This is a genomic window from Apolloniradiicaulis salifontis (assembly GCF_053756655.1).
In genome coordinates this window covers 727,159-782,052 of record NZ_CM132387.1, presented here as the reverse complement: position 1 = coordinate 782,052, position 54,894 = coordinate 727,159, and the positions used below count along the sequence as shown (strand labels likewise).

The 54,894-nt window shown below is 66.3% G+C and carries 59 protein-coding genes and 1 other RNA gene (2 of these 60 cut by a window edge); 27 read left to right on the top strand and 33 right to left on the bottom strand.

All coding sequences use genetic code 11. The features are described from left to right. From rodA to ACWCOP_RS03685, 13 genes are all read right to left on the bottom strand, one after another. Window positions 1–541: the 5' portion of a rod shape-determining protein RodA gene (gene rodA / locus ACWCOP_RS03745; RefSeq protein ID WP_478249891.1), read on the bottom strand. It extends 605 nt beyond the left edge of the window; 541 of the gene's 1,146 nt are visible here — the first part of the coding sequence; it begins with the start codon at window positions 539–541; the stop codon falls past the left edge of the window. Window positions 542–544: 3 nt separating this feature from the next. Then, on the bottom strand, window positions 545–2,428 hold the full coding sequence (gene mrdA, locus ACWCOP_RS03740; RefSeq protein WP_478249890.1) for a penicillin-binding protein 2: 1,884 nt from the start codon (window positions 2,426–2,428) through the stop codon (window positions 545–547). A 47-nt stretch (window positions 2,429–2,475) separates the two neighbouring features. Continuing rightward, window positions 2,476–2,973, bottom strand: a complete 498-nt coding sequence (locus ACWCOP_RS03735) for a hypothetical protein (RefSeq protein ID WP_478249889.1) — start codon at window positions 2,971–2,973, stop codon at window positions 2,476–2,478. 11 nt (window positions 2,974–2,984) lie between these two features. Continuing rightward, window positions 2,985–3,950, bottom strand: a complete 966-nt coding sequence (mreC, locus tag ACWCOP_RS03730; RefSeq protein WP_478249888.1) for a rod shape-determining protein MreC — start codon at window positions 3,948–3,950, stop codon at window positions 2,985–2,987. 29 nt (window positions 3,951–3,979) lie between these two features. Beyond that, complete coding sequence (locus tag ACWCOP_RS03725; protein ID WP_478249887.1) at window positions 3,980–5,020, bottom strand: rod shape-determining protein; 1,041 nt, start codon at window positions 5,018–5,020, stop codon at window positions 3,980–3,982. A 129-nt stretch (window positions 5,021–5,149) separates the two neighbouring features. Beyond that, a complete protein-coding gene (locus ACWCOP_RS03720; protein WP_478249886.1) occupies window positions 5,150–5,950 on the bottom strand; it encodes a TVP38/TMEM64 family protein in 801 nt (266 codons plus the stop codon). 88 nt (window positions 5,951–6,038) lie between these two features. After that, window positions 6,039–7,025, bottom strand: coding sequence for a ketol-acid reductoisomerase (gene ilvC / locus ACWCOP_RS03715; protein WP_478249885.1), 987 nt, complete (start codon window positions 7,023–7,025; stop codon window positions 6,039–6,041). Next, complete coding sequence (gene miaA, locus ACWCOP_RS03710) at window positions 7,026–7,958, bottom strand: tRNA (adenosine(37)-N6)-dimethylallyltransferase MiaA (RefSeq protein ID WP_478250648.1); 933 nt, start codon at window positions 7,956–7,958, stop codon at window positions 7,026–7,028. It lies immediately after the preceding gene. Between the two features lie 48 nt (window positions 7,959–8,006). Then, window positions 8,007–9,410, bottom strand: a complete 1,404-nt coding sequence (locus ACWCOP_RS03705; protein ID WP_478249884.1) for a trypsin-like peptidase domain-containing protein — start codon at window positions 9,408–9,410, stop codon at window positions 8,007–8,009. Between the two features lie 167 nt (window positions 9,411–9,577). Further along, entirely contained in the window at window positions 9,578–10,468 is an 891-nt protein-coding gene (gene hflC / locus ACWCOP_RS03700; RefSeq protein ID WP_478249883.1) for a protease modulator HflC, read from the bottom strand. A 3-nt stretch (window positions 10,469–10,471) separates the two neighbouring features. Next, the gene (gene hflK / locus ACWCOP_RS03695) at window positions 10,472–11,704 is read right to left on the bottom strand and encodes an FtsH protease activity modulator HflK (protein ID WP_478249882.1); all 1,233 of its coding nucleotides are present in this window, start codon (window positions 11,702–11,704) and stop codon (window positions 10,472–10,474) included. A gap of 121 nt (window positions 11,705–11,825) precedes the next feature. Further along, window positions 11,826–12,350 (bottom strand): dihydrofolate reductase, encoded by a 525-nt coding sequence (locus ACWCOP_RS03690; RefSeq protein ID WP_478249881.1) that lies wholly within the window; start codon window positions 12,348–12,350, stop codon window positions 11,826–11,828. Further along, the gene (locus tag ACWCOP_RS03685) at window positions 12,347–13,198 is read right to left on the bottom strand and encodes a thymidylate synthase (protein WP_478249880.1); all 852 of its coding nucleotides are present in this window, start codon (window positions 13,196–13,198) and stop codon (window positions 12,347–12,349) included. The genes ACWCOP_RS03690 and ACWCOP_RS03685 overlap by 4 nt, the downstream gene beginning before the upstream one ends. A 194-nt stretch (window positions 13,199–13,392) precedes the next feature. On the opposite strand from ACWCOP_RS03685, the gene ACWCOP_RS03680 reads away from it, so the two are divergent. Both ACWCOP_RS03680 and ssrA read left to right on the top strand, forming a co-directional pair. Further along, window positions 13,393–13,767 (top strand): VOC family protein, encoded by a 375-nt coding sequence (locus ACWCOP_RS03680; protein WP_478249879.1) that lies wholly within the window; start codon window positions 13,393–13,395, stop codon window positions 13,765–13,767. Between the two features lie 23 nt (window positions 13,768–13,790). Continuing rightward, window positions 13,791–14,149: a transfer-messenger RNA gene (ssrA, locus tag ACWCOP_RS03675) on the top strand. A 77-nt stretch (window positions 14,150–14,226) separates the two neighbouring features. On the opposite strand, the gene ACWCOP_RS03670 is transcribed toward ssrA, so the two are convergent. Further along, window positions 14,227–15,642: a cytochrome P450 gene (locus tag ACWCOP_RS03670; RefSeq protein WP_478249878.1), complete on the bottom strand. Its 1,416-nt coding sequence runs from the start codon at window positions 15,640–15,642 to the stop codon at window positions 14,227–14,229. Window positions 15,643–15,799: 157 nt separating this feature from the next. On the opposite strand from ACWCOP_RS03670, the gene ACWCOP_RS03665 reads away from it, so the two are divergent. The 3 genes from ACWCOP_RS03665 to ACWCOP_RS03655 are packed head-to-tail and all read left to right on the top strand — an operon-like array spanning window position 15,800 to window position 18,032. Beyond that, window positions 15,800–16,243 (top strand): SspB family protein, encoded by a 444-nt coding sequence (locus tag ACWCOP_RS03665; protein ID WP_478250647.1) that lies wholly within the window; start codon window positions 15,800–15,802, stop codon window positions 16,241–16,243. A gap of 4 nt (window positions 16,244–16,247) precedes the next feature. Next, the gene (locus ACWCOP_RS03660; RefSeq protein ID WP_478249877.1) at window positions 16,248–16,772 is read left to right on the top strand and encodes a PaaI family thioesterase; all 525 of its coding nucleotides are present in this window, start codon (window positions 16,248–16,250) and stop codon (window positions 16,770–16,772) included. A 45-nt stretch (window positions 16,773–16,817) separates the two neighbouring features. Next, entirely contained in the window at window positions 16,818–18,032 is a 1,215-nt protein-coding gene (locus tag ACWCOP_RS03655) for an MFS transporter (RefSeq protein WP_478249876.1), read from the top strand. 33 nt (window positions 18,033–18,065) lie between these two features. Here ACWCOP_RS03655 and ACWCOP_RS03650 read toward each other — a convergent pair whose 3' ends face one another. Further along, window positions 18,066–19,073 carry a zinc transporter ZntB gene (locus ACWCOP_RS03650; protein WP_478249875.1) on the bottom strand — a complete coding sequence of 336 codons (1,008 nt, stop codon included), beginning with the start codon at window positions 19,071–19,073 and terminating at the stop codon, window positions 18,066–18,068. Further along, window positions 19,070–19,411 carry a RusA family crossover junction endodeoxyribonuclease gene (locus ACWCOP_RS03645; protein WP_478249874.1) on the bottom strand — a complete coding sequence of 114 codons (342 nt, stop codon included), beginning with the start codon at window positions 19,409–19,411 and terminating at the stop codon, window positions 19,070–19,072. The genes ACWCOP_RS03650 and ACWCOP_RS03645 overlap by 4 nt, the downstream gene beginning before the upstream one ends. Before the next feature lie 150 nt (window positions 19,412–19,561). On the opposite strand from ACWCOP_RS03645, the gene fumC reads away from it, so the two are divergent. From fumC to ACWCOP_RS03630, 3 genes are all read left to right on the top strand, one after another. After that, entirely contained in the window at window positions 19,562–20,953 is a 1,392-nt protein-coding gene (fumC, locus tag ACWCOP_RS03640) for a class II fumarate hydratase (protein ID WP_478249873.1), read from the top strand. A gap of 168 nt (window positions 20,954–21,121) precedes the next feature. After that, window positions 21,122–21,313, top strand: a complete 192-nt coding sequence (locus ACWCOP_RS03635) for a DUF4169 family protein (protein WP_478249872.1) — start codon at window positions 21,122–21,124, stop codon at window positions 21,311–21,313. 136 nt (window positions 21,314–21,449) lie between these two features. Next, window positions 21,450–21,674: a ribbon-helix-helix domain-containing protein gene (locus tag ACWCOP_RS03630; protein WP_478249871.1), complete on the top strand. Its 225-nt coding sequence runs from the start codon at window positions 21,450–21,452 to the stop codon at window positions 21,672–21,674. Here ACWCOP_RS03630 and ACWCOP_RS03625 read toward each other — a convergent pair. The 5 genes from ACWCOP_RS03625 to pdxH form a co-directional block, all read right to left on the bottom strand. After that, window positions 21,664–22,689: an MvdC/MvdD family ATP grasp protein gene (locus ACWCOP_RS03625; RefSeq protein ID WP_478249870.1), complete on the bottom strand. Its 1,026-nt coding sequence runs from the start codon at window positions 22,687–22,689 to the stop codon at window positions 21,664–21,666. The genes ACWCOP_RS03630 and ACWCOP_RS03625 overlap by 11 nt on opposite strands. 135 nt (window positions 22,690–22,824) lie before the next feature. Continuing rightward, window positions 22,825–23,046, bottom strand: a complete 222-nt coding sequence (locus tag ACWCOP_RS03620; protein ID WP_478249869.1) for a hypothetical protein — start codon at window positions 23,044–23,046, stop codon at window positions 22,825–22,827. A gap of 361 nt (window positions 23,047–23,407) precedes the next feature. Next, window positions 23,408–23,947 (bottom strand): CBS domain-containing protein, encoded by a 540-nt coding sequence (locus ACWCOP_RS03615; RefSeq protein WP_478249868.1) that lies wholly within the window; start codon window positions 23,945–23,947, stop codon window positions 23,408–23,410. A 140-nt stretch (window positions 23,948–24,087) separates the two neighbouring features. Continuing rightward, window positions 24,088–24,930, bottom strand: coding sequence for a DUF1499 domain-containing protein (locus ACWCOP_RS03610; protein WP_478249867.1), 843 nt, complete (start codon window positions 24,928–24,930; stop codon window positions 24,088–24,090). A 55-nt stretch (window positions 24,931–24,985) separates the two neighbouring features. Next, window positions 24,986–25,639 (bottom strand): pyridoxamine 5'-phosphate oxidase, encoded by a 654-nt coding sequence (gene pdxH, locus ACWCOP_RS03605; RefSeq protein WP_478250646.1) that lies wholly within the window; start codon window positions 25,637–25,639, stop codon window positions 24,986–24,988. Between the two features lie 109 nt (window positions 25,640–25,748). Here pdxH and ACWCOP_RS03600 point away from each other — a divergent pair, with 109 nt between their 5' ends. The 12 genes from ACWCOP_RS03600 to ACWCOP_RS03545 all read left to right on the top strand — a co-directional run bounded on the left by ACWCOP_RS03600 (window position 25,749) and on the right by ACWCOP_RS03545 (window position 35,466). Beyond that, window positions 25,749–26,318 carry a J domain-containing protein gene (locus ACWCOP_RS03600; RefSeq protein ID WP_478249866.1) on the top strand — a complete coding sequence of 190 codons (570 nt, stop codon included), beginning with the start codon at window positions 25,749–25,751 and terminating at the stop codon, window positions 26,316–26,318. A 114-nt stretch (window positions 26,319–26,432) separates the two neighbouring features. Next, window positions 26,433–27,521, top strand: a complete 1,089-nt coding sequence (aroC, locus tag ACWCOP_RS03595; protein WP_478249865.1) for a chorismate synthase — start codon at window positions 26,433–26,435, stop codon at window positions 27,519–27,521. Between the two features lie 3 nt (window positions 27,522–27,524). Continuing rightward, window positions 27,525–27,848 (top strand): hypothetical protein, encoded by a 324-nt coding sequence (locus ACWCOP_RS03590; RefSeq protein ID WP_478249864.1) that lies wholly within the window; start codon window positions 27,525–27,527, stop codon window positions 27,846–27,848. 34 nt (window positions 27,849–27,882) lie between these two features. After that, window positions 27,883–29,202: a UDP-N-acetylmuramoyl-L-alanine--D-glutamate ligase gene (murD, locus tag ACWCOP_RS03585; protein ID WP_478249863.1), complete on the top strand. Its 1,320-nt coding sequence runs from the start codon at window positions 27,883–27,885 to the stop codon at window positions 29,200–29,202. 86 nt (window positions 29,203–29,288) lie between these two features. After that, window positions 29,289–30,329, top strand: a complete 1,041-nt coding sequence (locus ACWCOP_RS03580; RefSeq protein WP_478249862.1) for an SMP-30/gluconolactonase/LRE family protein — start codon at window positions 29,289–29,291, stop codon at window positions 30,327–30,329. Between the two features lie 9 nt (window positions 30,330–30,338). Then, window positions 30,339–31,112, top strand: coding sequence for an enoyl-CoA hydratase (locus ACWCOP_RS03575; RefSeq protein WP_478249861.1), 774 nt, complete (start codon window positions 30,339–30,341; stop codon window positions 31,110–31,112). A 17-nt stretch (window positions 31,113–31,129) separates the two neighbouring features. After that, a complete protein-coding gene (locus ACWCOP_RS03570) occupies window positions 31,130–32,047 on the top strand; it encodes an aminotransferase class IV (protein WP_478249860.1) in 918 nt (305 codons plus the stop codon). After that, window positions 32,044–32,808 (top strand): sulfotransferase-like domain-containing protein, encoded by a 765-nt coding sequence (locus ACWCOP_RS03565; protein WP_478249859.1) that lies wholly within the window; start codon window positions 32,044–32,046, stop codon window positions 32,806–32,808. The genes ACWCOP_RS03570 and ACWCOP_RS03565 overlap by 4 nt, the downstream gene beginning before the upstream one ends. Window positions 32,809–32,915: 107 nt before the next feature. Next, the gene (locus ACWCOP_RS03560; protein WP_478249858.1) at window positions 32,916–33,308 is read left to right on the top strand and encodes a DUF2237 family protein; all 393 of its coding nucleotides are present in this window, start codon (window positions 32,916–32,918) and stop codon (window positions 33,306–33,308) included. A 68-nt stretch (window positions 33,309–33,376) separates the two neighbouring features. Further along, window positions 33,377–33,679, top strand: a complete 303-nt coding sequence (locus ACWCOP_RS03555) for a GNAT family N-acetyltransferase (protein WP_478249857.1) — start codon at window positions 33,377–33,379, stop codon at window positions 33,677–33,679. A gap of 18 nt (window positions 33,680–33,697) precedes the next feature. Continuing rightward, window positions 33,698–33,991 (top strand): GNAT family N-acetyltransferase, encoded by a 294-nt coding sequence (locus ACWCOP_RS03550; protein WP_478249856.1) that lies wholly within the window; start codon window positions 33,698–33,700, stop codon window positions 33,989–33,991. Window positions 33,992–34,059: 68 nt separating this feature from the next. Further along, window positions 34,060–35,466 carry a serine hydrolase domain-containing protein gene (locus ACWCOP_RS03545; protein WP_478249855.1) on the top strand — a complete coding sequence of 469 codons (1,407 nt, stop codon included), beginning with the start codon at window positions 34,060–34,062 and terminating at the stop codon, window positions 35,464–35,466. Here ACWCOP_RS03545 and ACWCOP_RS03540 read toward each other — a convergent pair. The 3 genes from ACWCOP_RS03540 to ACWCOP_RS03530 form a co-directional block, all read right to left on the bottom strand. Further along, on the bottom strand, window positions 35,463–35,861 hold the full coding sequence (locus tag ACWCOP_RS03540) for a BLUF domain-containing protein (protein WP_478249854.1): 399 nt from the start codon (window positions 35,859–35,861) through the stop codon (window positions 35,463–35,465). The two genes, ACWCOP_RS03545 and ACWCOP_RS03540, sit on opposite strands and share 4 nt — an antisense overlap. Window positions 35,862–36,089: 228 nt before the next feature. Next, complete coding sequence (locus ACWCOP_RS03535; RefSeq protein WP_478249853.1) at window positions 36,090–36,377, bottom strand: hypothetical protein; 288 nt, start codon at window positions 36,375–36,377, stop codon at window positions 36,090–36,092. Between the two features lie 94 nt (window positions 36,378–36,471). Continuing rightward, window positions 36,472–37,842, bottom strand: a complete 1,371-nt coding sequence (locus ACWCOP_RS03530) for a PQQ-dependent sugar dehydrogenase (protein WP_478249852.1) — start codon at window positions 37,840–37,842, stop codon at window positions 36,472–36,474. Window positions 37,843–37,991: 149 nt separating this feature from the next. Between ACWCOP_RS03530 and ACWCOP_RS03525 the strand changes: the two genes are divergently transcribed. Together ACWCOP_RS03525 and ACWCOP_RS03520 are read left to right on the top strand one after the other, a co-directional pair. Continuing rightward, a complete protein-coding gene (locus ACWCOP_RS03525) occupies window positions 37,992–39,491 on the top strand; it encodes a UbiD family decarboxylase (RefSeq protein WP_478249851.1) in 1,500 nt (499 codons plus the stop codon). Between the two features lie 273 nt (window positions 39,492–39,764). Next, the gene (locus ACWCOP_RS03520) at window positions 39,765–40,859 is read left to right on the top strand and encodes an alkene reductase (RefSeq protein WP_478249850.1); all 1,095 of its coding nucleotides are present in this window, start codon (window positions 39,765–39,767) and stop codon (window positions 40,857–40,859) included. A gap of 69 nt (window positions 40,860–40,928) precedes the next feature. Here ACWCOP_RS03520 and ACWCOP_RS03515 read toward each other — a convergent pair whose 3' ends face one another. The 4 genes from ACWCOP_RS03515 to ACWCOP_RS03500 all read right to left on the bottom strand — a co-directional run bounded on the left by ACWCOP_RS03515 (window position 40,929) and on the right by ACWCOP_RS03500 (window position 44,623). Further along, a complete protein-coding gene (locus ACWCOP_RS03515; protein WP_478249849.1) occupies window positions 40,929–42,629 on the bottom strand; it encodes an amidohydrolase in 1,701 nt (566 codons plus the stop codon). An 89-nt stretch (window positions 42,630–42,718) separates the two neighbouring features. Further along, window positions 42,719–43,315 (bottom strand): hypothetical protein, encoded by a 597-nt coding sequence (locus tag ACWCOP_RS03510; RefSeq protein ID WP_478249848.1) that lies wholly within the window; start codon window positions 43,313–43,315, stop codon window positions 42,719–42,721. Next, window positions 43,312–43,896, bottom strand: coding sequence for a TIGR04282 family arsenosugar biosynthesis glycosyltransferase (locus ACWCOP_RS03505; RefSeq protein WP_478250644.1), 585 nt, complete (start codon window positions 43,894–43,896; stop codon window positions 43,312–43,314). The genes ACWCOP_RS03510 and ACWCOP_RS03505 overlap by 4 nt, the downstream gene beginning before the upstream one ends. Window positions 43,897–43,930: 34 nt before the next feature. Then, window positions 43,931–44,623 carry a TIGR04283 family arsenosugar biosynthesis glycosyltransferase gene (locus tag ACWCOP_RS03500; RefSeq protein ID WP_478249847.1) on the bottom strand — a complete coding sequence of 231 codons (693 nt, stop codon included), beginning with the start codon at window positions 44,621–44,623 and terminating at the stop codon, window positions 43,931–43,933. Window positions 44,624–44,721: 98 nt separating this feature from the next. On the opposite strand from ACWCOP_RS03500, the gene ACWCOP_RS03495 reads away from it, so the two are divergent. The 4 genes from ACWCOP_RS03495 (at window position 44,722) to ACWCOP_RS03480 (ending at window position 48,621) form a co-directional block, all read left to right on the top strand. After that, window positions 44,722–45,831 carry a PA0069 family radical SAM protein gene (locus ACWCOP_RS03495; protein WP_478249846.1) on the top strand — a complete coding sequence of 370 codons (1,110 nt, stop codon included), beginning with the start codon at window positions 44,722–44,724 and terminating at the stop codon, window positions 45,829–45,831. An 80-nt stretch (window positions 45,832–45,911) separates the two neighbouring features. Next, the gene (locus ACWCOP_RS03490; RefSeq protein ID WP_478249845.1) at window positions 45,912–46,850 is read left to right on the top strand and encodes a hypothetical protein; all 939 of its coding nucleotides are present in this window, start codon (window positions 45,912–45,914) and stop codon (window positions 46,848–46,850) included. Beyond that, window positions 46,792–47,460 carry a ribonuclease HII gene (locus ACWCOP_RS03485; protein ID WP_478249844.1) on the top strand — a complete coding sequence of 223 codons (669 nt, stop codon included), beginning with the start codon at window positions 46,792–46,794 and terminating at the stop codon, window positions 47,458–47,460. The genes ACWCOP_RS03490 and ACWCOP_RS03485 overlap by 59 nt, the downstream gene beginning before the upstream one ends. Window positions 47,461–47,592: 132 nt before the next feature. Next, a complete protein-coding gene (locus tag ACWCOP_RS03480; protein WP_478250643.1) occupies window positions 47,593–48,621 on the top strand; it encodes a DNA methyltransferase in 1,029 nt (342 codons plus the stop codon). A 242-nt stretch (window positions 48,622–48,863) separates the two neighbouring features. On the opposite strand, the gene ACWCOP_RS03475 is transcribed toward ACWCOP_RS03480, so the two are convergent. From ACWCOP_RS03475 to ACWCOP_RS03460, 4 genes are all read right to left on the bottom strand, one after another. After that, window positions 48,864–49,844: an acetyl-CoA carboxylase carboxyltransferase subunit alpha gene (locus ACWCOP_RS03475; RefSeq protein ID WP_478249843.1), complete on the bottom strand. Its 981-nt coding sequence runs from the start codon at window positions 49,842–49,844 to the stop codon at window positions 48,864–48,866. Window positions 49,845–50,072: 228 nt separating this feature from the next. Further along, the gene (locus tag ACWCOP_RS03470) at window positions 50,073–51,983 is read right to left on the bottom strand and encodes a sodium:solute symporter family protein (protein ID WP_478250642.1); all 1,911 of its coding nucleotides are present in this window, start codon (window positions 51,981–51,983) and stop codon (window positions 50,073–50,075) included. A 32-nt stretch (window positions 51,984–52,015) separates the two neighbouring features. Further along, window positions 52,016–52,336, bottom strand: coding sequence for a DUF4212 domain-containing protein (locus tag ACWCOP_RS03465; RefSeq protein ID WP_478249842.1), 321 nt, complete (start codon window positions 52,334–52,336; stop codon window positions 52,016–52,018). 122 nt (window positions 52,337–52,458) lie between these two features. Beyond that, window positions 52,459–52,917, bottom strand: coding sequence for a cupin domain-containing protein (locus tag ACWCOP_RS03460; RefSeq protein WP_478249841.1), 459 nt, complete (start codon window positions 52,915–52,917; stop codon window positions 52,459–52,461). 87 nt (window positions 52,918–53,004) lie between these two features. Here ACWCOP_RS03460 and ACWCOP_RS03455 point away from each other — a divergent pair, with 87 nt between their 5' ends. After that, the gene (locus ACWCOP_RS03455; protein WP_478249840.1) at window positions 53,005–54,126 is read left to right on the top strand and encodes a hypothetical protein; all 1,122 of its coding nucleotides are present in this window, start codon (window positions 53,005–53,007) and stop codon (window positions 54,124–54,126) included. A gap of 206 nt (window positions 54,127–54,332) precedes the next feature. On the opposite strand, the gene mutY is transcribed toward ACWCOP_RS03455, so the two are convergent. Continuing rightward, window positions 54,333–54,894: the final stretch of an A/G-specific adenine glycosylase gene (gene mutY / locus ACWCOP_RS03450; protein WP_478249839.1), read on the bottom strand. 581 nt of this gene lie beyond the right edge of the window; only the last 562 of its 1,143 coding nucleotides appear in the window; the start codon falls outside the window, past its right edge; it ends in the stop codon at window positions 54,333–54,335.

Below are 54,894 nucleotides of genomic sequence, written 5' to 3'. Positions count from 1 at the left end.
ACACGATGGCCGCGCCGGTGGCGCCCAGCAGCACCGAGGTGCCAAGGTCGGGCTGCAGCACGATGAGGCCCATGGGCGCCCCGATCATCGCCGCCGGGATCATCAGCCCCCCAAGGGTGGAGACCCGCTCTTCAGGCAGATCGTGATAATAGCGCGCCAGCGCGAGCACGAGGGCGATCTTCATCAATTCCGACGGCTGAATGCGGATCGGTCCGATATCCAGCCAGCGCTGGGCGCCCATGGCGGTGGCCCCGAACAGCTCCACCCCCACCAGCAAAAGCAGGGCGCCCAGAAAGGCGGGATAGGCGATCCCCATCCAGAATCGCGGCGGAAACAGCGCCACCCCCACCATCAGGCCCACGCCGGCGGTGAAGCGAACCGCGTGGCGCGCCGCATAAGGGTCCCAGGCGCCGCCTTCCACCGAGTAGAGCATCGCCACCCCGATGCAGCCGATCAGCAGGATCAGCAGGACGAAGGCCCAGTTGATCTCATAGAGCTTTTCACGAAACCCGCGCGGGACCGACTGGGTGAAGACGGCCATGGATCAGCCCTCCGCGCTGGGATCGTTGGCCGGGGCGCGGGCGATGGGACCCACGGGCCGGGCCGCCGGGTCACGCTCCACCAGGTCGCGCAGGATGTCGCGCGCCGGCCGCGTCGCAGCGCCGCCGCCGCCGCCGTGCTCGATCACCACGGCCACGGCGTAGCGCGGCGCGGCGGCCGGCGCATAGCCGACGAACAGGCCGTGATTGCGCAGCCGCCAGGGCAGATCATCCTGACCGCGAAGGCCCGAGGCGCGCTCTTCGGTGGTGATGGAGTAGACCTGCGAGGTGCCGGTCTTGCCGCACATCTCCACGCCCTCGATGCCCAGCCCGCGCCCGGCGTCCAGGGTCCAGTAGGACGTGCCGCCCGGCTCGTTCACCACGGCGCGCATGGCCTGGTGCACGCGCTCGCGCACCTCGGGATCAAAGCCCAGATCTTCAAACTGATGGTCCGGTCCGCGCGGAAAAAGGGTGGGCATGACCCGCTTGCCCGTGGCCACACGCGCGGTCATCACCGCCAGCTGCAGCGGCGAGGTGAGGAGATCGCCCTGGCCGATACCCACATTATACATGTCGCCCGTGGTCCAGGGCAGGCCCCGGCGCGCGCGCTTCCAGGCGGGGCTGGGCACCAGGCCCTCGGCGCGCTGGGGGATGGCGATGCCGATATCAAACAGCTCGCCCATGCCGCATCGAAGCGCGATGTCGCGCCAGCGTTCGATCCCCAGCCGCCGGGCGGCCTCGTAGAAAAAGATGTCGCAGCTGGTCTTCACCGCGTCATGGTAATTGACGCTGCCATGCCCCTCGCGCCGCCAGCAGTGGAAGGTGCGGTTGCCGAGCCGCGTCGAGCCGGTGCAGCGGACGCGCTCGTCCGGCTCGAACACCCCTTCGGTCAGTGCGGCCAGCGCCACCATCCCCTTCACCGTGGAGGCGGGCGAGTAGAGCCCCGTGGTCGCCTTGTTGAAGAGCGGCCGATAGGGGTTGGAGTTCAGCGCATCGAACGCGTCCTGGGCGATGCCGAGCACGAAGGCGTTGGGATCAAAGCTGGGAGAGGAGGCGAGCGACAGGATCTCGCCATTGGTGACGTCGATGGCCACCGCTGCGGCGGCCTGACCGTCCAGCGCCGCCATGGCGGCGCGCTGGGCGCGCAGATCCACGGTGAGGCGCACGTCCTCACCCGGCACGGCGGGAACCGACTGTTCGGGCAATTCGCGGATCACACGGCCGAAGGCGTTGACCTCGACTTTAAGCTGGCCGGCGGCGCCGCGCAGCCGGTCCTCGGCGTAGGCCTCGACGCCCGAGCGTCCGATCCGGAATCCAGGATGCAGCAGGAGCGGATCGGTCTGGCCCTGATTGGCCGGCGCCGACTGCACATAGCCGGTCACATGGGCGAAAGCCTGGGGGTGGGGGTAGGTTCGCACCTCGCCCACATCGGGCGTGATGCCGGACAGTTCGGGAAGCTGCAGATTGATCCTCGTGAAGGTCTCCCAGTCGAGATCCTCTGCGATCGTCACCGGCTGGAAGCGCGGCGAGCGGCTGATTTCGCGCACCAGGCGCTCGATGCGCTCCTCGCTCAGCGGCATGAAGCGCGACAGCCGCTCCAGCGCCGCACGCGGATCGCCGGCCTGTTCGGGCACGATCATCAGCCGGTAGCTGTCGCGGTTTTCCGCCAACGGCTGGTCGAAGCGGTCCAGAAGCCGTCCGCGGACGGGCGGCTGGAGGCGGTAATTGAACTGGTTGTCGTCGGAGAGCGTGCGATAGCGTTCCTGTTCAAGGATCTGCAGCGAATACAGGCGCGCGCCCAGCCCCGCGAACACGGCTGCTCCGGCGACGCCCATCAACAGGGCGCGCCGGTTGAACCGGGCCTGGCTTTCCTGCTTGTCGCGCTGCATGGCCGCCTTTCCGAACCGCTGTCGCAATCAGTTTCGCCTGTGAGGGCTTAAGAAAACGCCGACCGCTCCCGGCGCCGGGCGAACACCCACGCGAAGATCGGAAACAAGAGGATGGTGAGCAATCCCTCACTAATCAACGCCCCAAGGGCGGCCGGCGCGCCGATGGCCGCGCTTCCCGCAGCCCAGGCGCCGGCGAAGGCGATGGCGGCCAGCGCCGCAAACCGCGCGCTCACCGGTCCCACATCGCGGCCCGCCCCGTCCGTCTCGCGGTCGCGCGCGATTGCGAAGGCGGCGATATACGCCAGCGCCCATACGCCCATGGGGGCGCCGATGAGCAGATCCTGCACCAGGCCGACGATCAAAAGCACCGGCGGGGAAATGAACCAGGGCCGGCGCAGCGACCAGATGAACAGCGTGATCAGCGGAAGATTGATCAGCACCGGCCCCGTGGCGCCGGCGCGACCAAGAACCGCATAGGCCAGAAGCGCCAGAAACAGCGTCACCACGAAGGCGGCGAGCCCCGGCCAGGTCGATCGTGTGTCCATGGGCGCGCGCATTAGCGGCCATCCTCCAAAGCTGTATCGCCGCCGGACCCGTCCCCGGAGGGCGCGATCACCGCATCGCCCACGCTTTGAGCGCCGGGCGCGCTCACGAGCGGGGAGGCGCCCTCCTCCAGAGCCGATCCCGGCGCGTCCACCGCGTCAAACGGCCAGATCCACACCAGATCGATGGGCGCGGCGGCGCTGTACAGCGCCACGCGCCAGCGCCCGTCGCGGTCGCGCACCGCCTCGCCTACGGGCAGGCCGCGCGGCATCACATTGTCATCGCCGGAGGTTACGATGCGGTCGCCTTCGACCAGGTCGGGATCGCGGCCCAGATACTCCAGGCGCGGAAAGTCTGTGTTGTCGCCCACCAGAAGGGCGCGGGCGTTGGAGCGGTCGGCCATGACCGCCACCCGGCTGTTGAAATCGGTGAGCATGAGGACGCGCGCGCTTTGCCGACCCACATCCACCGTGCGCCCGATCAGGCCGTAGATATTCACCGCCGGAAGGCCGGTCTCCACGCCCTGCTCGGCGCCGGCGGCAACCAGGCGCGAGCGCACGAAATCGGTGGACTGGTCGGCCACGGTCCAGGCGCTGATGCGCGCGCCCATATCGGGCCCGTGGACATTGAGCATGTCCTCGTAGCGCCGGTTGCGTTCCTGCAGGGAAAGGGCGACGTCGCGCCAGGCGCGCAGCTCGGCGGCGCGCAGGCGCAGGGCGCGATTCTCCTCGGCGAGCTCCATCTGACGACGCCACCAGGGACCCATATTGCCCATGCCGCGCAGCGGCTCTCCGGCGAACTGGAGCATGGGCAAGGCCGCGTCGTTGAAATTCGCGCGCGCCTGGCTCAAAGGTTCGATGCGGGCGTCAGGGCGATCAAGCCAGACCAGCAGAGCCGCGATGATCAGGCAGAGCCCGGTCAGCGCGAGGGGAAAGCGTACGCCCTCGTCAGAATGTCGGCGCCCCGGTCGTCTGGCCACGGTCGCGCGATCCTCCTAATGACGCGGCGCTAGATCGCCTCGGCCAGGATGGGCCGCCACAGACGCAGATTCTCCACCGCCTTGCCGCAGCCAAGCACCACACAGGACAGCGGGTCGTCGGCGAGGCTCACGGGAAGGCCCGTGCGATCGCGAAGCTCGGTGTCCAGATTTCTCAAAAGCGCGCCGCCGCCGGTGAGCACGATGCCCTTGTCCACAATGTCCGCTGCCAGTTCCGGCGGGGTCGCTTCAAGGGCCTGCTTGACCGCTTCGACGATCTGCTCGACCGGTTCGGACAGCGCGTCGGCGATCATCGCTTCGGTGACCACGATCTCGCGCGGCACGCCGTTCATCAGGTCGCGGCCCTTGATCTCCAGCGTCAGACCCTCGCCCTTGGGCGGCGGGGTGGCCGAGCCGATTTCCTTCTTGATGCGCTCGGCGCTGGTCTCGCCGATGAGAAGGTTCGCCGAGCGGCGGATATAATTGATGATGGACTCGTCCATCTTGTCGCCGCCCACGCGCACCGAGCGTGAATAGACGATGCCCGAAAGGCTCATCACCGCAACTTCGGTGGTGCCGCCGCCAATGTCCACGATCATTGAGCCGGTGGGCTCGTCGATGGGCAGCCCGGCGCCGACCGCGGCGGCCATGGGCTCGTCGATGAGATAGACCTTGCGCGCGCCGGCCAGGCTCGCGCTTTCGTGGATGGCGCGCCGCTCCACCGCGGTGGCGCCCGACGGCACACAGATCACGACCTGCGGGCTCACAAAAGCCCGGCGATTGTGAACCTTGCGGATGAAGTGCTTGATCATCTCTTCGGCGACGTCGAAATCTGCGATGACGCCGTCGCGCATGGGACGGATCGCCTCGACATTGCCGGGCGTCTTGCCGAGCATCAGCTTGGCTTCCGTGCCGACCGCCTGCACGTGCTTGCGGCCTTTTTCGATCTTGTAGGCGACCACGGACGGCTCGTTCAGAACGACACCGCGGCCTTTCACGTAAACAAGCGTGTTCGCCGTGCCCAAATCAATGGCGATGTCAGCAGAGAGGAGCCCGAACACGCTTGAGAACATGCGCTTTCCCGTTTCATTCGGCCGCCCGTCGGCGACTCTCATCACCACGGGATTTAATTTTCAAGTGTGTTCCTTGTGCGACGGTCCGGCTGGGATTGCAAGCCATGCGCAGCCTCCGCGCTCAGCCGTTCAACGGTCATCCGCAGTCTCGTCGTCATCGGCGCGGCCCGCCTCCGGGCCTGCGTCCGGCGCACCGTCTGCGTCGCTGCCCGCGTCAGGCCCCGGGCCCACCGGACCCTCGTCGCTGCGCAGCAGTTTGCGCGCGTAGAGCATGAACGCCACCCAGGCCGCCGCCGCCGCCGCGAGCGCGGCGATCGCCTCCCAGCCGCCGCCGGCGAACAGCGCCATGAGCGAGCCGCCGAAGAAGGCGATGATCGCCGTTTTCGGGATCACCCCAAGGCCAAGCCCCGCCAGGAAGGGCGCGTATCCCATGTGAGACACACCGGCGGCCATGTTGACCACGATGAAGGGCGCGCTGGGAACGATGCGCACGATGAGGCTGGCCCAGAAGCCGTTCTTGCCCACGAAGCTGGAGATTCGGTTCACCGTCTTGCCGCCATAGCGGCGCACCGTTTCGGCGCCCAGAAATCGTCCGAGCCAGAAATTCACGCTGGCCGAGACCATCGTGGCGATCCACGAATACAAGAAGCCCTGCACCGGACCGAAGGCGAACACCGCCGCAGCGATCAGCGCAAATTGCGGCGCGCCCACGAAGGCCAGGGCGGTGAACAGAAGGATCGTGGCCGGCAACGCGTACCACTGGCTCGAAGCGCTGGAGAACCAGTCGCGCACCGAGTTCTGCTCGATGTCCAGCACAAAGCGGCCGATGACGAATACGGCCACCACCAGCGCGAACAGAACCAGCGTGATCCAGACCGCCCGCACGGCGCGCGAATCAAGGCGTGTGATAAAACGGAAAAATGCGTCCATGGCGGGTGCGATCTTCAAATCTGGTCCGCGGACGCCCCAGCAAGTTCCAGGCCGCGGAGCGCGCGCTTAGGCGCTTTAATTGCGGCGTTTATTCGGCGCGCCTCCGGGACGCTCCGCGCATCGTCTCGCCCGCCCTTTCTAACGGATGCTCGCCCGCTTTGGCGCGCATGTCGAGCAGGCGGGCGCGTCCGTTCTTATAGTCGGCCACCCAGCGCCGGGCGAAATCGCCCGCGGTGACGTCTTTCACGATGGCCGCGAACACCGGGCGCACCGCTTCTCGGATTTTGCCCTCCACCTCGTGGGCGCCGAATTCGGCGGTGTCGGAGATCGCGGCGTACATGCCGTGAATCCCGCGCTCATGGATCAACTCGGCGATGTATTTAAGCTCGTGGACCGTGTCGATATAGGCCATTTCGGGGCTGATCCCGGCGGCGGTGAGCTGGTCAAAGCCCTCCCGCGCCAGCGCGCACATCCCGCCCACCAGAACCGCCTGCTCGCCCAGAATGTCGGCCAGCGCCTCTTCCTTGAATGTCGTCTCGTGCACGCCGGCCCGCCCGCAGCCCAAAGCGGCGAGATAGGCCTTGGCGACCGCGCCGGCCTCGCCGGTGGCGTCGCGGTGCACGGCGTAGAAGCCCACCAGCCCGCCACCCTTTTCAAAAGCGGTGCGTACCGCCCCGCCCGGCCCTTTGGCGGCGGCCAGCACCACGTCAAAGCCGTCTGGCGCATCCACCAGCCCGTAATCCACCGAGAAGCCGTGGCAGAACATCAGGCACTGGCCTGCGCGGGCATGGGGCGCCAGCCTTGTCTCCCAGATTTCCTTGTGCGCTTCGTCAGCAGCCAGGATGGAGAGCACGTCGGCGCGCCGCGCCGCGTCCTCAAGGCTCACCACCTCAAACCCGTCCGCCCTGGCTTTCGTCGCCGACGCCGAGCCGTCGCGCAGCCCCACAAGCACGCCCTCCACCCCGCAATCGCGCAGATTGAGCGCATGGGAGCGACCGTGATTGCCGTAGCCGATCAGCGCCACTTTTCGCGAGCGGATCGGATTCAGATCAATATCAGCTTCATAGAGGGGCATTCAGCCGGCTCCGAATTCGGATTTGAGCAGGCGCGCAAGCTCCTCGCGCTGATGGTCCGGGTCAAGGCTTTCAATGCGCGCCCACCCGGGATGCTGGTTGGAGAACCAGGTGAATTGCCGCTTGGCGAAGCGCCGGGAGTCCCGCTTGGCCAGCTCGATCGCAGTCTCAAGGTCGGTGTTTCCGACCAGATGATTCAGCAGGGGCGGGACCCCCACCGCCTTCATCGCCGGCAAGGCGGGATCAAGGCCGCGCTCCGCCAGCAACCGCGCCTCGTCCAGGGCGCCGGCGGCGAGCATCTGGTCGAACCGCGCTTCGATCCTTGCATAAAGCGTGTCGCGGGGCGGGCGGATCACCACGCCGCGCCAGCGGCTGTGATCCAAAAGCGGCGTCGTGCGCGACTGCAGCGCGGAGAGCGCCGCACCGCTGGCGCGCTTCACCGCCACGATGCGCATGAGCCGCTGGCGGTCGCCCGCCTTGACGCGGGACGCGCCGGCGGGATCGGCGGCCTCGGCCGCCTCGCGCAGCGCCTCCAGCCCGCCGCGCTCATAGAGCGCCTGCACCGCGTCATTGATTTCGTCTGGAATGTCCGGCGCCGGAGCGAGCCCCTCGGTGAGCGCCTTGAAATAAAGCCCGGTCCCGCCGACCAGGATCGCCACGCGGCCGCGAGCCGTGATGTCCTCGATGCGCTCAAGCGCCAGGCGCGCCCACCGCCCCACCGAGCAGCGCTCGCCGGGATCGATCTGCGCGAACAGATGATGGGGCGCGGCGGCTTTTTCCTCAGGACCGGGCTGAGCCGCGATAATGTCGAGCCCGGCATAGACCTGCATGGAGTCGGCGTTGACGATCTCGCCGTTCAGCGTGCGCGCCGCGTGAAGCGACAGCGCCGTCTTGCCGCTGGCGGTGGGCCCGGCGAGAAACAGAATGTCGGGGATCACGGGCGCGCGCCGCAACGTATAAGGACGCGTGAGCGCACCACCGCCCTACCCTCGCAGAGTCTCCAGCACATACTGGCCCTGGCGGTTCAGGCTGAAGAGGATGGGGGCGCCGCCCGCCTGCTCCACCAGATCGCGGGCCGCCTGCAGCGTTTCCACGCGGGTCCAGGCGATCTCCTCGACCACGTCGCCTGGGCGCACCTTGCCGGCGGCGTCGCTTGCGGGATCGATCTCCACCACCACCAGGCCTTCGGCGTCGGGATGGATGCGAAAGCGCCGGCGCAGCGCCTCGGTGAGCGGCTCCAGCGTCATGCCGAACAGGGCGCCGGACCCCGCCTGCGGTCCCGGCGCGGCCGGCTCGCCGCCGCCGGCGCTGGCCGGCGCGCGCGCCGCGCCGCCCTCATCCAAACGCTCCACCGTGACGGTGAGCGTCACCGGCGCGCCCCGGCGGAACACTTCCACCGCGGCCTCGGTCCCGGGGGCGGTGTCGGCGACGATACGCGGCAGGGCGCGGTCGTCGGCCACGGGGCGGCCGTCAAAGGCCAGCACCACGTCGCCGGTCTCCAGCCCTGAGCCTGCCGCGGGGCCGTCAGGATCGATGCGGGTGATCACCGCGCCGCGCGCTGCGGCGAGACCCATGGCGGAGGCCATGTCGGCGGTGACCGCCTGCACGTTCACCCCGAGCCAGCCGCGCCGTGTTTCGCCGAACTCCACAAGCTGGTCGACCACCGGGCGCGCCACGGCGCTGGGCACGGAAAAGGAAATGCCGACGCTGGCGCCGGTGGGCGAAAAGATCGCCGTATTCACCGCGATCACCTCTCCGTCCATGTTGAACAGCGGACCGCCGGAATTGCCGCGATTGATGGCCACGTCGGTCTGCAGATAATCATCGTAACGTCCGCCGATCTCCCGGCCGCGGGCGCTGATCACCCCGGCGGTGAGCGAGCCGCCAAGCCCGAACGGGTTGCCGATGGCGACCACCCATTCGCCCACGCGCGACGCATCGGAATCGCCCCACTCCACAAAGGCCAGCGGCGCGCCGGCGTCGATGCGCAGCACGGCGATGTCGGTGGCGGGATCGCGCCCGATGACCTCGGCGGGCAGGATGCGCCCGTCCTGGAACACGACCTCCACCTCGTCGGCCTCGTCGATCACGTGATTGTTGGTGACCACCAGCCCGCCGGCGTCGATGACGAAGCCCGAACCCAGCGAGCGGGCCATGCGCGGGCCTTCGCCCAGAAGGTCGTTGAAGCGCTCCAGCGGCGAGCCCGGCGGGAAAACCGGCATGCCGTCGCCTTCGCCGAGGCGCTGTGCGGTGGCGATGTTCACCACCGCAGGGCTCAGACGGTCGTTGAGGTCGGCGAACCCGTCATTGGGTTGGGCGCCCGCCGTGAAGATCGGCGCGGCGCCGGCCAGAAGGGCGACGGCGCAAAGGGCGGCGAACAGGCGCATCGGCGGCTCCGGTGGGTCAGTCGGTACAAACGATTAATGAGTGTCTAACACGCCCGCGCCCCGCTTCACCATGGCATGCATGCGCTTCGCGGCGCCGCAGCGCGCAAACGAAACGGCCGGGCTCATGAGAGCCCGGCCGTTCCGGTGTGCGAGGGGGTGAGTCGAGCCTAGTTCGGCCCGCCGCTCTCGGAGCGGAAATACTCGAAGAACTCGCTGTCGGGCGGCACCACGATGGGCGTGCCGTCGCGCAGGGCGTTCTCGTAGGCGATCATCGAGCGGTAGAACCGGAAGAACTCCACGTCCTGGCCATAGGCCTCGGCGTAGATCCGGTTCCGGCGCGCATCGCCCTCACCGCGGATACGATCGGCCTCGGCCTGGGCGTTGGCCCGGATCACCGTGGCTTCCCGCTGGGCGCCGGCGCGGATCTCGCGAGCGCGCTCTTCACCCACCGAACGCACAAGCTGAGCTTCCTGCTGGCGCTCGGAGGCCATGCGCTGGAAGACCTGCTCGGTCACCTGCTGGGGAAGGTCGGCGCGCAGGATGCGCACATCGATCACTTCCACACCAAGATCCTGGTTGGCCACCTGGGCGGCCACCGCGGCTTCGATGCGGTCCATGAGCGAAGAACGCTGACCGGAGATCACCTCGTTGGAGTTGATCGACGCGATCACGCCGCGTAGCGAGTCGTCCATGAGCGGGCGCAGGCGCTCGCGCAGGCCGCGCTCGTCGCGGGCGGTTTGATAGACCCGCAGCGGATTGGTGATCCGAAAGCGCAGGAAGGCGTCCACGACCAGGCGCTCCTGGTCGGCGGCGAGGATTTCCGCCGGACGCATGTCGAATTCCATGTTGCGCTTTTCAAAGTAGATCACGTCGTCGATGAAGGGGGCCTTGAAGTGCAGGCCCGGATCTTCATCGCCCGGCTCGTTGACCACGGCGGTCACGGTGCCGAAGCGCAGGACGAGAGCCTGCTGGCGCTCGCTCACGGTGTAGGTGGCGGTGGTCGCCACGATGGCGCCGATGATCACCAGCACCGCAATGACGATTGCGATAATACGCATGACCTAGTTTCCTCCCTGATTGGGACGGGCCGTGTTGGAGCGTACGCCGACGCCGCCCTGGCCGGAGCCGGGAGCCTCAGAGCGTTCGCCGCGGGCGCGGCCGAGCTGATCGAGCGGCAGGTAGGGCACGGCGCCCGAGCCGTCGCCGCCCTGATCGAGGATGATGAGTTCCGAGCGTCCCAGCACCCGTTCCATCGTCTCCAGGAACATGCGGCGGCGCGTGACTTCCGGCGCCAGCGCGTATTCCTGATAGATCGAGTTGAAGCGAGCGGATTCACCCTCGGCCTGGGCGACCACCTGGTCGCGATAGCCGCGGGCTTCCTCCAGCAGGCGCGCCGCTTCACCGCGGGCTTCCGGCACGACCTGGTTGGCGTCGCGCTGGGCTTCCAGCTGGAAGCGGGTGGCGTCCTGGCGGGCCCGGTCCACGTCGCGGAAATCGTCGATCACGGCGGCCGGTGCGGACGACTCGCTGAGCTGGACTTCCAGGATCTGGATACCGGCCTGATAGCTGTTGAGCGTGTCCTGGATGATGCCGCGGGCGCGGGTCGCCAGCTCGGCGCGGCCCGTGGTGATGATCGGGATCAGCTCTGTGGTGCCGACCACTTCACGCATCGCCGATTCGGCGACCGCCTTCACGGTGCCTTCAGGGTCGCGGACATTGAACAGGAAGTCGCGCACCCCTTCAGGATAGCCCAGATCGACCCGCCACTGCACCACGAAGTCCACGTCGACGATGTTTTCGTCCTGCGTGATCATCAGGCTTTCCGCGTCCACGGCGCCGACCTCGACCTCATTGGTGGTGGTCACGCCGGGCAGAAGCACGGTCTCAATCGGATACGGCAGTTTGGGGTGCGGACCCGGGCTCGCCGTGCGCGAATATTCGCCGAAGCGAAGCACGACGCCGGCCTGGTCGGTGCTGACGATGTAGTAGAAATTGCCCGGCCACACGAGCCAGGCCACGGCCGCCACCAGGACCACGCCGCCGATCACGCCGCCGGAGCCCTTGCCGCCGCCGCCGCCGGAGCCGCCCGAACCATTGGAGCCGCCGCCGCCGGAGAGCCCCTTGAGCCAGCGCTGGAAGCGCCGGATCAGCTCTTCAAGGTCGGGTTCATTGCCCGGACCGCCCTGACCGCCGCCAGGCCGGCGCGGACCCTGACCCCACGGATTGTTGTTGTTCTTGTCGCCGCCGCCGGAGCCCCATGGGCCGCCGCCGCCTGAATTATCGTTCCAGGGCATATATCTCCCCGCTCCTGCAATGGATATCGCGTGATCGCGCTTGAACTCGTATGTGGCGGGTTGCGCCCTCCGGTTCAAGTAAAACCGGACGCGGCGCGGCGCGCGGTCTCACCCCAAGCGCCTATCTCGAGGCCTTGATCCGCTCAAGAAGGCGCACGGTGAAGCCTGCATCATCGTCCGGGCCCGGGGCCACGCGCTCGGCGCTGATCTCGCGCCAAACCTCGGGATCGAGGGCGGGAAACACCGCGTCGCCCTCCGGCTCCAGATCGACTTCCGTCAAGTGAATACGGTCCACGCTGTCCAGCATGTCGGCGTAGAGCCTTGCGCCGCCGATGAGGCACACCTCGCCCGCGCCGGACTCCGCCGCAGCGGCGGCGCCGGCGTCCAGCGCCGCCTCGACGCTGGAGACCACCTGCGCGCCCGGCGCCGCCGCCAGGGAGGTGCTGACGATGATATTGGGCCGGCCAGGCAAGGGTTTCCTGGGCAGGCTCTCCCAGGTCTTGCGCCCCATGATCACCGGCTTGCCCAGCGTCGCCGCCTTGAAACGCTTCAGATCAGAGGGAATCCGCCACGGCAGATCCCCGTCCCGTCCGATCACGCCGTTTTTCGCGACGGCGACCACGATGGCGAGGCGGGGGCGGGTCATACCGCCACCGGCGCCTTGATCCCCGGATGGGGGTCATAGCCCTGAAGTGTGATGTCCTCATACTCGAACGCGAAGAGGTCAGTGACGTCCGGGCTCAGCGTCAGGCGCGGCAGCGCGCGGGGCTCCCGCGAGAGCTGCTCGCGCACCTGATCCACATGGTTTGAATAGATGTGGGCGTCGCCGAAGGTGTGGACGTATTCGCCGGGCTCGTAGCCTGTGACTTTCGCCACCATGGCCAGCAGCAGCGCATAGCTGGCGATATTGAACGGCACGCCCAGGAACATGTCGGCGGAGCGTTGATAAAGCTGCAGGTGCAGCCGGCCGCGCAGCACCTTGAACTGGAACAGCGTGTGGCAGGGCGGCAGCGCCATGGAGGGCACGTCGGCGGGGTTCCAGGCGCTGATCACATGGCGGCGGCTGTCGGGCTGCGTGCGGATCTGCTCGATCAGCAAAGCGAGCTGGTCGATCTCCTCGCCCCCCGGCCCTTCCCAGCGACGCCATTGCTTGCCGTAGACCGGGCCGAGCTCGCCGTTTTCATCGGCCCACTCATCCCAGATCTTCACGCCGCGCTCCTGCAGCCAGCGCACATTGGTCATGCCCTTGATGAACCAGAGAAGCTCCACCGCGATGGACTTGAAATGCACCTTCTTGGTGGTCAGCAGCGGAAATCCGTCGCTGAGATCGCAGCGGATCTGCCGGCCGAACACGCCGCGCGTACCCGTGCCCGTGCGATCGCTCTGGTCCTCGCCGGCCTCCATGATCTCGTGCAACAGATCAAGATAGGCGCGCTCGATGGGCGAGCCGGAGCCGGGGGAGCCGGCGTGGGGCGAAGTTTCAGCGAGCGCCATGGCGGCCATCCTCAAAAGCAACAGCCCCAAGACTAGCGCGCCGGACGATTCGATAAACCCGCCCGGCGCCGCAACACGGCGCCGGGCGGTGGATAAGGGGAATCCGGCTTGAAGCGACCAGAATTAACTTGCGGCCGCAGTGCAGGTATGGCGTTAATTCTGGAACATAAAATGAACACCCGGGAGGATGAGCCATGATCGGATATGTGACGCTTGGGACCAACGACCTGCCGCGCGCGGCGGCGTTTTATGACAAGATCGCCGCGCTGCTGGACACGCCGCGCATGATGGAAGGCGAGACCTATGTCGCCTGGGGGACTATGGACGGGGGCGCCGGGATCGGCGTGATGAAACCCTTTGACGGCGAACCCGCCAGCGTCGGCAACGGCGTGATGGTCGCCCTTCTGGCCCGCGACGCGGCCCATGTGGATGAAATCTACAAGACGGCGATGGACAATGGCGCCACCGACGAAGGCCCGCCGGGCCCGCGCAGCGACAATTTCTACGCCGCCTATTTCCGCGATCCGGACGGCAACAAGCTGAACGCCTTCGTGATGACCGGCGGATAGGGGCTGCGGTGGCGAGGCGCGGGCCCCTTTCGCCGGGGCCCGCCATCGCCTATATTCATGGTGTCCGCTTCGGCGGTCTATGGCGATAAACGCGCGTGTAATAACCAGACCGGACCCGGGTGCGAATCCCGGCGGCTCCACCATCACCTTTCCCCGTTCGTTGGGCGGATTGTGAGGGGCCGAATAGGATCGACGGATGGCTAAAGACGTAGCTTTCGCCCGAATGGGCTTCGTTACCAGCCCGTTTCAAGTAGTTGCCAACGACAACTATGCTGAAGAGATGGCTCTCGCTGCGTAGCAGCGCGGGTTTCTCGCACTTAAGTCCTGATCTCTAGCAAGGTCAGGCGGGGTTCGGGGGCGCCTGGCAACAGAAGCCCCCACTTTTCCCTTACATCCTTGTGCATGACCGGCTCCCGCAGCCATCATCCGCGCCTTACCGGCCCCGCTCCAGGCCCCGCCTTACCGGCGCGGCGTGAAGGCGAGGCGCAGCCCGCCGCGCGGGCGCAGGGTGACCTGCATCACCGGCTCGACGATCTCGTCCACCGGATCCACGTCCAGCGCGGCGACGATCTGGGCCAGGATGAGCGAGGCCTCCATCATCGCAAATTGTGAGCCCACACACGCCCTCGGCCCGCCGCCGAACGCCATGAAGCGATACCGGTCCACGGGCCGCCGCTCAGGACTAAAGCGATCGGGATCAAAGCGGTCCGGGTGGTCCCAATAGGCGGGGTTTCGATGCAGGGCGTAAAACGCCAAGAGCGCCATATCGCCTTTCTTCACCGCCGTTTCACCGATCTTCGTATCGCGCACCGCCCGACGGCCCAGCGCCGGCGCGGGCGGAAACAGGCGCAGCGCCTCCTCGATCACCTGGCGGGTGAAGACAAGCTGCGCGCTCTCAGCGGCGCCGGGATCCTCGACCCCGGAGAAGACATGCTCCGCCTCAGTGCGCACCCGCCCTTGCGCCTCTTGGTCGTGGGCCAGGCAGTAGAGCGACCAGGTCAGCGCGATCGCCGTGGTCTCGTGACCGGCTGCCACAAACGTCATCAGCGTGTCGCGGATGTCGGTATCGGAGAGGCCGGCCTTCGTTTCTTCGTCGCGAACATCCATGAGCAGCGAGAGCAGATCCCCGGCGCGATCTTCCCGAACGCCGTCTCTCTGCGCGCTTCGCCGCCGCCGGATCTGCGCCATGGCTGCGGTGCGAAACGTCTTCAAAGCCGCCCGGCCGCCGGGGCTCATGTTGCGCGGCGCCCATTCTGGAAACGGCAGAAGATCTGAATAGCGCAGCCGTCCGATCTCTTCCAGCAGGCGTTCGATCGCCCCGCGCACCGCCGCGCGGTCAAACCCTTCGGTGTCGGAGAACAGGGCCTGCTCGATGATGGTGAAGGTCGAATCGTTCATGACGCCGTGCACCTCCACCGGCTGCGGCCCGGCGGAGAGGCGCGCGACGGCGCCGCGCCCGGCGGCCGTCATCAGCGGCGCGAACCGGGCGATGCGCTTTTTGAACAAAGCCGGTTGCAGAGTCATGCGCTGGCGCCGCCAGCTCTCGCCATGGGCGGTGAGGATGGCGTCTCCCAGGATCGGGCGCAGCATGCGCATGATCAGCGGAGATTTTCGCCAGGCCTGAAAATCATCCTGCATCACCGCGCGAATCGCGTCGGGTCCGGCGAGGTAATGCACCGAGCGCGAGCCCAGCGGCGCGATGTGGTGGTCGCTCCTGTATACCGCGTCGGGCAGCACTGAAATCGGGTTGTCGCGCAAGGCTTTCATCCGCTCCAGCGCGCTGGCGCCGTCGGCCATGGGGCGCACGGCCGCCGGCGCAAACAGCGTCTCGGGCGGGCGGCTTGCGGCGCCCGCGCCCTCTTTGGTTCTGGTCATGGCCGGCGCCCTTTTACGTTGAACCCCAACCCCTCCTACCCGTGCTCGCCGCGCCTGTCAGCTGCGGTGCGTGCTGATTGACGCGCCGGACTAAGGCGATACCCTCTCACCTCAACAATCCATGGCACGGGGCGCGGAACGCTTGGCGAAAGACCTTATGGGATACGACCGCATGGCGCAGGACGCCCTGCGCGATGTGGTGAAGCAGGCGATCAAGCGCGCCGCCGGTCCCGGCGGCCTGCCCGGCGCCCACCATTTCTATCTCAGCTTCCGCACCACCGATCCCGACTGTGATATCGATGAGGGCCTTATGAAGGCCTATCCAGAAGAGATGACCGTGGTGCTCGAGCACCAGTTCTGGGATCTCAAGGTGGAGGAGTCCGGCTTCGAGGTGACGCTGAAATTCGGCGGCGTACCGAAATATCTCGGCGTGCCGTGGCGCGCGGTCACCCGCTTCCACGATCCCAGCGTCGGCTTTCGCCTGCATTTTGACTATGTCGAGCCGGCGCCCGGCGAGGCCGGCGCGCGCAACGCGTCCCCAGGCGACGAAACAGGTGAGGCCACGGTCGTGAGCCTGGAATCCTTCCGCAAGAAGGACTAGCCCCGTGTCTGATCTCGTGCCTGACACCGTGTCGGATACAGGCGCGCGCGCCAAGCTCATGGCGATTCTCTCCGCGCCGGAAAACCTGCCCGCAGCCACCCGTCATCTGGGCTATGAACTGGCCGATCTCGATCCTGAAACCGGGCGGGTGGAAGCCTGGTTCACGGCCAAGCCCGAATTTCGAAACCCCAACGGTTCAGTCCAGGGCGGCATCGTCACGGCGTTTCTGGATGAGGCCATGAGCCTTTCGGTGTTCATCCGCACCCATCTCAAAGCCGCCGTGCCCACGCTGGAGATGAAGACCAGCTTTTTACGCCCGCTCATGAGCGATCGCTGCCGCTGTGTCGGCGAGACCCTGCGGCTGGGCCGCAGCGTCGGCTTCACACAAGGCTCGCTCTACAACGCCGACGGCGTGCTGTGCGCCACGGCCACCGCCACCACCGCAATCCGCCCGTTTGAAACCGCCGGCGACGCCGCGAACCTGCAAGCGCAAGATGCGTCCGGCGCTCCATCGCCTGACCGTGATTAGGCCGCGCGGCGTTTACAGCGACAGTCGCAGCCCGGATCGCAGGCCATGATCTCAAGCGCTCCGCCCTTCGCCGGCAAACCCTTGAGCCTTGCGGTTATCGCGCTTTGCCAGGTGCTCGCCCTGTCGGTCTGGTTCGCCGGCGCCGCCGCGCTTCCCGGCCTTGAAGCGGCGCGCGCCCTCACCACGCCCCTCACCGCCTTTGAAAGCGCGGCGTTGTCCAGCGCGGTGCAGCTGGGGTTTGTCGCCGGCGCCCTGATCAGCGCCTGGCTGGGGCTATCCGACCGGTTCGACCCATGCGCAGTGTTCGCCGCCGGCGCCGCAATGGCCGGGGCGGCGAGCGCGCTGGCGCTTCTCACGGAACCGGGCGGCGCGGTGATGATCACCTTGCGCCTGGCGTCCGGTGCGGCGCTGGCGCTGGTCTATCCGGTGGGCATGAAGCTGGCGGCGAGCTGGGCGCGCGGCGACGCCGGCTTTCTGGTGGGGCTTCTGGTGGGCGCGCTGACGCTGGGCTCGGCGCTGCCCCATCTCGCCGCGCCGCTTCTGGGCGATCTGGACTGGCGCGCCCCGTTCGCGGGATCGGCGCTGGCCGCCGTGCTGGCGGCGGGCCTGATCTTCGCCGCCAAAGCCGGCCCCGCCTTCGCCCGCGCCCCCGCGTTCCGGCCCGGCGCGATCCTGACGGCGTTTAAACGCCGCGACATCGCCGCCGCCAATATCGGCTATCTGGGGCATATGTGGGAGCTCTACGCCTTCTGGGCCTGGACGGGCGCCTTTATCGCCGCCTGGCGCGCCGCGCGAGACCTCGGCGTTGGCCCCGATATCGGCCTGTTCACCTTCGCCGTGGTGGCCGTGGGCGCGTTCGGGGCGCTGGCGGCTGGAAAGCTCGCCGACCGGTTCGGACGCGCCGAAATCGCCGGCGCTGCGCTGGCGGTCAGCGGGCTGTGCGCCCTCATCTCCCCGCTAGCCTGGGACGCGCCGGGTCTCGTGCTGGCGGCGCTGCTGCTGGTCTACGGCGTCAGCGTCATCGCGGATTCCGCGCAATTTTCCGCCGCCATCGCCGAGCTGGCGCCGCCCGGCCTCGCAGGCTCGCTTTTGACCCTGCAGACCGCGCTGGGCTTCGCCCTCACAGTCGCGAGTGTCCAGCTCCTGCCGCTCTGGGCCGAAGCGATCGGGTGGCGGTACGCGTTTCTGCCGCTGGCCGCGGGGCCGGTGATCGGGGTTGCGGCGATGATGGTGTTGAGGCGGGAGATGCGGCCGGAGTGAGGGATGCAATCGCCTCGACGATCGACGCACCCCTCAGATCAGCTTGATCCATCTGAAGATCGCCAGCTGCACCACGCCGATGCCCACCAGAAGGGCGCACACCACCCAGAAAGCGTAGCCGTCGTCGGACCCCGGAATGCCGCCGACATTGATGCCGAGCAAGCCCGTGATCAGACCCAGCGGCAGGAAGATCGCGGCGACCACCGACAAAAGCAGCGTGTAGCGGTTCATCTGCTCGGCGCGCTTTTCCATGAGTTGATCGTGGACCAGGGCGGCGCGTTCGCGCACCGCCTCCAGCTCTTCCAGAATGCGTGTGGTGCGGTCGGCGGCCTCGCGGATGCGCGAGCGGTCCCGGTCGTCCAGCCAGGTCAGATCCTCAATGGCCAGCGTGGTGAGCGCGTCGCGCTGGGGCGCGATGAACCGGCGCAGGATGATCGCCTCATGGCGGATGTCAGCCAGTTCGGCGCGCGCATCGTCGACCTTTTCAGTCTCCAGCCGGTCCTCCAGCTCGTCGATCCGTTCATGCTCGCCGGCGATCACCGGCTCCATCCGGTCGGCCAGGCGCAGGGCAAGGCGCGAAACCAGATCGCCCGTGGTGGACGGCGCCGCGCCGCGATCAATGGCCGCCATGAGATCGGCCACCGCATAGAGCGGACGCAGCCAGACGCCCACGACACGCTTGCGGTCAATCCAGAGGCGCACCGAGATCATGTCCTCGATCTCGGCGCCTTCCAGAAGATTCACGCCGCGCAGATTGAGCACCACGCCGTCGCCGTGAACCGTGCAGCGCGGGCGGGTCTCCTCGGCCAGCAAAGCCTGAAGGACGAAATCATCCAGCCCGGTTTGCTGAAGGATCGGGCGGCATTCGGCGTCCTCGCGGCGCACATGGACCCAGATGAAGGGTTCGCCATGGGCGAGATTGGCGGGCGGATGGGGCGGCAGAAGCTCGTCGCGCACCGCGTCAAGGCGGCTCTCTTCACCGCCGCCTGCGCCATCGAGGCGATAGACCTCGACCGGATTGACGTCGGGAAGGACGGTCACGCCGCCTCGGGCGCCTTGACGGGACGGGCGCGCACCTTCACCCGATCGCGCTCGCCCGTGGTCTTCTCCACATGCAGGCGCACCACCTGGCTTTCATCGCCGAACACTTCGCCGGAGAGCGCGTCGAGCACGGCTTTGGCCACGCTGTCCACATCGTGGACCGGCCCGCCCTGCGAGCGTTCAATCTCGATCACGACCTCGTAGACGCCGCTGGCCGAACGCACGCGCGTGAATTCGGTGCGGAAGAAATCCGCGATCAGGGATCGAAACTGGGTGCTCTGACTGGTGAGCGCGTCCACGCGCACATGCAGCGAGTCTCGAAGTTGCACGGCTTTCACGTCATGTCTCCCGGTTACACGCGATCAACTCCGATCATGACCGGCTTGATCCACGGCCGCCCGGTGCTACACACCCGATTCGCGACCACCACAGTGTCCGCCTGCGCTCGCCGACAGGCAAGAGCGGGCCGTATCAGACTGGAGACTCCCATGACCGAGATGCGCGTTGAAACCGATTCCTTCGGCCCCCTGGAGGTCCCCGCCGACAAGCTTTGGGGCGCCCAGACCGCGCGCTCTCTGATCAATTTCAAGATCGGCGGCCAGACCCAGCCTTTGCCGCTCATACGCGCGCTCGGGATCGTCAAGCATTGCGCGGCCAAGGCCAACATGGCGCAGAACAATCTGGATCCGAAGATCGGCGAAGCGATCGCGGCCGCCGCCCTGGAAGTCGCCGAGGGCAAGCTGGATGATCATTTCCCGCTGGTGGTCTGGCAGACCGGGTCGGGCACCCAGTCAAACATGAACGCCAACGAGGTGATCAGTAATCGCGCCATCCAGATGCTGGGCGGCCAGGTGGGCTCGAAAGATCCCGTCCACCCCAACGACCATGTGAACCGCTCGCAATCGTCCAACGACACCTTCCCCACCGCCATGCACATCGCGGCCGCCGAAGTCTTCGTCCACGATCTGGCCCCCGCCCTGCAGACCCTTCGCAATGCGCTGAACGACAAGGCGCAGGCCTTCAAAAAGATCATCAAGATCGGCCGAACCCATTTGATGGACGCGACGCCGCTGACCCTGGGCCAGGAGTTTTCCGCCTACGCCCACATGGTCGACAACGCCATCCGCCGGGTGGAGCAGGCGCTGCCCTCGCTTTATGAGCTGGCCCAGGGCGGCACCGCGGTGGGCACGGGGCTAAACGCCAAAATCGGCTTTGCGGAAAAATTCGCCGAGGAAGTCGCCAGCCTTACACGGCTGAATTTTGTCACCGCGCCGAACAAGTTTGAAGCGCTGGCCACCAAGGACGCCATGGTGGAAGCCCATGGCGCGCTGAACTCGGCGGCCGTGTCGCTGTTCAAGATCGCCAACGATATCCGCCTTCTGGGCTCGGGTCCGCGCTGCGGCATCGGCGAGATTTCGCTGCCGGCCAACGAGCCGGGCAGCTCCATCATGCCGGGCAAGGTGAACCCCACCCAGAACGAGGCCATGACCATGGTCTGCGCCCAGGTCATGGGCAATAATTCCGCCGTCAGCTTCGCCGGCAGCCAGGGCCAGTTCCAGCTTAACGTCTTCAAGCCGATGATCGCCTGGAACGTGCTCACCAGCGCAAAACTCCTGGCGGACGCCAGCCGCTCCTTCACCGAAAACTGCGTCGTGGGAATCGTCGCCAACGAACAGCGCATCGCCGATATCATGGAGCGCTCGCTCATGCTGGTCACCGCGCTGGCGCCCTCGATCGGCTATGACAACGCCACCAAAGTCGCCAAGACCGCCCACGAAAACGGCACCACACTGCGCGAAGAGGCGGTGCGCCTGGGCTTCGTCACCGAAGAGGAATTCGACAAGGTCGTGCGGCCCGAGGACATGATCGGGCCGAAATAGACGGAGCGCGCCCCATTTGTCATCCCGGGCGGGACGCGGACAATCGTCCGTGTTTCGACCCGGGACCCTAGGCGGTGCGTGAAATCGCGCCTGGACCGGCGCCGCTTGAGGTCCCGGCCCGGCGCCCGCAAGCGGGCTTGGCCGGGATGACAAAGCTGGTGATCTGAGATGACAAAACCGATCAATCTGCGCCAGGCCCGCAAACGCAAGGCGCGGGCCGAGAAAGACAAGCAGGCGCAAACCAATCGCGTCGCTCATGGGACGCCCAAGGCGGCGCGCGATCTGGAATCGGCCCGGCGGGACAAGCTTGCGAAACTGGTGGACGGGCACAGGCGGGATGAGCCGCCGAGCGAGGACTGAATTCCCAGTCGAGCTCCGAAGAGGCGATGATCCGGGACCTTTATCAGAGTAAGGCGCTATAAACTGAACGAGGTCCCGGCCCTGCGCCGCGCAACGCGCGGCTTGGCCGGGAATCCATTTGAATGGACCGCCGCCCATGCTTGAAAAGCGCTCCCTCACCCTGGCCGGTCACGCCACGTCGCTGGCGCTGGAGCCGGAATTCTGGGCGGTGATCGACCGGGCGGCGCGCGAAGACCGGCTGCCGCTGGCCCGGCTCATCGCGCGCATCGACGCCGAGCGCGTGGCGCGCGAGCCCGACCAGCCGCTGTCCAGCGCCTGCCGGGTCTTTGCGCTTGAGCGCCTTCAGAAACTCACCCCGTGATCGGCCCAGGCTGGTCCCTGGGCCGGCGACTATCTTCGCCATCATAATCGGAAAACGCCACATCGTCGAACTGGCCAAGCCCGCCGCGATACGGCCGATCCGGACAGCATAAATAGGCGCAGAAATGCGCCAGGAGTTTTTCCTCCGGCGCCATCTGCTCAATCCAAAGAAACTGCCCCATTTCATTAACTTCAAGGAATACGTAATCGCCATCGGGCGTAACAATCAGATCCATGGCGCCAAAGCGTAAATCCATGCATCCCATGAATTTTAGAAGCTTGTTCTCCACAGCGTCGGGCAAGTGAAAGCGTTCGACCTTCAAATGATCAATGTGCAGGCGCCAATCGGTTTGCGCCGCGGCCAGGGCTTGCGAGTCGATTTTCACGGCGTGAACGAAGCGATCCATGACGGTCACCCTGAGCTCAAACGCCTTTTCTATCTTTTCCTGATAAATGCCCGGCGTGGCCTGAACGACATCGCTGTCTGAAATAAGGTCCGCCTCCACCTCAGTGACGAAGTAGGCCAGCACTTCGCCGCCATCCTCCCACACCCCCGCCGTCAAAGGCTTGTAAATCAGGCCGTTCTCCGCCTCGTGATAAAAGGCCAACACCTCGCGCGGCGAGTTTGAAACCAGTGTCCGGGGGATACGCAGACCCGCCCTGATCGCCTGGGCCAGCTGATAGGGCTTGTTCTGAGCCCTCGCGGCCGCGTGCCTCGGATTGATCCAGACCGCGCCGGTGAGCAGGGCGCTCAAATCTCTCAAGCCGTCGGCGCCGGCCGCAGCCTCGGCGTGGGCGAAGTTTCTGTCTTCTGGGTGGATAAGCGCGGTGTCGATGCGCGGATACTCGCCGCGGCGCCGCCAGACCGTCGCGATGCGTGACAAGTCGACGACGCCGCGATCTTCCGTTTCAATCAGAAGCTCCGGGCGGCCCGCATCAAGTTTTATCGAGATCGTGTCCTTGGCGGGAAAGTCGCCGCCGCTCACCCGCACCACATCCACATGTCTATCGCGCAAGGCGGCGTGCACCGCGTTTCCATGCGCGTCCTGCTCAATTGAGAGGATGAGGACACTCAATTCATTGCTTTCAACAAATGAGCGCCAACCAGCAGGCCTGATTGGCGCTCAATGGATACGACCTGACCTAAGGTCCTAAGGCTCGTTGTAACCCAGCGTCTTCACGGTTCCGCCGTCGGAGGGCGGCGTCCAGGGCTCGCCGAAAATCCCCGGGAAAATCTCAACATCAGCGCCCGGAACGGTGGGCACCCAGGAGCTGGCGCCGCTCACGGCGTCGACTTCCTGGTCACCCAATTGACGAATCGCGACCGCTTTCTGACGCGCCATAATGCGCTTGGAAGGGGTGGTGTTTGTCATCGTGAAATCTCCAGATACAGGGTTTTGAGTCCAGTAAACGCAGTTCCGAGCCGCTCGCACTTGCCGCCTTGACGACGGTGATCGCGGCGCGCCCCTCATACGGGGAGCGAAAACAGTACTCACTGCAACTAGACGGCACAAGTCCGGTTTGAGGAATTTTGAACAGACTTAGTCGCGGTCCGGTTGCGCGCTCCATGACGCGGGCGGGCCCGCACAGACGCGCCGATCCCGCACCTCCGCATCGGGCGCCAGTCGATCAGACCCGCCCGTCTGCGAGATCAACAAACGCCTGGTCGCAGCTAGGCGCGCCAGATCCGCGCGGCGGCCATCGACGACACCCGGAGACGCCGGCGTTGACGCCCTAACCCATGAGGCCGAAGGCGAGCGCCACAATCAGCGGATAGATCAGCAGCGAGCCGCCGATCAGGACAATGGGCAGATTGCGCATCAAGGTCGCCTTGCCCAGCGCGCTCGCCTGGCTGATCAGGTCGGGCCAGGTATAGCTGACGAAATCGCCCTGGGTGAGCACCTGAACGATGCGCCCGTCCTCGTCGACCACCGGCAGGCGGCGGAAGCGCTCATTGGACATGATGCGCAGCCAGTCCAGCATGTCGTCGTCGGCGTTGGCGCAGCGCACGTCCGAGGTCATGATTTCCGACAGCCTGGTGGTCGCCGCGTCGCGGTTCTCATTGACCAGACGGCGCAGGATGTCGCGCTCGGTGACGATCCCCTCCACCTTTCGGTCGCCGTCCACGATGACGACAGAGCCGAAATTACGCGACGCCATTTCGGCGACGGCCTCTTTCACAAGCGTGTTGGCGGACATGGTCAGGGGCGGCGCCTTGCGGGAAAATTCCGGGCGATCGCGCAGCCTCAAGCCTTCGCGGGCGGGTTTGGTCATCAGCGGCCTCATAGGATTGCCTTGAGCACTGTACGTAGTGCGGCGTTCCGCCGCGGCCAACCCCGGCCACAAGGCGGGTGCGTTCACGCCGTGCCGCGTCCAGGTCCCGGACCGCCCTTCACCGGGCTGAAATGGGGCCTCTAGCCTGTGACGCTGGAGCTCAGATTTTGCGCGAACGCCTCCAGGCGCGCGGCGTTGGCGCCAAGATCGCTGGTTCCCACGCGGCTCACCGAGCGGGCGTCCACACGGGCGCCGCTCTCGTCCTCGGCCGGCGTGATGCGGACGACGATATCGTCCTTGAAACCGAACCAGAAGCTGGTGGCGGTGGCCTCGAACATCATCGCGTCTTCAGAGGCGGTGGACACCGTCCAGCCCATTTCCCGGGCGACTTCCAACGCGGCCTGGTAGGCGAGATCAGGCGTCACCGGCAGCATGACCGGCTGAACCTCAGGGTAGGCCTCGGCCTGGACCTCCGGAAGAGGCCGGCCGTCGGCGGGGTTTGTCTTACTGGCGTAATCCACCGAATTGCGCGCGCCGTCCTGCTCGCGACGGTCAATGAGCGACTGGGTGAATTGCGGCGGGTTTGCGGTATCGGTGCTGATGTCGTGGATCGGCGGAATATCGCCGCGGGAGTCCGCGGCCGCCGCGATCATTCCCATGGGCGCAAGCCCGACGACGAGCGCGGCCACGCCGGCCACATACCCGCCCGGCCCCGGCGCGTTCTTCGCCCCGAACACCAGGCGGAACGCCACCGCCACGATGAGCGCGACGGCGCCGAGCCCGGCGGTCAGCGGCAGCAGAAACCCGCCGCCAAAGCCGGGAAGTCCCGCCGTTATGAGCACGTGGCGGAACGCCTCAAGCGGCGTCCAGAGCCCGTACTTGCCGCCGAACGCGGTGATCACGAACCACAGCGGGACCCCGATCGCAGCGGTCGCGGCCGCGCCCACGATCAAATGACGAATGGTTCTGAAAATACTTTCCATGGCGCGTTCCCCCGGCTTTTAGCCTCATTGCTTGAATAAGCTATATTAAAGCGTGCTACGGATACAGCCGTGTGACCGTCCATCGCGCCTGCGCGTCGGTGCGGTCAAACGCCATGCGGTCGTGCAGGCGGAACGCGCGGTCGCGCCAGAATTCCATGTGGAGCGGCGCGATGCGAAACCCTGTCCAGAAGCCAGGGCGCGGAATCTCGCCCACATTGAACTTCGCCGCATAGCCGGCCACGGCCTTCTCCAGCGCAAAGCGGCTTTCCAGCGGCCGGCTCTGCTTCGACGCCCAGGCGCCGATGCGGCTGTCGCGCGCCCGGCTGGCGTAATAGGCGTCGGCTTCGTCCTGCGAAACCTGCGAGACCACACCCCTCACCCGCACCTGACGGCGCAGCGATTTCCAGTGAAAGCACAGCGCCGCGCGCGAATTTTCGCCCAGCTGCACGCCCTTGGCGCTTTCAGTATTGGTGTAGAAGACGAACCCGTCCTTATCGACGCCTTTTAGAAGCACCATCCGCACATCGGGAAAGCCGTCCGCGTTCGCGGTGGACAGCGCCATGGCGTTGGGATCGTTGGGTTCGGATTTTCCAGCCGCCGCCATCCAGTCTTCAAACAGGGCGAAGGGGTCCTCGCGGGCGAAAATATCCTCCGGCTCGCCTCCGCCTTGCTCGGCGTAATGGGCCTCGTCCGGGGTCGGCGGAATAATGTCCTTGCCGCTCAACGCATCGCCTCCTGCATCGCTTGTGCGCGCAAACTAGAGGGGCGGCTCAAGCGATCAACCTTTCGAAAACCTCACTGCCTGTAAAATGTCGGCCATGAGTGGGAATCCGCAAGCGATACTGGCCGCGTACAAGGCTTTCGGCCTTCAGGGCGACGAGGACTTCACCGAAGTCCGCGCGCGCTTTCGCGCGCTCATCAAGCAGGTTCACCCCGACACCGCCGGCGATGATCCCAGGCTCATGGGCAAATTGCAGCGATTGCTGAAAGCCTATGAGGTGCTGCAGATTTACGCCCCGCGCCGCTTTGATCTGGAGATCACGCCAGAGCAAGCCCGAAAGGGCGGGCTGCGCACCATCAAGATCGATGATCGCGACGCCATGGTGCGCCTGCCCGTAGCGGTGAAGACGGGAACCGTCCTCACCCCGATCGGCGACCCGCTGTGGCGGGTTTACATCCATGTCCGCGACAAGATGGTGGACGCAGACCTGTCCGCTGGCGAGGCTGAACGGCGCTCGCGCGAAGCCAGGGCGCAGAACTTCGCCGAGCAAGCCGCCCGCGCCGAAGCCGAGGAGGCCGGCGGCGTGCTCAAAGGCTTCTACGACGCCTTCGTGAAAAAGAGCCCCGCTGCGCGCCTGGTGAGCTGGGCCCGCCGCGGCGCGGCGTAGCGGCGAAGCCGGCTTCTAAGAGCGAGAGGGCGCGGCGCAGTCTAGCGCGCCGCGTGACGGGATCGCCGGAGCGCCCTATGGTGCGCCGCATCACGATCTGAAACGGCGAACCCCATGTCTCACAACAGCTTCGGTCACCTGTTCCGCTTCACCACCTGGGGCGAAAGCCACGGACCGGCGCTGGGCTGCGTGGTGGACGGGTGTCCGGCGGGGATCGCGCTGACCGAAGCCGACATCCAGCCCTTCATGGACAAGCGTAAGCCCGGCCAGTCGCGGCATGTGACCCAGCGCCGCGAGGACGATGTGGTGCGGATTCTCTCCGGCGTGTTCGAAGACGAGCGCACCAACGGCCAGGTGACCACCGGCGCGCCGATCTCGCTGATGATCGAGAACACCGATCAGCGCTCCAAGGATTATTCGGACATTCGCGACACCTGGCGGCCGGGCCACGCCGATTACACCTATGACGCCAAGTACGGCGTGCGCGATTATCGCGGCGGCGGACGCTCCAGCGCGCGCGAGACCGCAGCCCGCGTCGCCGCCGGGGCGATCGCCCGCAAGGTGCTGGGGCCGGACATCGCGATCCGCGCCGCGCTGATCCAGATCGGCGCGCGCAAGATCGACCGCGCGCGCTGGGACTGGGACCAGATGGACCGCAACGACTTTTTCTGCCCCGACGCCGAAACCGCCGAAGCCTGGGCCATGGATATGGACGCCGTGCGCAAGGCCGGAAGTTCGGTGGGCGCATTGGTGGAGTGCGTGGTTTCCGGCGTTCCGGCCGGCTGGGGCGCGCCGGTCTACGGCAAGCTCGACGCCGATCTCGCCAGCGCCATGATGAGCATCAATGCCGCCAAGGCCGTGGAAATCGGCGCGGGGCTGGACGCCGCCGCGCTGCACGGCGAAGACGCCGCCGACGAGATGTATCTGGACGCCGGAAAGCCCGCCTTTCGCTCCAACCATAATGGCGGCGTGTTGGGCGGGATCAGCACCGGGCAGGATCTGGTGATCCGTGTGGCGATCAAGCCCACCAGCTCCATCCGGATCGAGCGCGAGACCCTGAAGAAGGATCTGCAACCCACCACCGTCTCCACCAAGGGCCGCCACGATCCATGCGTCGGCATCCGCGCCGTGCCGGTGGCCGAAGCCATGGCGGCGCTTGTGCTCGCCGACCACAAGCTGCGCGCCGCCGCAGCGCGGATTTAAAAAATGCAACGCGCAGCCACAACAACTTCGTACAAAGATTTACTCGTCAAATGCCTGTGGATGGCGGTGCCGCCTCAGCTTGCCAGCCTGTTCATGCTGTTTGCCATGAGGGATCAAAATCTCTTCATTGCACTTACAGCTTCGTATTTATCCGCCTTATCCGCCGCATCCATATTTGCGCTGGCCGTGTTAAGAGAACGAGCCGCGTTCTGCGTAGCAATTGCGGTTGTCACTGGTGCAGTAAGCGCGATCACCGATTTGAACTATTTCCTTTGCGGCGTGTTCGGATTTGCGCTTTTCGCCGTCATTGGCCCAAAAATCGCCTGAGCCGCGCGGACCTTGCCAATTTGCGAGAGCCCCCATGACCCACTTCTCCGATCACGACGCCGTTTTCATCTGGGGTTATGGCCGCGAGGGCCGGGCCGTGCTGTCGCTGGCCCTGGGCACGGCGCCGGGCCTGCCGCTGGTGGTGGTGGACGCGCGCGAGCCCCAGGACCTGCCCGACGGCGTGACCTGGATCGGCGAGGATGAGCTGGCGCGCGCCTGCGGCAAGGCTGATCGTCCGCTGATTGTGAAGAGCCCCGGCGTCTCGCTGTATGATCCGCGGCTGGACGCGGCGCTGAAAGCCGGCGCCACGCTCACCAGCCAGACCAATCTGTTCTTCGAGCTGAAACCGAAGGCCCAACGCGTCGTCGCCATAACCGGCACCAAGGGCAAGAGCACCACCAGCGCGCTCACCCATCACATGCTTCTGGGCCTCGGCGTGAAGGCGGCGCTGGCGGGCAATATCGGCGATCCCGCGCTGCTGGCTCCCAAAGACGCCGCGCTGATCGTGCTTGAGCTTTCAAGCTATCAGATCGCCGATCTGGTCCACGCGCCGGACGCCTTCATCTTCCTCAACCTGCTGGCCGACCACGCCCCCTGGCACAAGGGGGCCGAGCGCTACCGCGCTGATAAGTCCCGCCTGGCCCGGCTTGATCCCAATGCGCCGGGCGTGATGAACGCCGGCGATCCGCGCCTGATCGAGCAATTCGGGGCTCAGCCCAACCGCATCTGGTTCGGCCGCGAAGACGGGTTCCACGCCCGCGACGGCGCGGTATGGCGCGGCGAGGCGCGTTGGGGCCGCATCGGCGTGCTACCCGGCGATCACAACGCGCTGAACGCCTGCGCCGGCCTCGCCCTGATCGAGGCGCTGGGATATGACGCCCGCGCCGCCTTCGAGACACTGAGCGATTTTAACGGCCTGCCCCACAGGCTGCAGACCGTCCATGAGGCGCACGGCGTGCGCTATGTGGATGACGGGCTCGCCACCACGCCCGAAGCCGCCGCCTTCGCGGTGGACGCCTTCAAGGCGTCGCCCCTGGTGCTGCTGTTGGGCGGCGAGGACCGCGAGCAGGACTATGCTTGGCTCGCCGACCGCCTTGCCGATGCGGCGCATATTCGCGCGATCCTGGCGCTGGCCGATAATGGCGCGCGGGTGGTTGAGGCCTTCAGGGACACGCCGCTTGGACACGTGACGCGCAGCGTACCGGACGTGGCCGACGCCGTGGGCGAAGCGCGAAACGCCCTGCCCGACGGCGGCGTGGTGCTCCTGAGTCCCGCCGCCCCGCGAGCAAAAGCCTTTGAAAGCTATGTGGAGCGCGGCGCGGCCTTCACGGCGGCGGCGAAGGCGCAAGGATAAGCCCGCCTTCGTCCAGCGCGAACTCGCGGCTTGCCGCTCTCCCCTCCCCGGTCCTAGGCTCCACCTCAACAAAACGGGAGGGGTGTATGCGCATCGTGTTTGGGATTCTCGCGCTGGTTCTGGTGATCGCCGGGGCGCGGCTGGCCTATATCGTTATTCCTGCAACCGGCGCGCTCACCGATCCTGAGCCCACCGACATCGCCGCCTGTCAGGCGGTGGAGATCGCGCCGGGTACCGAAGACGTGGTCCATGACGCCGCCACGGGGCTGGTCTTCGTCTCCGCCATGGAGCGGCGCAGCGAAGAGATGGACCCGCGAAACGGCATCTACACCTTTGATCTCGCAGACCCTCAGAACACCGTCAGGCTGGTGAGCACGGACACGCCGGCGGACTTTCGCCCCCACGGCATCAGCCTTTATCGCGACGGGGAGACCGCGCGCCTGTTCGTGGTGTCCCACCCGGCGTCGGGCCATCAGATCCTGATCTTCGACATCGGCGCGGACGGGACGCTGTCCCATGTACGCACGGTCACCGATCCGGCGGTGCGCTCGCCCAATGATGTGGCGGCGACGGGTCCGGAGAGCTTCTACAGCACCAATGACAGCCGGTTCGGCCCTACCCCGCTGGGCTATATCGAAGCGTTTTTCGGCATTCCGCTGGCCACAATCGCCCAGTTTGACGGCGAGGTCGGGCGCATCGCCGCGGGCGGTCTGGTCTACGCCAACGGCATCCAGGTGAGCGCTGACGGAGAGACCGCCTACGCCTCCAATTTCCTGGGGCGCGAAGTCTTCGTCTATGACCGCGATCCCGACACCGGCGATCTGACCCGCCGGGCGAAGCACCGCGTGCCCCTGGGCCTTGATAATATCGAGCTCGGCGAAGACGGTGCGCTCTATATCGGCGGCAATAGCGAGGTGTTTTCCTTCCTGGCCCACCAGAGCGATCCGGCCGAGCGCGCGCCCAGCCAGGCGGTACGGGTGGACCCCGAGACCGGCGCGTGGGAAACGATTTTCTACAATGACGGCACGGCGATCGATTCTATTTCCGTCGCCACGCCCGTCCCCGGCGCGCTGATCCTCGGCGCGGTGTTCGACAGCCACGTGCTGATCTGCCCGCGCGACGCATAAGAGAGCTTCATGACCGACGATATTCAGGTTTTAGACGACACCCGCATCCGCACGATCCGCTTTAACCGCGCGGGCAAGAAGAACGCCATCACCCGGCCCATGTACTCCGCCATGGCCGACGCGCTGGAGGCCGCCAACACCGACGATGTGCGTGTGGTGATCATCGCAGGGTCCGGCGGCGTGTTCAGCGCCGGCAATGACCTGGTGGATTTCATGGAGGCCCCGCCCCATATCGGCGGCGGCGACATGCCCCCGGTGGAGCGCTTCATGCGCGCGCTCATGGCGTGTGAAAAGCCCGTCATCGCGGCCGTGGACGGCCTCGCGGTGGGCATCGGCACGACGCTCCTGCTGCACTGCGATCTCGCATACGCCAGCCCGCGCGCGATCTTCTCCACACCTTTCGTAAACCTGGCGCTGGCGCCGGAATTTGGCTCCAGTCAGCTTCTGCCGGGCAGCGTGGGACGGGTGGTGGCCAGCGAGCTCTTGCTGCTGGGCGAAAAATGGGACGCGGAGAAAGCTGCGGCGAAAAACCTGATCACCGGCGTTCTGGCCCAAGAAGATTTCGAGGCTCAGGTGACCGCCATCGCCCAGAAGCTCGCAGGCCTGGCGCCGGGCGCGGTGAAGACCGCCAAAATGCTGATAAATCAGCCAGCCGAGGACCTCTCCGACCGGATCGAGCGTGAAGGCGCTCTGTTCGCCGGACAGCTGGGCTCGGATGAATTCAAGGAGGCGGCCACCGCCTTCATGGAGCGCCGCGCGCCGGACTTTTCAAAGTTCGGCTGAAGCGAAGGGGCGCTGACATGGGCAAGGGCGCGCACGCCTATCTGGACGATCCGCGCAACGCGTCGATCCGCATCTGGATCAATGGCGAATTGTTCGCGCGCGACGAGGCGAAGATTTCCGTCTTTGATTCCGGCTTCATCCTGGGCGACGGGGTGTGGGAGGGCTTGCGCGTCCATGACGGCGCGATCGCGTTTCTGGACCGGCATCTGGATCGCCTGTTCGAAGGCGCCAAGGCCATCGACATGGATATCGCCTTGACGCGCGAGCAGCTCACCGAGGCGCTTTACGAGACCCTCGAAGCCAACGCCATGACCGCCGGCGAAGGCGTGCATATCCGCCTCATGGTGACGCGCGGGATCAAGGCGACGCCCTATCAGGATCCGCGCGTGACGATCTCGCCGGCCACCGTGGTGATCATTCCCGAATGGAAGACGCCGCAGCCGGAAACCGCCAGCAAGGGCCTGTCGCTGTTCACCGTCCATGTGCGCCGCGGCCACCCGGACGTGCAGGACCCCAAGCTCAACTCCCATTCAAAGCTCAACTGCATCACCGCCTGCATCCAGGCGACCAAGGCCGGCGCGGACGAGGCGCTGATGCTGGACCCCCACGGCTTCGTGGCGACGTGCAACTCGACCCATTTCTTCATCGTGAGGAAGGGCGAGGTGTGGACTTCCACCGGCGATTACTGCCTGTCGGGGATCACCCGCGCCATGGTGATAGAGCTGTGCCGCGAGGCGGGGATTCCGGTGTTTGAGAAGAATTTCTCACTCACCGAAGTCTATTCGGCCGAAGAAGCCTTCATCACCGGCACCTTCGCCGGGCTCGCCCCGGTGACACAGATCGACGGACGCGCCATCAGCGCCGGGCGCGGCCCCATGGTGGAGCGCCTGCAGAAGCTCTACGCCGAGCGCATCGCCCGCGAGGTGCGGGCGTGACCGCACCGGTGACCGCGCCTGAACGTGAAAGCGTGCGGATCTGTCTCTGGTCGGGACCGCGCAACATCTCCACGGCCACCATGCGCAGCTTTGAAGCACGCGGCGACTGTGCGGTCTGGGACGAGCCGTTCTACGGGTATTATCTCGCCGCCACGGGCCTTGATCACCCCGGCCGCGAGGAGACGCTGGCCGCCTGGCCGACAGATCCCGACCAGATCGCCGCCACCTGCGCCGGACCGGCGCCCGGCGGTCAGGCGCTGTTTTTTCAAAAGCATATGTGCCAGCACATGCTGCCGGGCCTGGATTTGAGCTGGACGGCGAAATGCCGCCATCTCTTCCTGATCCGCGATCCCGCCCAGGTGGCCGCCAGCTGGTACGCCACCATGGCCTCGGTGAGCGCCGAGGATCTGGGTGCGCAAGCTCAGTTGCGGCTCTATGACCATATCGCCGCGATCACAGGGCGCGACTGGCCCGTGGTGGAGGGCGCGGACGTGCTCGCCGATCCTGAACGGATGCTCCAATCGGTCTGCGACGCGCTGGAGATCGATTTCACGCGATCCATGCTGTCCTGGCCCGCTGGGCGGCGGACGAGCGACGGGCCGTGGGCCGAGCACTGGTATGGGCGGGTGGAGGCTTCCACCGGGTTCGCGGCGCCGCGTGAAACGCCCCACCCCGCGCCGCCGGAGCTTGCCCCGGTGATCGCCGCCTGCAGGCCGGCCTATAAGGCGTTGAGAGCGCGAAAACTCTCGCCCGCCGGCTGAGACGCGGGTTCAGCCGCGCCTTGGCGCCTGCACCAAGCTCTCTATGTGCTTTACTGATGAGCCCGGCGCAACGCCGGGTCCATCGCAAGACGATCAGGATTTGAACCATGCCCTTTGATGAAAGTTCAGGCGGCGGCGGATCGGGCGCGAAGAACGTGCTCGGCGGGCCGCTGGCCGTGTGCGGAAGCGATCCGGTCACTGGATTTTACCGCGACGGGTGCTGCAACACCGACGCCATGGACGCAGGCGTGCACACCGTGTGCGCGGTGATGACCGAGGATTTCCTGGCGTTCACCGCCAGCCGCGGCAATGACCTGTCCACGCCGCGCCCCGAGTACGGCTTTGCGGGCCTCAAACCCGGCGACGGCTGGTGCCTGTGCGCCGCGCGCTGGCTTGAAGCCTATGAAGCGGGCAGCGCGCCGCGGGTGAAGCTGGAAGCCTGCCACGCCCGCACGCTGCAGATCGTCCCCCTGGAGGCGCTGCAGGCCTTCGCCGTGTGAGCGCCATGAAACCTTAGGGCCCCGCTTCGGGTTGGCGCTTCAGCACCCGGCATGAAGGAGAGCATCCCATGACCGAAGAGATCACCGAACACCGTGACGATTTGCGCGGCCGCTATGTCCTGAAACAGGAGGGCGGCGAGAGCGAGCTGACTTATGTGGTGATCAATGACCGGATGGTGATCGACCACACCTACACCCCGCCGGCCTTGCGCGGTCACGGTGCTGCGGCCAAACTCATCATGCGCGCGGTGGCTGACGCCCGGGCGCGAGGCTGGAAAGTGATTCCGCAATGCCCCTATGTGAAGATCAAGATCGACCGCACGCCGGATCTGCAGGACGTACTCGATCCAGACTGGCGCGGGCCGGCCTGACACGAAGGGGGGAGCGGCGTGGCCGATTTTGAAATCACCGAGGAACGCGGCGACACAAAGGGCCGCTATGTCGCCGCCGCGCCGGACAAACCGGAAGCGGAACTCACCTACTCCATCGTCAGTGCGACTCTGATCATCGTCGACCACACCGCCGTGCCCGATGAATGGCGCGGCATGGGCGTGGGCAAGGCGCTGGTGGAGCGGGTCGTCGTCGACAGCCGCGAGCGCGGCGTGAAGATCGTGCCGCTCTGCCCCTTCACAAAAGCGCAGATCCACAGACACCCCGAATGGCAGGACGTGCTGAGCCGGTAACGCTCCACGCCCCTTGACCTGCGGGCCGTAACGCCGTGATCTTCCCTCCCTTCAGGGGGAGGACATCCATGAAGAAGATTCTGCTGGGCGCCGCCGGCGTGCTCGCCGTCGCCATCGGCGCGGGGCTTGTGTATCTGAACACTTCCACGCTTGGCCGCATCTACCTGCCCAGCGGGACCGGCATCACCGCCAAGCAGACTTGCTCGCTCGCCTTCGTCTCCGGCCTCGACGCGAACCGCGCCCGGGCGCTTTATCTGGATCCATTGCTGGGCGATGTGGCTGATCTGGTCTCCACCGATATCGACTATGAAACCGGCGAGGTCACCGCCGGGGTTCTGGGCCTTTTCTGGCGACAGACGGCGATCCACCGCGACGGGCTTGGCTGCACGTTGGTGCATGGCTCGCCCGATTTCGACAGCAACGCCGCCGCGCCGCTGTCTGGCGCGCGCGACGCCATGGATCTCGACGCCGCACACCGCGAGGCGAATTTCGACCCCGCCGCCCTCACCGCCGCCCTGGACGCCGCCTTCACTGAGGACGGCCGCAACACGCTGGCGGTCGCCGTGCTCCATGACGGCCGCCTTGTAGCGGAGCGCTACGCCGACGGCGTCACGGCCCAGAGCCCGCTCCATGGCTGGTCCATGACCAAATCGCTCGCCGCCACGCTCGCCGGCGTACTGACAGAGCGCGGACTGATCGACGTCATGGCCGAGGGCCAGGTGCCCGCGCTGGCCGCAGCCGGGCGCCCGGAGATCACGGTGGACGATCTGTTGCGCATGACCGGCGGGCTGGCCGGCTATGAGGGCAATGACGGCACCGACCCCAATTCCGACATGCTGTTCACCGAGAGCGATATGACGGCCTTCGCCGCGACGCGAGAGCAGATCGCCGCGCCCGGCGAGCGCTGGGACTATCAGTCAGGCAACACCGTGCTGGCCGGATCTGCGCTGGAGCTGTTTCTGGGCGAGACCCCGGCGGCCAGAATCCAGACGCTGACGGCCTGGCTTCTGGAGCCTCTGGGCATGAACCACACGATTCTGGAGCCCGACGAGGCCGGCACCCTCATGTGGTCCAGCTATGGGTACGCCAGCGCCCGCGACTGGGCGCGGCTGGGTCAGCTCTACATCAACGACGGCCGCGCGCCGGACGGAACGCAGCTCATCCCCGATGACTGGATCGACTATGTCAGCGCGCCTACGCCGGGCTCGGACGGCGATTACGGCGCGGGCTTCTGGATGTACGAGACCGGATTGCCCGAAGGCACGGTCATCATGAACGGCTTTCAGGGCCAGTACGCCTTCGTCATTCCAAGTGAACGCCTGGTGGTGGTGCGCTTGGGCGCAACGAATTATCAGTCCGACGGCGCCGTTGATCTGGCCAACGCCGTCGTCGCAGCAAAGCGCGACAGCGAACCTGAGCAGGCCTCTGAAAGCGGGCCCGCCATCGATCGCGAAGTCGGCGGCGGCGCGCCCTAGGCGGCGTACTGAGGTTGCGCCAGATAGTATTCGACCTGGCGATAAAGCGAATCCGCCGGGGCGGAGTCGAACTGTGTCAGGCGCACCGGCGATAGGCAGGTCTCGGCGTCCACATAACCCATCGACCAGGTGTGGTGGCGCCGCTCGCTCACCTCGGCGAAATCGGCGATCCTCATATTGCAATGGCGCGGGTCAGCTGCGATGCGCAGCATCAGGCTGCTCACCGCTTCGCGCCCGCCTTCCAGGACCTGCAGGAATCGGCCCCGGTCGATGATAAGCACGCCGGTGATATTCAGCTCGGCGTTGCGGCGCCGGGCGGTGTCCAGAATGGCGTCGATATCGCCGACGCTGGATAGCGCCGCGTCGCTGTAATAGAGCGAACGAACAAGAAGCATGGCCTATTCCTCGCATCTTCTGCGCGCACGAAGCGCTGGAAAAAACGGGCCGATCGAGGTTCATCGATCGGCCCGTAAGGCTTTGCTCACAGGGAGATAAGCTCATGACGCCACAAGCTATGTCCCATTTTTTATATAGAGTAACTGAACTGGTTCAGGAACTGCTTAATCAGCGTGGCGAGCAGACATTGATCGCAGGGCGCCGCATCTCCCTCCTTCACCGTCCGCTCAAAGGGATTCGTCGTCCTCGCTGGCGCCGGCCCGCCGCGCCTCTGTCTGCTTCAGGATGCGGTCGAAGGGATGGGGCACACGCGCCTCGGCCTGGTGCAGCCAGGCGTCAAAGCGAGGATGCTTCAGGCGCTGGGTGCGCACCCATTCGCGCGCCGCATTGGAATTGGAAATGATCAGCGCGAGTCCAGACGCGATCATGATCAGCCCAATGGGAATAGGCGTCCAGAACAGCGGCAGTCCGAACAGGACCAGCAACGCGCCGAGGATTTGATAGAGGAGCGACATAGCTGTTACGCGTTGTCTCCGCAGGCCCGTTCCAAGGCCCGGGGCGCCGCCGTCGGCGCCCCGGTGCACAACGGGCGATGGTCGCGAGCGCACTCTACCTGGCGCCGGTGTCGCCGGGCGCGATGCGCAGGATCGTGCCGTTGCTCTCGTCGGAGACATAGATCGCCCCGTCCGGACCCTGGACCACGTCGCGGATGCGGCCGTCCATCTCCAGGCGCTCCTCGCCGGTGACGCGGTCGTCCTCCAGCGTCAGGCGGACCACGTCTTCGGTCACCAGCCCGCCCACGAAGATGTCGCCGCGCCAGTGTTCAAACCGGTCGCCGGAATAGACGATCATGCCCGACGGTCCGATGACCGGGTCCCAGTAATAGACCGGCTGGATCATGCCGTCGGCCTGGGTGTTCTCGTGCTGGGGCGTGCCGTCATACTGCTCGCCATAGCCCACGACCGGCCAGCCGTAATTGCCGCCTGCCTCGATGAGATTGAGCTCGTCGCCGCCGGCCGGGCCATGCTCGATCTCCCAGAGCCGCCCCTGCGGCCCCAGAGCCGCCGCCTGGATGTTGCGGGTGCCGTAGGCGTAGACCGCGTCCGCGCCCTCGTCGCTTCCCACGAACGGATTATCGTCGGGGATGCTCCCGTCGCGATTGATGCGCACCACCGCGCCGATATGGTTGGTGGGGTCCTGGGCCAGCTGGCGCGGCTCGGGTAGCGAGCGTTCGCCCAGCGTGACGTAGAGCGTGCCGTCCTGCGCGAACACCAGGCGCGAGCCGAAATGCTTGCCGGACTCCCAGCTGGGCTCTTGGCGGAAGATGACTTCCAGATCCTCCAGCGCGCTGCGGTCCTCGCTCAGGCGGGCGCGGGCCACGGCGGTGCCGTTCTCGCCCTCTCCGCGCGGTTCGGCGTAGCTGAAATAGACCAGCCGGTTGTCGGCGAAATCGGGATCCAGCTCAACGTCGAGCAGGCCGCCCTGATCGTCGGTGTCGATCTCCGGCAGGCCGGTAAGGGCGTCGGAGGCCTCGCCGTCGGAGAGCACGTGCATCGTGCCCGACTTCTTATTCAGGAGTATGTCGCCGTCGGGCAGGAAGGTGAAGCCCCAGACTTCGCCCAGCCCCTCGCCCACCGTTTCTGCGGTCCAGTCATGAGTCGCGTCGGGAAGCGGCGCCCGGGTCTGGTTTTCAAAAGCGGGCTCGAATTCGGGCACGTTGCGTTCGCCGAAGTCCACCGAGCGCGCGTCCGCGCCATCGGACATGGCCGCGCCAGACTCCAAGTTCGCGTCCGCTCCATTCTCCTGTGAAGCACTATCGGCGCTGGCGGCGGCGATCTCAAGACCGGAGTCTGTATCGGTGGGCGCTTGGGCGGGGGCCGGCTGCAGATCCTCAGCTTCGCTCTCGCCGGGCTCCGTCGCCGGCGGAGGCGTGCAGGCGCACGCGCTGAATATGGTCGCGGAAAGCAGGATTGCACGCATGGATATTCTCCCCGTCTCGGGCTGATCACAGTGCTGGCTAAACACGGCCGCGCGCCGCCGGGTTCCGGCCAGCGGTGCGTGCGGCTGACTTGCGCTTGGCGGGAGCCCCGCGCCGGCCTAGTTTCCCGGTCGGCGAAGGGAGAGCGCGAATGGCCTATAAATCCTTGCGGGACTTCATGGAGCAGCTGGAAGCTGAGGGCGATCTCAAACGCGTCTCGCGTCCGGTCTCCACCCATCTGGAAATGACCGAGATCCAGACCCGGCTGCTGGCCAAAAAAGGCCCGGCGGTCCTGTTTGAAAACCCGGTGCACGAAGACGGCCGCAAGAGCGAAATGCCGGCGCTGGCCAATCTGTTCGGCACGGTGGAGCGCGTGGCGCGGGCGGTGACGCTTGGCGGCGAGCCACGCAAGACCGCCGCCGATCTGCGCGAGGTGGGCGAGCTTCTCGCCTTCCTGCGTCAGCCGGAGCCTCCGCGCGGCTTTCGCGACGCCATGGAGATGCTGCCCATCGCCCGCTCTGTCATGAGCATGCGGCCTCAGACCGTGCGCAAGGCGCCGTGCCAGGAGATCGTGCTTCAGGGCGATGACATCGATCTGGACCGCCTGCCCATCCAGGGCTGCTGGCCGGGCGAGCCGGCGCCGCTGATCACCTGGCCGCTTGTGGTCACAAAAGGCCCCTCGGACGCCAAGGAGGACGATTTCAATCTCGGCATCTACCGGATGCAGAAGCTGTCGAAAAACACAACGCTCATGCGCTGGCTGAAGCATCGCGGCGGGGCGCAGCACTATCAGCGCTGGAAGGATTCACGGCCCGAACCCCTGCCCGCCGCCGCCGTTCTGGGCGCCGATCCCGGCACCATCCTGGCCGCCGTCACGCCGGTGCCTGATACGCTGAGCGAATACCAGTTCGCGGGGCTCTTGCGCGGGCGCAAGGCGGAGCTCGTGCCCTGCAAGACCGTGCCGCTGAAAGTGCCCGCCGAGGCCGAGATCGTCATCGAGGGCCATGTCATGCTCGACGAGGACGGCCCCGAAGGCCCCTATGGCGACCACACCGGCTATTACAACTCGGTGGAGCGCTTCCCGGTCTTCAAGATCAGCGCCATCACCATGCGCCGAGATCCCATCTATCTGACCACCTTCACCGGGCGCCCGCCTGACGAGCCGAGCGTGCTGGGCGAAGCCCTCAACGAGGTGTTCATCCCGCTGGTGCGCCAGCAATTTCCCGAGATTACAGACTTCTGGCTGCCGCCGGAAGGGTGCAGCTATCGCATCGCCGTGATCAGCATGAAGAAGGCCTATCCCGGCCACGCCAAGCGCGTGATGATGGGCGCGTGGTCTTACTTGCGCCAGTTCATGTACACCAAGTGGATCATTGTGGTGGACGACGACATCAACGCCCGCGACTGGAAAGACGTCATGTGGGCCATGTCCACCCGCATGGATCCGGCCCGCGACACGGTGATGATCGAGAACACCCCCATCGATTACCTGGACTTCGCCTCGCCGGTCTCCGGCCTCGGCTCGAAAATCGGCCTGGACGCCACCAACAAGACCGGCGGCGAAACCACAAGAGAATGGGGCGAGAAGCTGTTCATGGAACAGGAGATTATCGACAAGGTGGACGCCATGTGGGGCGAGTTGGGGCTTTAGGCGTCAGCCCCACGAACTCCAGATCATGAATTCCCGGGCCGCGAAGCGGACCCGGGACCTGTCTCAGGATTGATGATGAAACAGGTCCCGGTTCTTTGCTCTTTGGGCTTGTCAGGGAATTCAGGGTGAAAGTGTATCGGGCCACGCCCCATCCCTTCCCCTGCGGAAACGCGCCCTGTCCCTCCCGTCCACAGTGGCGGGCTATGATCGCGCCCGCGCCTCCCCATGTGTGCGGTGCAGCATTCTCTGCGGATCGTAAATCCGGAGCCCAACATGGCCTTTGAAACTCTTCTGTCCCCCTTGAAATTGGGCGCGATCACCGCCCGCAACCGCGTGTTCATGGCGCCCCTGACGCGCAACCGCGCTTTGCCTGACGGCGTGCCCGCCCCGCTGGCGAAAACCTATTACGCCCAGCGCGCCTCGGCCGGACTCATCATCACAGAAGCGACCCAGGTCAGCGAAATGGCCAAGGGCTATAAGGACACGCCCGGCATCCACACCGACGCCCAGACCGAGGCGTGGCGCGAGATCGTCGACGCTGTCCATGAAGCCGGCGGCCGGATCGCCCTGCAGCTCTGGCATGTGGGCCGGATCAGCCATAGCTCGCTGCTCCCGGGCGGTGCGCAGCCGCTGGCTCCGTCAGCCAAGCGTGCGAACGCCAAGACCTTCACGGAAAGCGGGTTTGAAGACACCTCCGAGCCCCGCGCCATGACCAAGGCCGATATCGACCAGACCATCGCCGACTTCGCCGACGGCGCACGGCGCGCCCGCGAAGCAGGTTTCGATCTGGTGGAGGTCCACGCCGCCAACGGCTATCTCATCGACCAGTTCCTGCGCGACGGCTCCAACACGCGTGAGGACGCATACGGCGGTTCCATCAAGAACCGGGTGCGCTTCCTGAAAGAGGTCATGGCGGCCGTCACTGCGGAGGTCGGGGCCGACCGCGTCGGCGTGCGCCTGGCGCCCACCGGCGCGTTCAACGACATGGCGGACTCAGACCCCAAAGCGCTGTTCCTGCACGCCGTCGACACGCTGAACCCGCTAGGTCTCGCCTATCTGCACGTGGTGGAGCAGTTCCCCGGCGCCGACACCAGCGTCGAAGAGCGCGTCATCCTCGATGCGGTGCGTGAGGCGTGGACCGGCCCCTACATCACGAACGGCGATCACACCGCGGCGAGCGGCGAAGCGCGGATCAAGGAAAACCGCGCCGACGCGGTGGCCTATGGCCGCCCCTTCATCGCCAATCCCGACCTGCCCGAGCGGTTCGCAAAGGACGCCCCGCTCAACACCCCCGACCAATCAACCTTCTATGGCGGCGGCGCAGACGGCTATACCGACTATCCGTTCCTCAACGAGCCGGCGGCTTAGGGCTCTCCCGCCGACCGGCCGCGAAGCGGACGGAGGGGGGCGCGCGACGGTGAACGCCGCGCGAGCTCCCTACTCCGCCCGCCAGACCACCTCGCCGTTCACCACGGTCATCACCGGCCGCGCCTGGCTTAGCGCCTCTTCGTCCACGGTCATGAGATCGCGGTCAAAGACGGAGAAGTCGGCGAGCTTGCCCACTTCGATCGTGCCCAGCTCCGCCTCGCGGCGGGTGGCGTAGGCTGGCCAGGCGGTGAAGAGCTTCAGGGCGGTCTCGCGGTCCAGCGCCTGATCAAGATTCCAGCCCTCGCCGGCATAGCCCTCAAGATCGCGGCGCACCGCGGCAGCGTAAAACTCGATGCGCGCCTCGCCGCGCTCAACAGGCGCGTCGCTGCCGCCGGCGATGAGCGCGCCGGACTCCACCAGCGACCGCCAGGCATAGGCGCCCTCCAGGCGGTTGAGTCCGATGCGGCTGGGCGCGAAATGCAGATCGCCGATGGCGTGGCTGGGCTGCATGGAGGCGATGACGTCCAGCTCGCCAAAGCGCGGAATGTCCGCCGGCGCCAGCACCTGGGCGTGCTCCACCCGCCAGCGCGGATCGGTTACGGCGCGCGCTTGCGGCGGTACGGCGTCAAGGCTCTGCTCGATCCAGTCCAGGAGGCGGCGATTGCCGGCGTCGCCGATGGCGTGGACGGCCAGCTGCACCCCGTCGGTGAGCGCGGCCTGCATCATGTCCACCGACTGGCCCTGGCGCGACAGAAACAGCCCGGTCTCGCCCGGAGCATCGTCATAGGGCGCCAGCAGCGCCGCGCCACGAGAACCCAGCGCGCCGTCCATGTAGAATTTCACCCCCGGCGTGATCACCGGCTCGGTGACGCTTTCGCTCCCGGCCATGGCGGCCACGGAGTCATAGCCTTCCGGGTTTACGTAATTGGCGATGCGGATGGGGAGGCGGCCCTGTTCGGCCAGGGATTCCATCACCGCCACATCGGCGAAATCGACGCTCATATTGTGCACGCCGGTCCAGCCGGACGCCGCGAGCACTTGGGCGCCCAGCTCATAGAGCGCGGCGCGTTCCTCAATCGACGCCTCGCCCATGAGCGCGCCGAAGGGCGCCATGGCGGTGTCGATGAACATGCCGGTGGCGGCTCCGTCATCGTCGCGGCGAATGGCGCCGCCCTCCGGGTCGGGCGTCGCGGCCGTGATCCCCACCGCCTCCATGGCGGCGGAGTTGGCCACCAACGCATGACCGTCGGCGCGCACCAGCACCACGGGGCGGGCCGCCTCCACCGCGTCCAGATCGGCGGCGGTGGGAAAGCGCGCTTCAGGCCAGTGAGTCTCGATCCAGCCGCGCCCGAAAATCACCGACGCGGTCTCGTCTTCAGCAGCGCCGGCCACCGCGGCCTGCAGCTCGGTGATGGAAGCCACGGCCTCCAGATTCAGATTGCGCTCGCGCTCGCCCACCCCGATGACATGGACATGGGCGTCGGTGAATCCGGGAAACATCACCGCGCCGCCAAGATCAATGGTTTCAGTGGCCTGGCCGATATGGCCCGCCCCGTCCGCCGCCGATCCGGTGAACACGATGCGCCCGCCGGTGACCGCCACCAGCTCTGCGGTGGGCGCCGCCTCGACGCCGGTATGGATCACCCCGCCGGTGAAGACCCGGTCCGCCGCCGCGATCGGGGCCGGCGCCTCTTGGGTGGCGGGGGCGCAGGCGGCGGCGATGAGGCAGACGCTGGTGATGGCGATGGCGGCGGCGGCGGCGTTACGCATGAAATCCCTCCTGGATATATCGTCGAGAACCCTAGAGCCTTTTCACCGGCAAGGGCGCCCGGTTTCTCTCTTTGAATTTGCTAGCAAAATCAGCCGTCCGCGCCCCAGGGCGCCGGCGGCGCCGCCACCGGACGGGTCAGATCAAAGCGCACCTCGAAATGCCGGTCCGGGCGATTTAGCGCGTATACGAAGGCGTCGTCGTCAAGGGCCAGGGTCCAGACATTGGCCATGGAGACCTCGATCCCCTCGCGGGCGAACAGCGCCCGGCTTTCCTCGTCGGCGGGGAAGTCAGCACTCAGGCCCGCCGCCGCGGCGTCTGTTTCGCCGCCATACTGGGTGAGCACGTCCTCGCTTCCATCCTCATGGCGATGATCATGTTTCAGGCGCAGGCGGCCGTCCTCGATCCGCGTCACGACCCAGGTCCGCGAGCGGTCTTCGCCGACATGGAAGGGGATGCGCAGCGTGTCCGCCTCGCATTCGCGCACATGCATGACGAGGCGCTGGGAGGCGAAGTCGACGTCGCGCTCATCTTCCGTGACCACGCCGCCCTCAAAGGCCTGACCACACAGGGCGGACAGCTGCCCGAAGAGGGTGGGCTGCGCCGGCTCGGTGTCCGCCGAACAGGCCGCCAGAGCGGCGGCTGTGAAAATCGTGGACATCGCCGCGGCGATCCTGAAAGCGTTCATCTTCGATCCTCCCGTTTCATCGCCCCAAGATCGTCTGCGTGGTCCACATCGCGCAAGCGCCTTAGGCGGGCGATGCGCGAGAGCCCGAATGCGGCGAGCCGGGCTTCCAGATCGGCGCGCGTGCGCCCATGCGACCACCGTATGGCGTCAAACAAGCCTGCCGGCGCCGGGCGGGCGAGGCCCAGGAGCCAGTATCCCCCATCCTCGGCCGGGCCGATCACCGCGTCATGGCGCTTTAAAGCCGCAAAGGCGCGGGCGATGTCGCCGCGCGTGATCTGCGGCGCGTCGGTCCCGATCACCAGCGTGGGACAGGGCGCGGTGAACACCCGCGCCTGGCGCGCGCCCAGATCGCCGCCGCCTTGAGCGGTGCGCTCAATATCCTTTGGCCACACGCCCGGAAAGCGGCGGTGGATAGCGCGGTCGGGCGACACCGCCAGCACGCTCTCCCAGCGCGGATCACGCACCTTTCGCAGGATGACCGCCATCATGGCGCGGTGACGGCGCCAGGCGGCGACCTTGCCGATCCCGGCGGCCAGGCGCGTCTTCGCGCCGCCGATCACAGGCGCCTTGGCGAACACCACCAGCCTCAAACGCGCGCCCTCGCCATAAAGGGGCTCATTTTCGATAAGCTCGGGCCAGCCGCTCCGGGCTGTCGCCGCAATAATAGCGCGCCAGCAGGCTGAGATTCTTCGCCGAGCGTTTCAGATACCCCTCGCTGACAAACCGCTCTGCGCTGGTCACCGCGCGCGCCGGCAGGGCGCAGAGGCGCCGGCGTCCGATACGACGCACCAGATCCACGTCTTCGAAAAGAGGCCAAGGCTTGTAGCCGCCCAGCCGGGCGTAAAAGGCGGCTGAAATCAGCAGGCCCTGATCGCCATAGGGCAGCGCGAAGGTCTTGCAGCGCCAGGCCACCATGCGCTCCAGCCGGCGCGCGCGGGCGCCCGGCTCGTCCAGCGTGAAGCGGAAATAGCCCGCCCGGTCCAGGTCGGCGTTGGCCTCCATGAAGGCGCGCGCCCGCCCGCTCCAGCCCGGCTCCAGCACCGTGTCGGCGTGCAGAAACAACAGCCAGTCGCCGCGCGAGGCGCGCGCCAGCGCCGCTTCGCCCCCGGCGGCCAGCTGGGCGCCGCGCCCCTTCGTTCCACTGAGAATCGCGCAGCCGGCCTGGCGCGCCAGACGCACCGTGGCGTCGCTGGACCCGCCATCGGCCAGGATCCACCCGGCGCACAACCCCGCGCGCTCGCCCTCGGCAAGGCTTTGCAGCGTGGCGGACAGACGCGGGGCGGCGTTGAGCGCAGGTATGACGGTCACGATACGGCTCATAGGCGCCAGACAAGCACCGGGAGGGGGGCGGGAGTCAACGGAAAAATGTTCTTGCTTCGTTCCATATTCGGAGTCAGCATCTTCCCATGACAACCCGTTTCGTCCCGCCCCCCAGGTCTGAACCCCTCGAAGAGCCGCTGCGCCCTAAGGGCCGCGGCGCCGTATCCAACGCATCCGGACGCTTCGAGCGCGAGCGCCGCGAGCCCTTCGATGACGGCTGGGGCGAGGCCGACCCGGCGCCGGCGCGGCTGAAGACTACGCTGATCAAGGATTCCTCGCGGACCATCATCTCCACCAATGACAGCCCGGACATCAGCTTTAACCGCTCGATCAATCCCTATCGCGGCTGCGAGCATGGCTGCGTCTATTGCTACGCCCGGCCCAGCCACGCCTGGTGGGGGTATTCGGCCGGGCTGGATTTTGAAAGCAAGCTGTTCTTCAAGGCCGACGCGCCGGCGCTTCTGGAAAAGACCTTCCGCAAGAAAACCTATGAGGTCGAGCCCATCCTCATCGGCGCCAACACCGACGCCTATCAGCCCATCGAGCGCGATCTGAGGATCACCCGCGCACTTCTGGAGCTGTGCCTGAAATTCAAGCATCCGGTCAGCGTGATCACCAAATCAGCCAGCATCACTCGCGATCTCGACGTGCTGGGCGAACTCGCCTCGCTGGGGCTCGCGAAAGCCGCGATCTCGCTCACCACGCTGGACAGAAAGCTCGCCCGCGCCATGGAGCCACGCGCCGCCACGCCGAAACGCCGGCTGGAGGCGATCGCAGCGCTATCGCAGGCCGGCGTGCCGGTGACGGTGATGACCGCGCCGGTGGTGCCGGGCCTCACCTGCCACGAGATCGAGGCGCTGTTGAAATCCGCCGCCGAAGCCGGGGCGAATTCTGCGGGATATGTGCTCCTGCGCCTGCCGCTGGAGGTGCGCGACCTCTTCGTCGAATGGCTGAAAGCCGCCCGGCCCGGCCAGGCGGACAAGATCATGTCGCTGATCCGCCAGACCCGCGGCGGCAAGGATTATGACGCCCGCTGGACTGTGCGCGGCGTCGGCGAAGGCCCGGTGGCCGAGCTTATCACTCAGCGCTTCCACGCCGCCGTGCGCCGCTACGGCCTTGATACTCCGCGCGTGTCGCTGCGTTGCGACCTGTTTGAACGCCCGCTGGAGACCGACGCGCAGATGAGTTTGTTTTAGAGCGCTTCTCAGGCTAGCCTCACGGGTAAGACGCGCTTAAGCTGCATCAAGGTGAAGAACGGGGAAGCTCGGGAGAGGTTATGGGGCTGGTTTCAAATACGGCCGCCCGTCTTTTAGCCATCCTCATCGCAGGGCTGCTGTTGAGTGCATGCGAGGACGCCATGGACACCATGGTTCGCACCATAGCCGATGACGAAGCGATCGCGCTTTCCGATCTCACGGTCGACACGCTCCTCGCACGCGATGATGCAGGCCTGCGCACCTTGCTTCACAGCGAGGCGGCGCCCCTCTTCACCGATGAGACGCTCGCGCAGATGTTCGACTACCTGCCTGCAGATCCACCCAGCTCGCAAACCGCACTGCGAGCCAACTGGTCCACTGTCGGCCTGGGAGGGAACGGAAGCGAGCGACGCTTTGACATTATCTACCGGCTTGATTTTTCAGGCCCTGAGAGCGAAGCCGGCCGCAAGGAATTCATTAAAGTCGGTCTGTTCGCCCAAGGCGACGCACCGCTTCAGCTGGTTGAGCTGCGCGTCTTTCCGGCGCCCGCGCCGATCTATTCCAACCCGGGTGAGTGGCCCGCCGGCTTCTGGATCGGTCTGGTTCTGACGCCGGCGACGGCGCTTTTCTGCCTCGCGGCTCTTGTGTCGGTCTGGCGCACCCCGCGCGTGAAGCGCCGGATCTGGTGGAGTCTGTTCATCGTGTTCATCGGCTATCCGATCTTCGGCTTCTCCACCCAGACCGGCGGATGGGGCCTTGTCGCACCGGACGTCACCGAAAACGGCGGCCTGCATTTTCAGTTATTCCAGTTCGCCCTGATGAGCGCATCGTGGATGCATGAGCCCCTCACCGGCCACCATGTCTTCCACGTCGCGGTTCCGGTCGGCGCGCTGCTCTTCTTCGTGCAGAAGACACGCGGCAGGCTTGCCCTTAAAGCCCAAAAAGGCGAGCAGAACACCGATGATACGCCCCCCGACGCCGGCCCTCCTCACCCCCCTTCGAACCCTGTTTCGCCATGACGGCGCCGCGCCGCTCATCGTAGGTCTCGACGAGGCCGGGCGCGGGCCGCTGGCTGGGCCGGTGGTGGCGGCGGCGGTGATTCTGCCGGCGGATTTTCGCGATATCGCTGCGCTTTCCGGCATGACCGATTCCAAGAAGCTCACCGCCAGACGGCGCGAGGTGCTGGCGGGCGAGATCCGCGCCTGCGCGCTCGTGGGCGTCGGTGTGGCGGAGCCGGCCGAGATTGACCGGCTGAACATCCTGCACGCCTCCATGGCGGCCATGGCGCGGGCGCTGGCGGCGCTGCCCTGCACGCCCCACGAAGCGCTTGTGGATGGTAATCGCCTGCCGCCGGGTCTGCCCTGCCCCGCCCGCGCCGTCATCGGCGGCGACGGGATCGAACCGTCGATCAGCGCGGCCAGCATCATCGCCAAGACGGTGCGCGACGCGCTGATGATCGAGGCGGATGCACGCTTTCCCGGCTATGGATTCGCCGGGAACAAGGGCTATGGCGCCGCGTCCCACATGGCTGCGCTGGAAAGCCTGGGACCCACAGCGATACATCGGTTAAGCTTCGCTCCGGTGAGAGCCGCGCACCGGTTAACGCGGCGCGTGGTGAATCGAGCTTAACCATCGGGTAAGGCGAAACGATTCACCCCTCTTGGACCAGCGGTTCCTTGAAGAGGCGTTTTCACAGTGTCAGGCCCGGCGAACTCCACCCTTCCTATCGACGTGATCATCGAAGGCGATTGCGTGGAGGCCATGAAGGCCATGCCCGACGGATGCGTCGATCTGATTTTCGCCGATCCGCCCTATAACCTGCAGCTGGGCGGCGATCTGCACCGGCCCGACAACTCCAAGGTCGACGCCGTGGACAATGACTGGGACCAGATCGGCGATTTCGACGCCTATGATCTGTTCTCCTGCGCCTGGCTGGAGGAAGCGCGCCGGGTTCTCAAACCCAATGGCGCGCTTTGGACCATCGGCAGCTATCACAACATCTTCCGCGTCGGCTCGTTTCTTCAGGATATGGGCTTCTGGATCCTGAACGACGTGATCTGGCGCAAGTCCAATCCGATGCCGAACTTCAAGGGCACGCGCTTCACCAACGCCCATGAGACCCTGATCTGGGCGGCCAAGACCAAAGCTGCGCGCCCCACCTTCAACTACGCCGCCATGAAGGCGCTGAATGATGGGGTGCAGATGCGCTCCGACTGGACGCTGCCGATCTGCGCCGGCGCCGAACGGCTAAAGAACAAGGAGGGCAAGAAGGCCCATCCGACGCAGAAGCCGGAAAGCCTTCTGCACCGCGTGCTGCTGGCCACCACCAATCCCGGCGACATCGTGCTGGACCCGTTCTTCGGCACAGGCACCACCGGCGCCGTGGCGAAAAAGCTTGGCCGCCATTTCATCGGGCTGGAAGCTGATCCCGATTACGCCGAGGTGGCGCGAAAGCGCATCGCCGCGATTCTCCCCGGCGACGCGGACGCGCTGAAAGTCACCCAGTCCAAACGGTCCCTGCCGCGCATTCCCTTCGGGGCGCTGGTGGAGGCGGGGCTCCTGAAGCCCGGAGACACGTTGTATTGCAGCCAGGGCCGACGCACGGCGCGGGTGCGCGCCGACGGCACGGTGGCGGCCGGCGCCGAATGCGGCTCCATCCACCAGGTCGGCGCCCATGTGCAGGGCGCGCCCAGCTGCAATGGCTGGACCTTCTGGCATGTGCGTCAGGCGGGCGGGCTTGCACCCATCGACATCCTGCGCGCGCGCATCCGGGCGGAGATGGAAGTTTAGGGCCTTGGCCGGCGCGCCTGAAGCGCGGCGCACTCAGCGCGAGATCATGAGAATGAAGAAATTCGGGTCCCGGTTCGATCCCCGGCGACGGCCGGGGGCGAGACCGGGATCTGCGACGCTTAAACGGTGAAACGCTGAGCGGGCGGCTCAGGCTGGTATGGCGTTTAAACCTTCGAGCCTGGTAGATCCCGGTCTTCCCCCCGGACCTTTGTCCGGGGATGAAACCGGGAACCGGAGCGCGCCTACCCCTCCAGCAGGCTCCGGCCGATATTCAGGAAGCGGTCGCGGCGGTGTTTTTTCAGCTCCGCGGCGCTGAGCCCGTCCAGGCTGGAGAGCGAGGCCTCGATGGCTTCGCCCACGCGCTCGATGGTCTGGGTGCGGTTTCTGTGGGCGCCGCCCAGCGGTTCTGGAATGATTGAATCGATGATCTTCAGCTCGATCAGATCCTGAGCCGTGATCTTCATGGCCATGGCCGCGTCGCGCGCCCGCGCCCCGTCGCGCCACAGGATCGAGGCGCACCCTTCCGGGCTGATCACCGAATAGATGGAATGCTCCAGCATCAAAACCGTGTTGGCACTGGCCAGCGCCACCGCGCCGCCGGACCCGCCCTCGCCGCAGATCACCGACACCAGCGGGGTTCCCAGCGTCAGGCAGCGCTCGGTGGAGCGGGCGATGGCCTCGGCCTGGCCGCGCTCCTCCGCGCCGATGCCGGGATAGGCGCCGGCGGTGTCCACCAGGGTGACGACAGGCAGGCCAAAGCGGTCGGCAAGATCCATGAGGCGGATCGCCTTGCGATAGCCTTCCGGGCGCGCCATGCCGAAATTATGCTTCAGGCGGGTCTGGGTGTCGTGGCCCTTCTCGTGGCCGATGATCACCACCGGGCGGCCTTTTAAGCGGCCCGTCCCGCCGACAATGGCGTGGTCCTCGCCAAAACGGCGATCGCCGGAGAGCTCTTCAAAATCATCGACCAGATGTTCCAGATAGTCTTTCAGGTGCGGGCGTTCTGGATGGCGCGCCACCATGGTCTTGCGCCAGGCGTCGAGCTTTGAATACAGCGTCTTGAGCTGATCGGCCGACTTCTGGCGCAGGCGCGCGACCTCGTCCTTGGCGTCCGGCGCGTCCTCGCCGTTGCGCGACAGAACCGTCTCCAGCTCCTCGATCTTGGAGTCGAGTTCGGCGATGGGGCGTTCAAAATCGAGATAGGTGCGCGTGGGGTTCGACATCATCCGTCCTGAAAAACGCGGCCACGCGCGCAGGTTATGCGCGTTCAGCCCGGAGCGCCGAAACTATAGACCGCTGTTCGTGAACGCAATCACCGCACGGCGCCCGCGCCGAACGTCAGTAACGCAAAGTGCGGCGCCCGCGCCGAACGTTCATGAAGCCCGCCGCGCCAGGCGCAAAGAAACGCGGCGGCTGTTTCCAGCCGCCGCGCTCTTTGGCCTGTCCGATGGTTACTCGGCAGGGGCGTGGTTCACATGGGTCTTGCCCGACGGGATGCGGATCTCCTCCACCATGTCCTGCACGTCCTGGGGCGGGGCCTTGGTGGCCAGCGCCACCGTGATCGACACCGCAAAGGACAGCGCCATGCCGATGGCGCCGAAGCCCTCCGGCGAGACGCCCAGGAACCATTGCGCTTCGGTCCCGGCGGCGAAGCTCGGCAACACGCCGAACACGCCGGCCAGGAAGGTCAGCACCATCACGCCGGCCACCGCCAGCATGGGTTTGGTGTCGCTCTCGCTCTTCAGGCCGAAGTGCAGGATCACCATCACCGCGCCGATCAGGAAGGCGCAGGCGGCGATAACGCCGGAGCTGAAGCCGATCTTGAAGTGCACGATATAGGCGGCGGTGGTGATCAGGCCGACGGACATGCCGGTGATCGCCCCTTCCTTGTTCATGCGCTTCCAGAAAATCCCCAGGAAAATCACCGGGAAGAAGCTCGCCGCAGCCAGGCCGAAGGCGAACGCCACCACGGCGGCCACAAAGCCCGGCGGATTGATGCCGGCATAGATCGCCACCAGCACCGCGCCCACCGCCGCAAACCTCGCCACCAGAAGCTCCTGGGTGTCGGTCATGTTTTTAAACAACACCTTGCGGCACAGATCGTGGGACACCGCCGAGCTGATCACCATGAGAAGCCCCGCCGCCGTGGACAGCGCCGCAGCCAGGCCGCCGGCGACCACCAGGCCGATCACCCAGCCGGGCAGATTGCCGATCTCGGGATTGGCCAGCACGAAGATGTCGCGGTCCAGCGTGGTGACTTCGTTGGCGGTTTCGTCGGCGCGGTACTGGATCCGGCCGTCGCCGTTCTTGTCGGTGAAGCCCAACAAGCCGGTGCGCTCCCAGTTGTAGAACCACTGGGGCGTCGCGCCCTCGCCCTGTTCGGCTGCGCTGGCTTCGCCGCGGGCCACGTCCACCGAGTAGGCGCTTTCATTGACCGTCTCGATGAAGTTGGAGCGCGCGAACACCGCCACCGCCGGCGCCGTGGTGTACAGCAAGGCGATGAAGATCAGCGCCCAGCCGGCCGATTTGCGGGCGTCGGAGGCCTTGGGCACCGTGAAGAAGCGGATGATCACGTGGGGCAGCCCCGCCGTGCCCACCATGAGCGCCAGCGTGATGCAGAACACGTCGATCTTGGCTTTCTGCCCTTCAAGATAGGAGGCGAAGCCCAGCTCGGTGAGCGTGGCGTCCAGGCTCTGCAGGAGCGGCACGCCGGAGGTCGTGTCGCTGATGAAGCCCAGCTGCGGGATCGGCGTGCCAGTGATCTGCAGCGACAGGAAGATCGCAGGAACCGTGAAGGCGAAGATCAGCACGCAGTATTGAGCGACCTGGGTGTAGGTGACGCCCTTCATCCCGCCGAGCACCGCATAGAACAATACGATTATGGCGCCGATGATGACCCCCAGCTCGATGTCCACGCCGAGAAAGTTGGAGAACGCGATGCCGGTGCCGCGCATCTGGCCGGAGATATAGGTGAAGGAGATGAACAGCGCGCAGATCACCGCGACGATGCGCGCGGCCTGGCTGTAATACCGGTCGCCGACAAAGTCGGGCACGGTGAACTTGCCGAATTTGCGCAAATACGGCGCCAGAAGCAGCGCCAGCAGCACAAAGCCGCCCGTCCAGCCCATGAGGAAGACCGAGCCGTCATAGCCCATGAAGGCGATGAGGCCGGCCATGGACAGAAAGCTCGCCGCGCTCATCCAGTCGGCAGCAGTGGCCATGCCGTTGAACACCGGGTGGATGTCGTGGCCAGCGACGTAGAAGTCGTCGGTGGTGGAGGCGCGCGCCCACACCGCGATGCCGATATAGAGACCAAAAGTCGTGATGACGAAGAACGCCGTCCAGAACAGGGTCGGGGTCATGCCGAAGATCGTGGAGTCCATGATCGCCTCCCTCAGCCTTCGTCGTCGTCGATGTCGTACTTCTGCTCGATGCGATGCATCAGCGCGGAGTAGACGAAGATCAGGATGACGAAGACGTAGATCGAACCCTGCTGAGCGAACCAGAAGCCAATCGGCGCGCCGCCAATGGACCACTGGTCGAGGACATCGCGGAACAGGATGCCCGCGCCGAAGGACACCGAAAACCAGACGGCCAGAAGAATGAGCATGAGACGCACATTCTCGGCCCAGTACTTCTTCATCGCGGCTCTGGTGGCGTCGTGATCATCGCCGCCGGGCGCGGCGGACCCGGCCGGCGTTTTTGAAGTCGCCATCTCGCGCTCCTCCCCTTTGCGGCCGGTTTGTCCCGGCTTTCACCCAGCGTATCAGCGATAAAGTCCGGGAGGCAGCCCGGCATCGGTCGAAAGGGCGCGTTGCGCCGGTGGCGAAGCGTCCCCTACTCCGCCGGCGGGCCGTCGGGCGAGGGCCGCCAGTCCGGCGGGGCGAGGGTGAAGCCGGAAAACTCAAAGCCCGGCGCCACGACGCAGCTCACCAGCGTCCAGGCGCCGAGGCTTTCAGCCGCTTGCCAGGCGCCCGTGGGCACGACGCCCTGGGGCCGCTCGCCGGCGCGAAGGTCCGGGCCCAGGCGCTGGGCGCGGGCGGTCACGCCGTCCTCGCTGATGGTCAGGGCCAGCGGCGCGCCGGCCTGCCACAGCCAGATCTCGGCGGCGTCCACCTTGTGCCAGGCGCTCACCTGGTCAGCGGCCAGCAGAAAGTAAATCGCGGTGGACGTTGCGCGCCCGTCGGCGCCGGGCGCATCGCGGAAGGTCTCGGCGTACCAGCCGCCTTCGGGGTGCGGGCTCATATCCAGCATGCGCACGATTTCCTGAACGCCAAGATCGCCAGTGCCGCGCATTTTATATCCTCCCGCCGATTAACCGGATTTCCATCCGTCGCTGTGTAGGTTCATTCAGTCAATCCAGGTCTTACAGGCTTTTCAAGCATGGCGCGCGACAGTTTCGGCAAGCTCAGCTTTCTCAAGCGAGGCGGATCCACCAGCCGGGTGATCGATCTTGTCTCCATCAAGGAACGCTTCGGCGCCACGCCCGGCTGGGCCGACGCGCCCATGTTCCGCATGCCGCACCTGAACAGGGGCTTCGTGGTCAAGCACACCCTGCGCAACTGGGAGCGCGAGCAGCTGGGCGGAGCCAGCACCTCGGCCACAAAGGTGATCATCCCGATCTCCGACAAGGATCTCGATCTGGGCGGCCATTCGATCTTTGTGGAGGATCCCCAGTTCGAACGGCTCATGGCCAGCCATCTGGGCGTGACGCCGGACAACGCCGCCTTCGCCGCCGATGTGGCGCGCCTGCGCGACCTGGCGACCCTACCGAGCTTTGATCCCTATCTGCTGCACGAATATTTCCGGCGCGGCGGCGACCGGATCGACCCGTGCTATTTCACGATCTCGACCGAAGAACTCACCAAGATCACCGAATATGTCGCCGCCCAGATCGACATGCTGGTGCGAAAGGCCATGGGCGGCGCCAATGCGGCCAGCATGGAGAAATCGCGCCGCCTGGCCAAAGTCCTTTTCGAGGATGAGGATTCCGAACAGCTCGTCGTCCTGCGCGACGCGCTGCGCATGACCCGGCAGGAATATCGCGACGGCGTGTTCGGCTGGAAGGGGACGCTCTACTATTCCTGGCGGTCCAGTGACTGTTATGCGGACGTGACAGGATTTCTAAAAGATATCAAAAGCCTGCGCGTTGTAGGACTGTCCGACGCCGACCGCGCGGAAATCCGCACCATCATCAGCTCCATCACCCAGCTCTCCATGGGCCGCTGGGGCCGGCTGAAGACCCGCCTCGACAGCTATCACGCCGAGTTTCGCCAGTTTGTCGAACGCGGCGATCCGGCGGCGCTGAAGACCTTCATGTCAAAGGCGCCCGGCCTGTTTGTGGAGATGGGCGAGGATATCGGCCGGCTGCAGCACGTCTCTTCCTTCTGGCGGTTCTGGACAAAGGACCGGCGCGGCGCGCCCATGAGCGCCATGGAGGCGTTCAACCTGCTGCCCGATTTCGAGGCCGCCCTCCAGGTCACCGATCTCAAGGACGCCGCCTGAGCCGTTCACCGTGCCAGAAGGCCGGTCCGCCGCCCAAATCCGTTTTCATCGCAAGAATCAGCCGCCTCGCCGTACACCGCGTGCGGGTCTCGCGCGCCCTTGCTATCAAGGTCCCACTCCAGGTTCCCCTGGGGTTTGGATCGCACCTGCAAAGGCGCAGCCCCCAAGGCTGCGTCTTTTTTTTAGCGTCCGCCGCCCGCCGCGCCTCACAAGAGCCGGCTGCGAGCCTCAAGCCCAAGTCTGGCCGCTTTCATCATGACGCTGGGCAGCCCGGCCTCGGACAAGGCGTCGATCGGCGCCCAGACGCCGGCCGGCGGCGTCCAGTCCGCCGGCGCCGCCGCGCACCGCACAGAAAGGCGCAGTTCAAAATGGGTGAAGACATGGCGCACCTCGCCGGCCGCTCGCCAGGCCGCGCTGAAGGGCGTCGCGGCGTCGATGTCGTCCGCCTCAGGCCCCTTCACCGTCCAGTCGGTTCCCGGCAGCTCCATCATGGCGCCCAGTAATCCCGTCTCCGGGCGCCGGCGCAGCCAGAGCGCGCCGTCCTTCACCACATGAAAGCAGACGCCGGCGCGTACCGGCTTGGGCTTTTTCTTTTCTTTCAGCGGATAGCGGGTCTGGTCGCCATGGGTGCGCGCGGCGCAGGCGAAGGCCCATGGGCAGGCGGCGCAATCGGGCGATCTGGGCGTGCAGACGGTGGCGCCCAGATCCATCAAGGCTTGCGCGTAATCGCCGGGACGCTCCGGATCAGCGAGTTCAGACGCGCGCGCC

Excerpts from the sequence above, each read along its gene's own strand:
- mrdA (WP_478249890.1), bottom strand. The coding sequence starts at position 2,428 with ATGCAGCGCGACAAGCAGGAAAGCCAGGCCCGGTTCAACCGGCGCGCC.
- ACWCOP_RS03735 (WP_478249889.1), bottom strand. The coding sequence starts at position 2,973 with ATGGACACACGATCGACCTGGCCGGGGCTCGCCGCCTTCGTGGTGACG.
- ACWCOP_RS03725 (WP_478249887.1), bottom strand. The coding sequence starts at position 5,020 with ATGTTCTCAAGCGTGTTCGGGCTCCTCTCTGCTGACATCGCCATTGAT.
- ACWCOP_RS03720 (WP_478249886.1), bottom strand. The coding sequence starts at position 5,950 with ATGGACGCATTTTTCCGTTTTATCACACGCCTTGATTCGCGCGCCGTG.
- ilvC (WP_478249885.1), bottom strand. The coding sequence starts at position 7,025 with ATGCCCCTCTATGAAGCTGATATTGATCTGAATCCGATCCGCTCGCGA.
- ACWCOP_RS03705 (WP_478249884.1), bottom strand. The coding sequence starts at position 9,410 with ATGCGCCTGTTCGCCGCCCTTTGCGCCGTCGCCCTTCTGGCCGGCGCC.
- hflC (WP_478249883.1), bottom strand. The coding sequence starts at position 10,468 with ATGCGTATTATCGCAATCGTCATTGCGGTGCTGGTGATCATCGGCGCC.
- hflK (WP_478249882.1), bottom strand. The coding sequence starts at position 11,704 with ATGCCCTGGAACGATAATTCAGGCGGCGGCGGCCCATGGGGCTCCGGC.
- ACWCOP_RS03690 (WP_478249881.1), bottom strand. The coding sequence starts at position 12,350 with ATGACCCGCCCCCGCCTCGCCATCGTGGTCGCCGTCGCGAAAAACGGC.
- ACWCOP_RS03685 (WP_478249880.1), bottom strand. The coding sequence starts at position 13,198 with ATGGCGCTCGCTGAAACTTCGCCCCACGCCGGCTCCCCCGGCTCCGGC.
- ACWCOP_RS03680 (WP_478249879.1), top strand. The coding sequence starts at position 13,393 with ATGATCGGATATGTGACGCTTGGGACCAACGACCTGCCGCGCGCGGCG.
- ACWCOP_RS03670 (WP_478249878.1), bottom strand. The coding sequence starts at position 15,642 with ATGACCAGAACCAAAGAGGGCGCGGGCGCCGCAAGCCGCCCGCCCGAG.
- ACWCOP_RS03665 (WP_478250647.1), top strand. The coding sequence starts at position 15,800 with ATGGGATACGACCGCATGGCGCAGGACGCCCTGCGCGATGTGGTGAAG.
- ACWCOP_RS03655 (WP_478249876.1), top strand. The coding sequence starts at position 16,818 with ATGATCTCAAGCGCTCCGCCCTTCGCCGGCAAACCCTTGAGCCTTGCG.
- fumC (WP_478249873.1), top strand. The coding sequence starts at position 19,562 with ATGACCGAGATGCGCGTTGAAACCGATTCCTTCGGCCCCCTGGAGGTC.
- ACWCOP_RS03635 (WP_478249872.1), top strand. The coding sequence starts at position 21,122 with ATGACAAAACCGATCAATCTGCGCCAGGCCCGCAAACGCAAGGCGCGG.
- ACWCOP_RS03630 (WP_478249871.1), top strand. The coding sequence starts at position 21,450 with ATGCTTGAAAAGCGCTCCCTCACCCTGGCCGGTCACGCCACGTCGCTG.
- ACWCOP_RS03620 (WP_478249869.1), bottom strand. The coding sequence starts at position 23,046 with ATGACAAACACCACCCCTTCCAAGCGCATTATGGCGCGTCAGAAAGCG.
- ACWCOP_RS03615 (WP_478249868.1), bottom strand. The coding sequence starts at position 23,947 with ATGACCAAACCCGCCCGCGAAGGCTTGAGGCTGCGCGATCGCCCGGAA.
- ACWCOP_RS03610 (WP_478249867.1), bottom strand. The coding sequence starts at position 24,930 with ATGGAAAGTATTTTCAGAACCATTCGTCATTTGATCGTGGGCGCGGCC.
- ACWCOP_RS03600 (WP_478249866.1), top strand. The coding sequence starts at position 25,749 with ATGAGTGGGAATCCGCAAGCGATACTGGCCGCGTACAAGGCTTTCGGC.
- aroC (WP_478249865.1), top strand. The coding sequence starts at position 26,433 with ATGTCTCACAACAGCTTCGGTCACCTGTTCCGCTTCACCACCTGGGGC.
- ACWCOP_RS03590 (WP_478249864.1), top strand. The coding sequence starts at position 27,525 with ATGCAACGCGCAGCCACAACAACTTCGTACAAAGATTTACTCGTCAAA.
- murD (WP_478249863.1), top strand. The coding sequence starts at position 27,883 with ATGACCCACTTCTCCGATCACGACGCCGTTTTCATCTGGGGTTATGGC.
- ACWCOP_RS03580 (WP_478249862.1), top strand. The coding sequence starts at position 29,289 with ATGCGCATCGTGTTTGGGATTCTCGCGCTGGTTCTGGTGATCGCCGGG.
- ACWCOP_RS03575 (WP_478249861.1), top strand. The coding sequence starts at position 30,339 with ATGACCGACGATATTCAGGTTTTAGACGACACCCGCATCCGCACGATC.
- ACWCOP_RS03570 (WP_478249860.1), top strand. The coding sequence starts at position 31,130 with ATGGGCAAGGGCGCGCACGCCTATCTGGACGATCCGCGCAACGCGTCG.
- ACWCOP_RS03560 (WP_478249858.1), top strand. The coding sequence starts at position 32,916 with ATGCCCTTTGATGAAAGTTCAGGCGGCGGCGGATCGGGCGCGAAGAAC.
- ACWCOP_RS03555 (WP_478249857.1), top strand. The coding sequence starts at position 33,377 with ATGACCGAAGAGATCACCGAACACCGTGACGATTTGCGCGGCCGCTAT.
- ACWCOP_RS03545 (WP_478249855.1), top strand. The coding sequence starts at position 34,060 with ATGAAGAAGATTCTGCTGGGCGCCGCCGGCGTGCTCGCCGTCGCCATC.
- ACWCOP_RS03540 (WP_478249854.1), bottom strand. The coding sequence starts at position 35,861 with ATGCTTCTTGTTCGTTCGCTCTATTACAGCGACGCGGCGCTATCCAGC.
- ACWCOP_RS03535 (WP_478249853.1), bottom strand. The coding sequence starts at position 36,377 with ATGTCGCTCCTCTATCAAATCCTCGGCGCGTTGCTGGTCCTGTTCGGA.
- ACWCOP_RS03530 (WP_478249852.1), bottom strand. The coding sequence starts at position 37,842 with ATGCGTGCAATCCTGCTTTCCGCGACCATATTCAGCGCGTGCGCCTGC.
- ACWCOP_RS03525 (WP_478249851.1), top strand. The coding sequence starts at position 37,992 with ATGGCCTATAAATCCTTGCGGGACTTCATGGAGCAGCTGGAAGCTGAG.
- ACWCOP_RS03520 (WP_478249850.1), top strand. The coding sequence starts at position 39,765 with ATGGCCTTTGAAACTCTTCTGTCCCCCTTGAAATTGGGCGCGATCACC.
- ACWCOP_RS03515 (WP_478249849.1), bottom strand. The coding sequence starts at position 42,629 with ATGCGTAACGCCGCCGCCGCCGCCATCGCCATCACCAGCGTCTGCCTC.
- ACWCOP_RS03510 (WP_478249848.1), bottom strand. The coding sequence starts at position 43,315 with ATGAACGCTTTCAGGATCGCCGCGGCGATGTCCACGATTTTCACAGCC.
- ACWCOP_RS03495 (WP_478249846.1), top strand. The coding sequence starts at position 44,722 with ATGACAACCCGTTTCGTCCCGCCCCCCAGGTCTGAACCCCTCGAAGAG.
- ACWCOP_RS03490 (WP_478249845.1), top strand. The coding sequence starts at position 45,912 with ATGGGGCTGGTTTCAAATACGGCCGCCCGTCTTTTAGCCATCCTCATC.
- ACWCOP_RS03485 (WP_478249844.1), top strand. The coding sequence starts at position 46,792 with ATGATACGCCCCCCGACGCCGGCCCTCCTCACCCCCCTTCGAACCCTG.
- ACWCOP_RS03480 (WP_478250643.1), top strand. The coding sequence starts at position 47,593 with ATGAAGGCCATGCCCGACGGATGCGTCGATCTGATTTTCGCCGATCCG.
- ACWCOP_RS03475 (WP_478249843.1), bottom strand. The coding sequence starts at position 49,844 with ATGTCGAACCCCACGCGCACCTATCTCGATTTTGAACGCCCCATCGCC.
- ACWCOP_RS03470 (WP_478250642.1), bottom strand. The coding sequence starts at position 51,983 with ATGACCCCGACCCTGTTCTGGACGGCGTTCTTCGTCATCACGACTTTT.
- ACWCOP_RS03465 (WP_478249842.1), bottom strand. The coding sequence starts at position 52,336 with ATGGCGACTTCAAAAACGCCGGCCGGGTCCGCCGCGCCCGGCGGCGAT.
- ACWCOP_RS03460 (WP_478249841.1), bottom strand. The coding sequence starts at position 52,917 with ATGCGCGGCACTGGCGATCTTGGCGTTCAGGAAATCGTGCGCATGCTG.
- ACWCOP_RS03455 (WP_478249840.1), top strand. The coding sequence starts at position 53,005 with ATGGCGCGCGACAGTTTCGGCAAGCTCAGCTTTCTCAAGCGAGGCGGA.